Raw genomic sequence first — 55,970 nt, 5'->3', positions numbered from 1 at the left:
CTCACCCATCGGGTCACCCGGCGGGTCCCCGCGCACGGCGAGGATGTTCCGGATTCCGGCATCGGCGTACTGCCCGATCATGTTGCGCAGCTCGGCGACGGAGTGGTTGACCGCCGTGAGGTGCGCGACCGGGGTGAGGGTGGAGTCGGCGGCGATCTGCTGGGTGGCCTTGACCGTTCCGGCCCGGGTGGAGCCGCCGGCACCGTAGGTCACGGAGACGAAGCTCGGCCCCACCGCCTCCACACGGCGGAGCGCGTTCCAGAGATTCCGCTCGCCCTTCTCGGTCTTCGGCGCCCAGAACTCGAACGAATACGAGGTCTTGCCGGTCGCGAGGAGCTCACGCACCGTACGCGCGTGATCCGTCCTGGTGGAAGATGTGCCAAGGGCCATACGGGCAGGTTAACCAGAGTGCGACGACCACAGGACCAGACCAGCGTTAATTGTCCGAATTGACTGGCTGTTTGTCCACTCCTCGGACATCTGGCCGGATCAGTCCCCAGCGCGTGCCCGGATTCGCCCGGCGAGCTCCGCGGTGGCGGCGGCGGGGTCGGCGGCCTCGGTGATCGCCCGCACGACGACCACCCGGCGGGCTCCGGCGTCCAGCACCTCGTCGAGATTGCCCGCGTCGATCCCGCCGATGGCGAACCACGGGCGCCGCGTGCCGAGCGAGGCGGCGTAGCGCACCAGGTCCAGACCGGGGGCGGGCCGGCCGGGCTTGGTCGGCGTGGGCCAGCAGGGGCCGGTGCAGAAGTAGTCCACACCGGGCTCGGCGACGGCCGCGTCGACCTCGGGCTCCGCGTGGGTGGAGCGGCCGATCACCACCTCCTCGCCGATGACGGCGCGGGCGGCGGGCACCGGCAGGTCGCCCTGGCCGAGATGCAGCACGTCGGAGCCGATGGCGTGGGCGACGTCGGCCCGGTCGTTCACCGCGAGGAGCTTGCCGTGGCGCCTGCAGGCCTCGGCGAGGACGGCCAGGTGTTCGAGCTCCTCGGCCGCTTCCATGCCCTTGTCGCGCAGCTGGACGATGTCCACCCCGCTGGAGAGGACGGCGTCCAGGAAGGCGGGGAGGTCGCCCTGCCGCTTGCGGGCGTCCGTGCACAGATACAGCCGGGCTTCGGACAGCAGCGCGCGAGGCGTGGGCATGGAGCGGTTCCCCCCTGGAGAGCGTCGTGGAGCGGTTGTCGGAACGGTGCTGGGTGCGGGCCGCGCGATACCGCGGGCCCGCACCTCACCTACGGCAGGCGGTCAGACGGCGAGCGCCTGGGCGCGACGCTTCACCTCCGTGCCGCGATTCTCGCTCAGCGCCTGGGCGGGGGTGCCGGGCAGGGTCGGGTCGGGGGTGAAGAGCCATTCCAGCATCTCTTCGTCGGTGAAGCCGTCGTCCCGCAGCAGCGTCAGGGTGCCGGAGAGGCCCTTGACGACCTTGTTGCCCGCGATGAAGGCGGCAGGCACCTGCAGCGCCCGGTTCTCTCCACGTCGTACGGCGATGAGCTGGCCCTCCTTGACCAGCTGCCGCACGCGCGTCACCTCGACATCGAGCATTTCCGCGATGTCGGGGAGGTGGAGCCAGGCAGGGACGAGAGCATCGATCTTTGCGTCAATCTCGGTCACGGGGACAAGCGTGCCATCCCGGACCGACAGTCGGTAGCCGGGCCGACCGTACGGGGGTGCGGGGTACGCCGTCAGGGGGTCGCCGACTTCAGCGGTACGGAGGGATCCGCGACCCGGGCCGGATCGAGCCGCGCCCCCGCCTCGATGAGCCTGCGCCCCTGCGCCAGGTCGCGGGGGCGGCCGACGGCGAGGACCGCGACCAGGACGCCGTCGCGCAGCCAGCACACCGACCAGGAGGGGTCCGCCGGATCGCCGCGCCACAGCAGGGTGTCGGCCGCCGCACAGTGGCCCGCGTACTGCACGAACCGGCCGAACTGCTCGGACCAGAAGTACGGCACGGGGTCGTACGTCTGCGGCGCCGGACCTTCCCCGGCCCCTGCCGCGATGATGTTGGCGGCGGCGGTGCGCGGGCCCTGGAGGGCGTTGTCCCAGTGGTGGACGAGAAGGCGTTCGCCGTATCGGGCGGAGGGGAACGAGGCGCAGTCGCCCACCGCGTACACATCGGGCAGCGAGGTGCGCAGCGCATCGTCGGCGGTCACCGATCCGTCGGGGCCGAGGGCGATGCCGGAACCGGCCAGCCAGGCGGTGGAGGGCCGTGCGCCGATGCCGACGACGACCGCTCCGGCCGGGATCACGCGGCCGTCCGCCAGGATCACGCGGCCGGATTCGATGCGCTCGACCCGGGCCCCGGTGAGGAGTTCGGCGCCGCTCTCGGCGTACCAGGCGGCCATCGGGGCGGCCACCTCGGCGGGCATCGCGCCGGCGAGCGGCCGGTCGGCGGCCTCGACGACGGTGACCTCGCAGCCCGCGGCGCGGGCCGCGGTGGCGAACTCCGCGCCGATCCAGCCCGCTCCGACGACCACGACGCCGTGCCGCTCGTCGAGGACGGGCCGCAGTCGTGCCGCGTCGTCGAGGGTACGCAGCAGATGGACACCGGGAACGCCTTCGGTACCGGGCAGGACGATCGGTTCGGCGCCGGTCGCGACCACCAGCACGTCGTAGGGAACAGGCCCTGACGGCGTGTCCAGCTCGTGCGCCCCGGGCCGCACACCGGTGACTTCGCACCCCAGCCGCAGATCGATGTCCAGTGCCTCGAAGTCGACGTCGAACGCGGAGCCCTCGGCCTCGCCCAGCAGTACCGCCTTGGACAGCGGGGGCCGGTCGTAGGGCTGGTGCGGTTCGGCACCGATCAGGGTGACGGGACCGGTGAAGCCCTGCTCCCGCAGGGCCACCGCCGTCTGTACTCCGGCCATGCCGGCGCCGACGATGACGACACGTCGCCCCGCCCGCCGGTCCGGTCGCTCCGACTGCTGCTGCTCGCTCACCCGTACACCTTAAACATCTGACGTATCGTCAGGAAAGGGGAGTTCCTCCACCGTGCTCGTACCGCTGCCGTTCTGGGACTCCCATTCCCACCGCTCGTCCAGCCGGACCCTGCCGTCCGCGAGGTCGACGACGGTGGAGACACAGTGGCCGGAGGAGGTCGTTCCGTCCTGCTTCAGCTGGACGTAGCGGAAGTCGAGGGTGTCGTCGACGCGCGTACCGACAAGGTGGCCGCGGACCACGTCGCCGCCTGCGTACTCGGCCCAGATCCGGCCGTTCTCCTCGTGGTACGTGAAGCGGGTACGGGTACCGACCTGCCCCGGGGCCTGGTCGGCGACCGGATAGAGGACGAGTCCGTCGAGCGAACGGGCCACGGGGGTTGCTCCCTTACTGGGTCCAGCGGGCGGGGTTTAGGGTGGCCAACGTAAAACACTCGCGGGAGCCCGGACGCACCGGGCTGAGAGGGAGGCTGGGCGGCCTCCGACCGTACGAACCTGATCCGGGTCATGCCGGCGAAGGGAGGGGCTGGACGCCCATGCGTTCTACACGGAACGGAGACGGATCCGACGTCCTCGTCATCGGGGGCGGGATCATCGGTCTGGTGACCGCCTGGCGGGCCGCGCAACGCGGACTGCGCACCGCGGTCGTCGACCCCGAACCGGGAGGCGGGGCCGCCCGGGTGGCGGCCGGCATGCTGGCCGCCGTCACCGAACTCCACTACGGCGAACAGATGCTGCTGGGCCTCAACGTCGCCTCGGCCGCCCGCTATCCCGACTTCGCGGCCGAACTGGAGGCGGCGAGCGGGCGGGAGACCGGCTTCCGCGCCTGCGGCACGCTGGCTGTCGCGCTGGACTCCGACGACCGCGCCCATCTGCGGGAACTGCACGCCCTGCAGCAGCGTTCCGGCCTGGAGTCGGAGTGGCTCACCGGCCGCGAATGCCGGCGCCTGGAGCCGATGCTCGCGCCGGGCGTCCGCGGCGGTCTGCGGGTCGACGGCGACCATCAGATCGATCCCCGTCGGCTGGCCGCCGCTCTGCTGACCGCCTGCGAACGGGCCGGGGTGGTCTTCCACCGCGGATGGGTGGAGCGCCTGACGGTGGTCCGCGACCGGGCCGCCGGAGCCGTCCTCGCCGGGGGCACGGAACTCACCGCCGACCAGGTCGTGCTCGCCGCGGGCAGCCTGAGCGGCAGGCTGCCGGGGCTGCCGGACGAGGTCGTGCCGCCGGTCCGTCCGGTGAAGGGGCAGGTGCTGCGGCTGACGGTGCCCGCCGCGTACGCGCCCTTCCTCACCCGGACGGTCCGGGCCGTGGTCCGGGGCAGCCATGTCTATCTCGTACCGCGTGAGAACGGCGAACTGGTCGTCGGCGCCACCAGCGAGGAGATGGGCTGGGACACCACCGTCACCGCGGGCGGCGTCTACGAACTGCTGCGGGACGCCCACGAACTGGTGCCGGGCATCACCGAACTGCCGCTCACCGAGACCCGTGCCGGTCTGCGCCCCGCCTCCCCCGACAACGCGCCGCTGCTCGGCCCCACCGCCCTGCCCGGCCTCCACCTCGCCACCGGCCACCACCGCAACGGAGTGCTGCTCACCCCCATCACCGGCGACGTCATGGCGGCACTCCTGGCCGACGGCGAGCTGCCCGAGCCGGCCCGCCCCTTCACCCCGTTCCGTTTCTCGCCCGCCGCCCCCGTACGTCAGGAGCAGCCCGCATGACCGAGCCCACACCCCCCTCCATGGCCGCTTCCACGCCCGAGCCCGGCCTCGCGCCCCTGTCCGTGTCCGTGAACGGCGAGGTCCGCCTGCTCGCCGCGGGCACCACTCTGTGCGCCCTCGTCGCCACCCTGACCGCCGCGCACTCCGGCGTAGCGGCCGCCGTCAACGAGACCGTCGTCCCGCGCGGCCAGTGGTCCACCGCCGTACTCGGTGACGGGGACCGCGTCGAGGTCCTGACCGCGGTCCAGGGAGGCTGACCATGTCCGACGACCTCTTCACTCTCGGCGACACCGCCTTCGGCTCCCGGCTGATCATGGGGACCGGCGGGGCACCCAGCCTCGACGTGCTCGAACGGTCGCTGACCGCTTCCGGTACCGAACTGACCACCGTCGCGATGCGCCGCCTCGATCCGACCGTGCAGGGTTCGGTGCTCTCCGTGCTCCGACGGCTCTCCATCCGCGTGCTGCCGAACACGGCGGGCTGCTTCACCGCGGGCGAGGCCGTGCTGACCGCCCGGCTGGCCCGCGAGGCGCTCGGCACCGACTGGATCAAGCTGGAGGTGGTGGCCGACGAGCGGACCCTGCTGCCCGATCCGATCGAGCTGCTGGACGCCGCGGAGACCCTGGTGGACGACGGCTTCACCGTGCTGCCCTACACCAATGACGACCCGGTGCTGGCCCGCAGGCTCCAGGACATGGGGTGCGCGGCGATCATGCCGCTCGGCTCCCCCATCGGCTCCGGCCTCGGCATCCGCAACCCGCACAACTTCCGGCTGATCGTCGAGCAGGCCCAGGTGCCGGTGATCCTCGACGCGGGCGCCGGAACGGCGTCGGACGCGGCGCTCGCGATGGAGCTGGGGTGCGCGGCGGTGATGCTGGCGTCCGCGGTGACCCGGGCGCAGGAACCCGAGCTGATGGCCGCGGCGATGCGGCACGCGGTGGAGGGCGGGAGGCTGGCGTGCCGCGCGGGCCGGATCCCGCGCCGGCACTTCGCCGAGGCTTCGTCACCGGTGGAGGGGCGCGCGGTGCTGGACCCGGAACGTCCGGCGTTCTGATCCGCCGGGACCCACCGCGGCCCGGCGGGGGCGGGGCCGTGCACCGCCAGGACGCCTCGGGGCGCACGTCCCTGTCACGGCTCGGCTGCAGTACTGCCCCGGCTGTGCCCCGGCCCGTGGGTCGTGTCCGTGGCTGCTCGTAGACTCGCATGCGTGGATACGACCCTCCAGGACCCTCTTGTCGGGCAATTGCTCGACGGCCGTTACCGCGTCGATGCCCGCATCGCCGTGGGCGGCATGGCCACGGTCTACCGGGCCGTGGACACCCGGCTCGACCGGGTGCTCGCCCTCAAGGTGATGCACCCGGCGCTCGCCACCGACGCCTCGTTCGTGGAGCGCTTCATCCGTGAGGCCAAGTCCGTGGCCCGGCTGGCGCACCCCAATGTGGTCGCGGTCTTCGACCAGGGTGCCCAGGGGCAGTACGTCTACCTCGCGATGGAGTACGTGGCGGGCTGCACCCTGCGCGACGTACTGCGCGATCGCGGCGCCCTTCAGCCGAGGGCGGCACTGGACATCCTGGAACCGGTTCTCGCCGCCCTCGGCGCCGCGCACCGGGCGGGCTTCGTGCACCGCGACATGAAGCCGGAGAACGTCCTCATAGGGGACGACGGCCGGGTCAAGGTCGCCGACTTCGGGCTCGTCCGGGCCGTGGGCGCCGTCACCAACACCACCGGGTCCGTCCTGGGCACCGTCTCCTACCTCGCCCCCGAGCAGATAGAGCACGGCACGGCGGACACCCGCACCGATGTGTACGCCTGTGGTGTCGTCCTGTACGAAATGCTGACCGGGTCCAAGCCGCACGCCGGTGACACCCCCGCCCAGGTCATCTACCAGCACCTCAACGCGGACGTCCCGGCCCCGTCGGCCGCCGTCGCGGGTCTCCCCGTGGAGCTCGACGACCTGGTGGCGAGCGCCACCGCCCGCGACCCCGAGGTCCGCCCGTTCGACGCGGTGGCATTGCTCGCCGAGACCCGGGAGGCCCGCTCCGGACTCACCGACGCCCAGCTCGACGCCGTCCCGCCGCAGGCCCTCGCCGAGACGCACGACGCCGCCGAGGACCGCACGAGCGTGATCCCCCGGCTGCTCCCGGCCGACCAGGGCGTCGCCCACCACACCAGCCGGCTGGAGATGCCGCCGCCGATATCGACGCCGCCCGCGCCGGGAGGCCGGCGCCTACTCGATCCGCGCCGCTCCCTCATAGCCGCGGTCGTCGCCGTACTGCTGGTGCTGGGGGTCGGCACCGGTGTCTGGTACATCAACTCCGGGCAGTTCACCCGGGTCCCCTCGCTGCTCGGGCAGACCGAGAAGGCCGCCCAGAAGCGGCTCTCGGACGCGGGCCTGGAGCTCAAGGGCGTCAAGCGGGACTACAGCGACACCGTGCCGCGCGGCAAGGTCATCAGCAGCGACCCCGGTTCCGGCGCCCGCATCCGGGGGAACGACGCGGTGACGCTGGTCGTCTCGCGCGGCCCCGAGATCGTGAAGGTGCCCGATGTCCAGGGCCTCGCAGCGGCCGATGCCGAACATGCGCTGGAGAAGGCCGGCCTGGTGCCCGGCATGGTCACCAAGGAGTTCAGCGAGGAGACGGACCGGGGAAAGGTGATCCGTACGGAACCCGAGGCGGGCACCGAGCGCCACCCGGACTCCGCCGTCGCCCTGGTGGTCAGCAAGGGCGCTCCGGTCGATGTCCCCGATGTCACCGGGTTGTCCGTCGAGGACGCCACCGCCGCGCTGGACGAGGAGGGACTGAAGGCCGAGGTACTGCCCGACCGGGTCAATTCCCCCGAGGTCGCGGGCGACATCGCGCATCAGTCACCGGCCGAGGGCAGCCGGGCCGCCGAGGGCGACACCATCACGCTCACGGTCTCCAAGGGACCGCGGATGATCGACGTCCCGGACGTCACCGGTAAGAATCTCGACGACGCCAGGAGCGAGCTGGAGGACGCGGGCTTCGAGGTCAAGGTCGACCGCCCGTTCCTCTCCTTCAGCGACACGATCGCGAGCCAGTCCGTCGACGGCGGCAAGCAGGCCCCCGAGGGCAGCACCATCACCATCAAGACCAAGGGACTCTAGATCCACATGCGCAACCCCGTCGGCGGTCATGTTCCCGTGGCCGGCGGCCTCGCCAAGGTGGGCCTCTCCTACGCCCGCGAGATGGGGGCGGAGGCCGTCCAGGTCTTCGTCGCCAACCCGCGCGGCTGGGCGACGCCCGTCGGCAACCCGGCCCAGGACGAGCAGTTCCGCGCCGAGTGCGCCGCCGGATCCATACCCGCCTACGTCCACGCCCCGTATCTGATCAACTTCGGTTCGCACACCGAGGCCACCGTCGAGAAGTCCGTGGAATCGCTGCGTCACTCGCTGCGCCGGGCCCGTGAGATCGGCGCCCTGGGCGTCGTGGTGCACACCGGTTCGGCGACCGGGGGTCGGCCGCGCGCGCAGGCCCTCGACCAGGTACGCACACACCTGAGGCCGCTCCTGGACGAGCTGACACACGACGACGACCCGTACCTCCTGCTGGAGTCGACCGCCGGGCAGGGGTTCTCGCTCTGCTCGCGGACCTGGGACTTCGGCCCGTACTTCGACGCACTCGATGCCCACCCCAGGCTCGGTGTCTGCCTCGACACCTGCCACATCTACGCGGCGGGACACGATCTGGCGGGCCCCGCAGGCATGCGGCAGACCCTGGACCTGCTGGTGGAGACGGTCGGCGAGGGCCGGCTGAAACTGATCCACGCCAATGACTCCAAGGACGTGGTGGGCGCCCACAAGGACCGGCACGAGAACATCGGCGCCGGGCACATCGGCGAGGAACCGTTCCGGGAGCTGTTCTCGCATCCGGCGACCGCGGGCGTGCCGCTGATCATCGAGACGCCGGGCGGCAAGGAAGGCCATGCGGCGGACGTGGCCCGGCTCAAGGGGCTGCGCGACCGGGACTGAGCGCCTCACCCACCCCCTGTTCTCACCATTGAGGAATACCCCGTAGGGGTATACGGTTCCCTGCTGTCACCAGGAACCGCTACTCGGCATTGGGGGGATCGCCATGCAGCACGGGGCACCACACGCGAACCATGGCCCGCACATGAACCACGGTCGGCCAGAGGCGCTCGACCAGCACAGCAAGCACGCGAACCCGAGCCGCCACGAGCAGCACAGCGATCACGCAACCCACCCAGGTCACGTCGACCACACAGGCCACACGGGCCACGTAGCCGACAGCGACCACACCGGCCACATCAGCCACGCTGCCGATATCGACCACACCGGCCACGCCAGTCACACCGGCCATCACCCGGGCAAGGTCGGTTGGGCCATGGCCGCCCGCGCCACCCTGCACTGCCTCACCGGATGCGCCATCGGCGAGGTCCTCGGCATGGTGATCGGCACCGCGCTCGGCTGGGGCAACATGGCGACGATGGTGCTCGCGATCGTCCTGGCCTTCTTCTTCGGCTACACGCTGACACTGCGCTCCATCCGGAGGGCGGGCGTCGATTTCCGTACGGCCCTCCGGGTCGCCCTCGCCGCCGACACCCTCTCCATCGCGGTGATGGAGCTGATCGACAACGGCGTGATCGCGCTGTGGCCGGGCGCCATGGACGCGACCCTCGCCGACGCGCTGTTCTGGGGGGCGCTCGCACTCTCGCTCGGCATCGCCTTCGTCGTCACCACACCGGTCAACAAGTGGATGATCGGCCGGGGCAAGGGCCACGCGGTGGTGCACCGGTACCACCACTGAGGACGGACGACCGGACCGGCGACCGCCGGGTCAGAGCTCGGGGCCGTCCCCGGGCTCCTCCTGATACGAGTAACGCTGCTCGCGCCACGGGTCGCCGATGTTGTGGTAGCCGCGCTCCTCCCAGAAGCCCCGGCGGTCGGCGGTCATGTACTCGACGCCGCGGACCCACTTGGGCCCCTTCCAGGCATAGAGGTGCGGCACCACGAGCCGGAGCGGAAAGCCGTGCTCGGCGGTGAGCAGCTCACCGCCCTTGTGGGTGGCGAAAAGTGTTCGGTCCGAGGCGAAGTCGGAGAGCCGCAGATTCGAGCTGAACCCGTACTCGGCCCAGACCATCACATGAGTGACGTTCGGTGCGGGGGGCGCGAGTTCCAGGACCGTACGAGCGAGAACCCCACCCCATTCGGCGTCGAGCATGCTGAATTTGGTGACGCAGTGCAGGTCGGCGACCACCGAGGCGAACGGCAGCTCCGAGAACTCCTGATGGTTCCAGCAGTGCTTCTCGCCGTCCGCCGTGGCACCGAAGACCCGGAACTCCCAGCGGTCGGGCTTGAACTTGGGAACCGGCCCGTAGTGGGTAACCGGCCAACCACGCTGAAGTCGCTGTCCCGGCGGAAGCTCGGACTGCTCTGACGCGCGGTTTTCCCGGCTTTCCGGCTGACCCATGCCTCCATGGTGACAGACAGGCAGGGGTGGTCCCGACCAAGGCAGGGACAATTCGTGCAATTCGTACTAAGCATGTACTTACTGGACGATCGCCGGGTGCGATGCGAGGATGCGGCCAACTTGCCCCGTTCACCGGTTGGAAGGAGCCTCTGCGATGCAGGGCGACCCCGAGGTCCTTGAGTTCCTGAACGAGCAGCTGACCGCCGAATTGACCGCCATCAACCAGTACTTCCTGCATGCAAAGATGCAGGACAACTTCGGCTGGACGAAGCTCGCGAAGTACACCCGCTCCGAGTCGTTCGACGAGATGAAGCACGCCGAGATCCTCACGGACCGCATCCTCTTCCTTGATGGACTGCCCAACTACCAGCGGCTTTTCCATGTAAGGGTGGGGCAGACCGTCACCGAGATGTTCCAGGCCGACCGCCAGGTCGAGGTGGAGGCGATCGACCGTCTCAAGCGCGGGATCGAGCTGATGCGCGGCAAGGGCGACATCACGTCCGCAAACATCTTTGAGTCGATCCTGGAGGACGAGGAGCACCACATCGACTACCTCGACACCCAGCTGGAGCTGGTCGAGAAGCTCGGCGAACCGCTCTACATCGCGCAGCAGATCGAGCAGCCGGACAGCTAGGGTCTTTCGTTCGGTTCATGCCGGGCTCGCGTGCCCCAGGACTCTCACCAGGGCCGGGCCCCGCGAGGTTCAGGCCGCTTCGAAGAGCCGGATTCCCGGGGTCACGCCCGGGGCGACGCCGGGAGCGGTCTCCGGATCGGACGCGGGGACGGCATCCGCTGCGGAGTCGTCGGCCGCGCCGGGCGTCCGCTTCCGGTCCAGCAGTTCGCGGCGCGGGCAGGCGCCGCGGCCGAGCATCGCCTGGATGGCGCGGACGCAGCCGCCGCAGTCCGTGCCCGCCTTGCAGGCGGAGGCTATCTGCCGGGGCGTGCACGCCCCGGCGTCCGCATGTTCCTTCACCTGCTTCTCCGTGATGCCGAAGCACGAGCAGACGTACACGCGGTTCACCTCCCGGCGGGATCGGTCGTTGCTGCCACCCCGTAATCGGTGAGGCCAACCTAACCTTACCCGGCGCCGAGAACCCGTGAAAACCTCCGAACGCCCTGTGGGGCACGGATCACATCGATCCGTGCCCCACAGTCGTACGCACACCACCTGCGGTGACGCCTACTGGTCCCGGTACATCTCGGCGACCAGGAACGCCAGGTCGAGGGACTGGCTGCGGTTGAGCCGCGGGTCGCAGGCCGTCTCGTAGCGCTGGTGCAGGTCGTCCACGAAGATCTCGTGCCCGCCACCGACGCACTCGGTGACGTCGTCGCCGGTGAGCTCGACATGGATGCCGCCCGGGTGCGTACCGAGCCCCTTGTGCACCTCGAAGAAGCCCTTGACCTCGTCCAGGACGTCGTCGAAGCGACGCGTCTTGTGGCCGGAGGCGGCCTCGAAGGTGTTGCCGTGCATCGGGTCGGTCACCCAGGCCACGGTGGCACCGGAGGCGGTGACCTTCTCGACCAGGTCGGGAAGCTTGTCGCGGACCTTGTCGGCGCCCATGCGGACGATGAAGGTCAGCCGGCCAGGCTCGCGCTCGGGGTCGAGGCGTTCGATGTAGCCGAGCGCCTCGTCGACGGTGGTCGTCGGGCCGAGCTTGATCCCGATGGGGTTGCGGATCTTCGAGGCGAACTCGATGTGCGCGCCGTCCATCTGACGGGTGCGCTCGCCGATCCAGACCATGTGGCCCGAGGTGTCGTACAGCCGGCCGGTGCGCGAGTCGACGCGGGTCAGCGCCGACTCGTAGTCCAGCAGCAGGCCCTCGTGCGAGGCGTAGAACTCGACCGCCTTGAACTCGGCCGGGTCCGTACCGCACGCCTTCATGAAGTTCAGCGCGTTGTCGATCTCGCGGGCGAGCGCCTCGTAGCGCTGGCCGGACGGCGACGACTTCACGAAGTCCTGGTTCCAGGCGTGCACCTGGCGCAGGTCGGCGTAACCGCCGGTGGTGAAGGCGCGGACCAGGTTCAGCGTGGAAGCGGACGCGTGGTACATCTGCTTCAGCCGCTCCGGGTCCGGGACGCGGGCGTCCTCGGTGAAGGCGAAGCCGTTGACGGAGTCGCCGCGGTAGGTCGGCAGGGTGACGCCGTCGCGGGTCTCGGTCGACTTGGAGCGCGGCTTGGAGTACTGGCCGGCGATCCGGCCCACCTTGACCACGGGCACGGAGGCCGCGTAGGTCAGAACGGCACTCATCTGGAGCAGCGTCTTCAGCTTGGCCCGGATGTGCTCGGCCGACACGGCGTCGAAGGCCTCGGCGCAGTCACCGCCCTGCAGCAGGAACGCCTCGCCCTTGGCGACGGCTCCCATACGGGCACGCAGCTGGTCGCACTCGCCCGCGAAGACGAGCGGCGGATACGACGCAAGGTCCGCGAGTACATCGCGCAGAGCCTCGGCATCGGGGTACTCGGGCTGCTGCGCCGCGGGAAGGTCTCGCCAGGTGTTGCCACCGGCGACGGAGGTATTGGCGTTCACGGTCACATCGACAACATTACGGGGTCCGGCGATGCGTCCATCCGTACGCTCAACAGTTGAGACGCGCGCTCGGATGACCCGGGCATCCGTTAGGGTTCGGAGCATGTTCGCGCAGACGACCCAGAACTGGTGGTGGACCGCTCATCCGGCGGCCCACTGATCGATCGCGCGACAGACCACGCGAAGGCCGCCCGAGGGGCGGCCTTCTCTGCGTTTCGGGAGCCGTTCCTCCATCCGGAAGGAACACCACGATGTCTCAACCCCACCGCACGGACCTCGTCATCGAGAGGCTTCTTCGTGCCGGCTCCCCACCGTTCGCGCTGCTGCGCAGGCGTACCCCCGGTCACGACCACGACACGGTCGAGGTGCTGATCGGCCGGGTGCGTGAGGTGGACCGGCTCGCCGACCTCCCGGTCGGTCCGCTGCCCTCGCTCGCCCTGGTGCCGTTCCGGCAGATCGCCGAGCGTGGCTTCGACGTGCGTGACGACGGGACACCGCTGTCCGTGCTGGTCGCGGAGGAGGCGTACGAGCTGCCGCTCGCCGAGGTGCTGGACCATTTGCCGGCCCATGACGTACGCGTCGAGGGCGGGGCCTTCGACGTCTCCGACGAGGAGTACGCGGGGATCGTCCGGCGGGTCGTCGAGGACGAGATCGGACAGGGCGAGGGCGCGAACTTCGTCATCCGGCGGACCTTCCGGGGCGAGATCCCCGGCTTCGGACGGCCGGACGCGCTGGCCCTCTTCCGGCGGCTGCTGGCCGGTGAGCGGGGCGCGTACTGGACCTTCGTCGTGCACACGGGCGACGACGGGGCCGACGCGCCCTCCGCCTCGGGGCGGCGGGCGACGGGCGGGAGGACGCTCGTCGGTGCGAGTCCCGAGGTGCACGTGCGGATGTCCGGCGGGACGGTCGTGATGAACCCGATCAGCGGCACGTACCGCTATCCCGCCGACGGCCCGACCGTCGGGGGTCTGCTGGCCTTCCTCTCCGACCGCAAGGAGCGGGACGAGCTCTCCATGGTGGTCGACGAGGAACTCAAGATGATGTGCACCGTCGGCGACATGGGCGGCGTGGTGGTCGGGCCGCGGCTCAAGGAGATGGCCCATCTCGCCCACACGGAGTACGAGCTGCGCGGGCGCTCCTCGCTGGATGTGCGGGAGGTGCTGAAGGAGACCATGTTCGCGGCGACGGTCACCGGCTCACCCGTGCAGAACGCCTGCCGGGTCATCGAACGGTACGAGCCCGGTGGGCGCGGCTACTACGCGGGCGCCCTGGCGCTGCTGCGGGAGGGGCCGGGCGGGGCCCGGACCCTGGACTCGCCGATCCTGATCCGTACCGCCGACATTGCGGCCGACGGGCGGCTGCGGGTGCCGGTCGGGGCGACGCTCGTGCGTCACTCCGATCCGGACAGCGAGGTCGCCGAGACCCACGCGAAGGCGGCCGGGGTGCTGGCCGCGCTGGGGGTGCGGCCGGGCCGGCCGCGGGACGGGGCCGCGCGTGCGCAGCTGGCCGGCGACCCGCAGGTGCAGGCGGCGCTGGAGGCCCGGCGGGACGGCCTCGCGCCGTTCTGGCTGCGGATGCAGGAGCGGACGCACGAGCTGTCCGGCCACGCTCTGGTGATCGACGGGGAGGACACGTTCACCGCGATGCTGGCCCATCTGCTGCGTTCCTCGGGTCTGGAGGTGTCGGTGCACCGCTACGACGAGCCGGGGCTGCGCGAACGCGTACGGGCGCACGAGGGCCCGGTCGTGCTGGGCCCCGGCCCCGGGGATCCGGGCGACACGGCCGATCCGAAGATGCGGCTGCTGCGCGGATTCGCCGCGGAGCTGGTCCGTGACCACCGGCACGGTCTGCTGGGGGTCTGTCTGGGCCATGAGCTGATCGCGGCGGAGCTGGGGCTGGACATCGTCCGCAAGGCCGTGCCGTACCAGGGTGCGCAGACCCGGATCGATCTGTTCGGGCGGCCGGAGACGGTCGGCTTCTACAACAGCTTCACCACGCGCTGCGACGACGGGGCGGTCACCGAACTGGCGGCGCACGGCATCGAAGTGAGTCTGGACGCGGCGACCGGGGAGCTGCACGCGCTGCGCGGACCGGGCTTCGCCTCGGTGCAGTTCCATCCGGAGTCGGTGCTGACGCTGCGCGGGGTGACGATCGTGGCCGGGCTGCTGGCGGGGCTGCCGGTGGCCGGTTGAAGGGCCGGCCGGGGTCCCGGCGGAGCTCCGGGGTCCCGGCTCACCGGGAGAGCACGGGGACGAGGACGTTGTCGCTGCGGCGGCCGGCCAGATAGTCGGCGACGTTCTGGACGGTGGCGTCGACGATCTGGGCCACCGCCTCCTGGGTGTAGTACGCCTGGTGCGAGGTCACGATGACGTTGGGGAAGGTGACGAGCCGGGCGAGGGTGTCGTCGTCGATGCCCTCCAGGGACTTGTCGAGGAAGAAGAGCCCGGCCTCCGCCTCGTACACGTCGAGTCCCACGCCCAGCAGGCGTCCCGCGCGGAGCTCGGTGACCAGTGCCGCCGTGTCGATGAGTCCGCCACGACTGGAGTTGATCAGGATCGCGTCGTCCCTCATGTGCGCCAGGGCGTCCTCGTCGATGATGTGGTGGGTCGTGGGCAGCAGCGGGACGTGCAGGCTGATCAGGTCGGACTCCGCCAGGAGCCGCTCCTTCTCGACATACTCCATGCCGAGCCCGACACAGGCCGGGTTCTGGACGGCGTCCCAGCCGAGCAGCTTCATGCCGAAGCCGTGGGCGATCCGGGTGAAGGCCTCACCGATCTTGCCCGTACCGATCACTCCGGCCGTGCGGCCGTGCATGTCCCGGCCGAGGAGTCCGTCGAGCCGGAAGTCGAAGTCACGGGTGCGGCTCGCGGCGCGGATGATCCGGCGATTGACCGCCATCGCGAGGGTCCATGCGAATTCCGCGACCGAGTGCGGCGAGTAGTACGAGACCCGGGCGACCCGCAGCGCGAGCCGTTCGGCCACATCGAGGTCGATGTTGTTGAAGCCGGTGGAGCGCTGGGCGATCATCTGCGTGCCACCCGCCGCGAGGGTCTGCAGGACGGCGCTGCCCAGATCCGCGTTGACGCTGGTGGAAATGATCTCGTAGCCCGCCGCGATCGGTGCGGTGTCCCCCGTGAGGAAGACGTCCAGGCAACGGACCTCGTGCTGTCCGGCGAAGGCCTTCTCGATCAGCGGCTTCTCGTCGGACTGCACACCGAATGCCAGGATTTCCACGACTTCTCCCGTACATCGCAAGGATCGGGGGACATGGGCCGGTCATCGCGAATATACGGCCCATGTCCCCGGCGCGCCGCCCGGCCCGCCCCGGGGACGCCCCTGTTGCCGCCCCCCTCCTCCGGCGCGCCGCCCGGCCCGCGCGCCGCTCAGCCGAAGAAGACACCGGCCTCCGCGTAGAGGGCCGGGTCGACCGTCTTCAGCCGGGCCGTCGCCTCCGCGATCGGCACCCGCACGATGTCGGTGCCCTTCAGGGCCACCATCGTGCCGAAGTCGCCGTCCCGCACGGCGTCGATGGCGTGCAGCCCGAAGCGGGTGGCCAGCCAGCGGTCGAAGGCACTCGGCGTGCCGCCGCGCTGGACGTGGCCGAGGACGGTCGTTCTGGCCTCCTTGCCGGTGCGGCTCTCGATCTGCTTGGCCAGCCATTCGCCGACGCCGGAGAGGCGGACATGACCGAAGGAGTCGTGCGATCCGTCCTTGAGGATCATCTCGCCCTGCCGGGGCACGGCTCCTTCGGCGACCACCACTATCGGCGCGTAGCTCGCCCCGAAGCGGGAGACCACCCAGGCACAGACCTGCTCGATGTCGAAGCGCTGTTCCGGGATGAGGATGACGTTCGCACCGCCGGCCAGGCCCGAGTGCAGCGCGATCCAGCCCGCATGACGGCCCATCACCTCCACGACGAGGACCCGCATATGGGACTCGGCCGTGGTGTGCAGCCGGTCGATCGCCTCGGTGGCGATGCCGACCGCCGTGTCGAAGCCGAAGGTGTAGTCGGTGGCGGAGAGGTCGTTGTCGATGGTCTTGGGAACGCCGACGCATTTGATGCCGTGCTCGTCCGACAGGGTCGCCGCCACACCGAGGGTGTCCTCGCCGCCGATCGCGACGAGCGCATCGACCTCGTACTTGGCGAGGTTGTCCCTGATCCGGCGTACGCCGTGCTCCGCGCCGAGCGGATTGGTGCGCGAGGAACCGAGGACGGTGCCGCCGCGCGGCAGGATGCCCCGCACCGCGGGGATGGAGAGCGGCACCGTCGCGCCCTCCAGCGGGCCGCGCCAGCCGTCCCGGAATCCGATGAAGTCGTAGCCGTACTCCTGCACGCCCTTGCGGACTATGGCACGGATGACCGCGTTGAGCCCGGGGCAGTCCCCGCCCCCGGTCAGTACTCCGACCCGCATGGCAGCATCCCTTCGCCGAAGTGAGCCCCCCAGCCATCACGCTAATCGTGATCCAGGTCACTCGGGGATGGGGCGGAAGGTCAAATCAGTTGCGTTACGGGGCGGTTGGTCTCACAGGTGCGGGGCTGCACGCTCCGGCGCGTTCAGGCGTCGTCCAGGCCGCGCTCGATCGCGTATCGCACGAGCTCCACCCGGTTGTGCAACTGGAGCTTGCCCAGGGTGTTCTGGACGTGGTTCTGGACGGTGCGGTGCGAGATGACCAGGCGCTCGGCGATCTGCTTGTACGAGAGCCCCTTGGCCACCAGCCGCAGCACCTCGGTCTCGCGCTCGGTGAGCTGCGGGGCCTTGGGCTCGTCCGACGCGGCGGGTGCGGGGTCGGAGGCGAGCCTGCGGTATTCGCCGAGGACCAGTCCGGCCAGGCCCGGCGTGAAGACGGGATCGCCGGCGGCCGTGGACCACACGGCCTCGGTCAGCTCCTGCGTACTGGCCGACTTGAGCAGATAACCGGTGGCGCCCGACTTGACCGCTTCCAGTACGTCGGCGTGCTCACCGCTCGCCGAGAGCACCAGCACCCGGAGGCCGGGGTGGGAGCCGACGAGCTCCTTGCAGACCTGCACGCCGGGCATGCCGGGCAGATTGAGGTCGAGCACGAGGACGTCGGGCATCGCCGCCTTCGCCCTGCGTACGGCCTGCGGTCCGTCACCGGCGGTCGCCACCACCTCGAAACCCGACTCGGAAAGATCACGGGCGACCGCGTCGCGCCACATCGGATGGTCGTCGACCACCATCACCCTGATGGTCCGCCCCTCGGCGCCCTGGGTGTTCTCCGTGCTCATCCGGCTGATCCCGCCTTCCCCCGTGAAACCTTCGGTACCTTCAACTCGACCTCGGTGCCCTGGCCGGGCACCGAAATCAACTCCGCCGTGCCGCCCAGGTCACGCAGCCTTCCCCGGATCGACAGGGCGACCCCCATCCGTCCCTCCCCCTCGGCCTGGGCGAGCCGGCCCTCCGGAATGCCGGGCCCGTCGTCCCGGACCGTCACGATCACCTCGTCCGGCCAGTCCTCCACCAGGATCCAGGCCTGGGCGTCCTCTCCCGCGTGGGCCCTGACATTGTCCAGGGCGGCACCGACAGCGGCCGCCAGCTCCCGCGCGGCGGCGGGGGCCAGCAGCACCGGGGCTCCCGGCTCCGCGAAGCTGGTCCGGGAGCCGGCGTACGGGGCGAGCAGGGAACGCAGATCGTAGTCGGCCTGCCCGGACGGTTCGTCGTCGACCTCGACACTGCGGACGACGGCGCCCTCGGCGGCGTCCTCGGAGACCCTGGTGGCGGGCAGGAGACCGCTGGAGACCAGGGTGCGCAGGGCGACTTCCTGCTCCCCGGCCATCCGGCCCAGTTCGGCGGCCTCGCCGCCCAGCGCGGTGCCGCGGCGCTGCACCATCGCGAGGACCTGGAGCACGCTGTCGTGGATGTCGCGGGCCAGCCGTTCCCGCTCGCGGGTGGCGGCCTCGATCTCCAGGGCGCGGGCCAGGGTGCGCTCACTGGCCCTGGCCACCTCGACGACGTAGCCGATGGCGATGGAGGCGACCCAGACCAGCAGGACGTTGTGGAAGGTGTCCCGGCTGGGCTCGCCGCGCTCGATGATGTTGGCGACGGCGACGAAGGAGGAGGCGACGGCCGCCCAGCGCCAGCCGCCCTTGATCGCGAAGGCCAGCACGGAACCCGCGGTCCAGATGGACGGCAGCGTCGGCCCGTCGACGTGCTGGGCCTCGAAGTCGGCGAGCGGGGTGACGAGGATGCCGACGAGCGCGAGTGTCAGGTCCGCGCCGAGGAAACGCTTGGTGCAGGCGGCGGCGCCCGCGACCTTCGGGAGGGTGCCGAGCGTCCACGCCGCCATCACCACCAGGAAGGCGATGGCGACCCACGGCCGGTCGTACCTGTCCCGCCCGAAGACGGCGAGCAGGATCGCGTAGAGCATCGTCAGAATGCGGTACGCCGTCAGCGCACTCCACAGCGGCTGCTCGACCGACATCCGTACGACCCGCTCGCGCCTGGCCACGTCCCCCACCCCCCGGACGGAATCGACGCGGTGGCGCGCCGAACCGTTCCTTCACCCCTGCGTTCCGGACTCTTTCCCCGCGCGCTTCGCCTCCTCCGCGCGGCGCTTCGCCTCGTCCGCGATCTGCCGCTTGGCGGCGGTCGCGTAGATGTCGACGTACTCCTGGCCGGAGAGCTTCATGATCTCGTACATCACCTCGTCGGTGACCGAGCGCAGGATGAAGCGGTCCCCCTCCATGCCGTGGTAACGGCTGAAGTCGAGCGGTTTGCCGATCCTGATCCCCGGGCGCATCAGCTTGGGCATCACCTGGCCAGGCGGCTGGATCTTCTCCGTGTCGATCATCGCGACGGGGATGACCGGCGCTCCGGTGGCCAGCGCCACCCGGGCGAGCCCGCCGGGCTTGCCGCGGTAGAGACGGCCGTCGGGCGAGCGGGTGCCCTCCGGGTAGATACCGAAGAGTCCGCCGCTCTCGATGACCTCGATGCCCGCCTTGATGGCCGCCTCGCCGGCTCCGCGGGCGCCTGAGCGGTCCACCGGGAGCTGGCCGACGCCCTTGAAGAAGGCGGCGGTCAGTTTGCCCTTCACGCCGGGCGCGGTGAAGTACTCGGACTTGGCGATGAAGGTGACCTTGCGGTCCAGGACGGCCGGCAGGAAGAAGGAGTCGGAGAACGACAGATGGTTGCTCGCGAGGATCGCCGGTCCCTGCGCGGGGATGTTCTCCAGGCCCTCCACCCATGGCCTGAAGGCGAGCTTCAGCGACCCGCCGATGGAGAACTTCATTGCGCCGTAGATCAACTCGGGTGCCTCCTGTGTGCTGTCCGACTGACCTTAACCCGTGCGGCCGTCCGTGCTCCCGCCCGGCACGGGGCCGGGGCGGCCGCCGGGACCGCGACGACCCTGGTCGGTGTCAGTCCGGTCGCGTACGGTGAAGTAATCCTTCTGCACTCCCCCTTTCGCTCCCCTTCGAGCCTCATGAACAGGAGACCCCAGTGCCGGTCCTGCCTGGAGCCGAGCCGTTCCGCCACGAGGGCGGAGAGGTCGGCGTCCTTCTCTGTCACGGATTTACCGGTTCCCCGCAGTCGTTGCGCCCCTGGGCCGACCATCTGGCGGAGCGCGGGCTGACCGTCTCGCTGCCGCTGCTGCCCGGACACGGCACCCGCTGGGAGGACATGCAGCTCACCGGCTGGCAGGACTGGTACGCGGAGGTGGACCGGGAGCTGCGCGCCCTGCTGGAGCGGTGCAGCCAGGTCTTCGTCTTCGGTCTGTCCATGGGCGGCGCGCTGACCCTGCGGCTGGCGGCGAAGCACGGGGACGCGATCAGTGGCCTGGTGCTCGTCAATCCGGCCAACAAGGTGCACGGTCTGTCGGCTTACGCGCTGCCGGTCGCCCGCCACCTGGTGCGGACGACCAAGGGGCTGGCGAGCGACATCGCCCTGAAGGGCTCCGACGAGGTGGGGTACGACCGGGTGCCGCTGCACGCGGCGCATTCGCTGCGGAATTTCTTGCGTCTGGTCGACGCCGAGCTGCCCCAGGTCACCCAGCCGATCGTCCTGCTGCACAGCCCGCAGGACCACGTGGTGCCGCCCGCCGACTCGGCCCGGATCCTCAGCCGGGTGTCGTCGACGGATGTCGAGGAGATCCTGCTGGAACAGAGCTACCACGTGGCGACGTTGGACCACGATGCGGAGCGGATCTTCGACGAGAGCTTTTCGTTCATCGGCCGCCTCGCTCCGAGCATCGGAATGAAGGGGAGCACGTCAGGTGGCTGAGCACGACGCGGAGCGCGCGGGCGGCGGGGAGGAGCGCGAGCCCCTTCCCGCGGAGGGCGCTGCCCTGCCCGCGGAGGGAACGACCGTTCCCGACGAGGGTACGGGGGCGCAGGACGCCGCTGCCCAGCCGGTGCCGCCGGACGCCGACGGGGGCCGGCCCGCCGATCCGTCGGCCGACGAGGACGCCGCGTGGCAGGCGATCGTCGCGGGGTACGGCGAGGAGCCGCCGGACCCGCCGGGCGCCAAGCCGTTCAGGTCGATCGAGGACCTCGCGCTGCTGGAGGACGACCAGTCGGGTGTCCTGGATCCGGACAAGGGGATCGGCAAGAAGACGCCGAGGCCGCCGGAGAAGCCGCTCGGCAGCACGATCGTGTTCGCGCCCGGCGTCGCCGGTCCGCGCGACTACGAGGTCGCGGAGCCGAAGGACAGCGATCTCGACGACAGCGACGAGGGGCACTTCGTCCCCCCGGAGCCGCCGCCGCTGCCGGAGGCCGATGTCACGGCGAAGTTCGCCTGGCTCGCGGTCGTCGGCGGTCCGGTGCTGATGCTGGTCGCGGTGCTGCTGCGGTGGGAAATGACCTGGTGGCTCACGACGGTCTGCATCGGCGGCTTCCTGGGCGGCTTCGTCACCCTGGTGGCACGGATGGACGACGGCGACGAGGACGACGACGACCCCGGACGCGGAGCGGTGGTCTGAGGACGGACGGCCCCGGGGGCGACGGCATCGCGCAGCCGCGGATGCCGCCTGCCGCCTGCCGCCTGCCGCAGGCACGGTCCGTCCGTGGCCGCCCGCGGATCCGCCTCGGTGACACCGGGCAGTCTCGGATGCCCCCCCTGCCCCAGGCACGGCCCACCGGGCAGCCACGGTCCGCCCGAAGGCGCCGCGCGGCGGGCCGGCCGCGCTGCTCAGGGCCTGGTCGCGGGCACTCGTAGTGCCGCCAGTACCGGCAGATGGTCCGTGGCCGCCCGCAGATCCACCCCGGTGACACCGGGCAGCCCTGTGGGGACGCCGCAGCCGAGCACATCGATCCCGTGCGTCGCGAAGACCGCGTCGATGCGCCGCTGCGGCCGGTCCGGCGGGAAGGTGTTCTCGGCGCCCCACGGCCGGACCGCCCAGCAGTCCTGGAGCCGCCCGGCCAGCCGCCGGAACGCGGCCCCGGTGGGTACGTCATTGAGGTCACCGGCCGCGATGGCGTGCTCGACGCCCATCGCCTCCAGCCGTTCCAGCACCATCCCCGCCTGGGCCAGGCGTTCCTCGCGCTGCAGGCTCAGATGGAAGCTCAGCAGTCCGATCCGGGTGCCCGCGATCCGTACCACCGAGGTGGCGAAGCCCCTGCGGTGCAGTCCGGGCGTGAGCGGCAGCAGGACGTCCTCCGTCCGCTCCACGGTGGCCCGCAGCGAGCAGAGCAGCAGCGGCCCGGCCGCCGTGCCGCCGCCGCTCAGCACGACCAGGTCGGTGCGGGCCGCGAGCCAGGCGGCGCGCTTGCGCCAGCGGAAGAAGCGCGGGGCTTCCTGGATGAGGACGAGGTCGGGGGCACAGGCGCTGATGACGCGGGCCAGCGCCTCGCAGTCGTCGCGCATCGACCGGATGTTGTAGCTGAGCACCCGGATGACTGCCGAACCATCCTGCTCGGTACGGGAGTCGGGCAGCGGCGTCGGGACCATGCGTCTCACGATACGACGGACGCCCGTCGCGCCCCATGGGGCGCGACGGGCGTCCGGCTCCGTCCGGCTGTCGGTGGCTCAGCCCTGGCGTGCCAGGTCCGCCGCACCCACCAGACCTGCCTTGCCGCCCAGTTGGGCCGCGAGCACCTGGGCGTGCGGGCGCCACTCGCCGCCGATCAGCCAGCGCCGGAACGACTTGCGGATCGGGTCGAGGACGAGGTCGCCCTCGTCCGACACCCCGCCGCCGACGATGAACGCGGACGGGTCGAAGAGCGAGGCGAGGTCGGCGAGTCCGGCTCCGGCCCAGCGGGCCAGCTCGCGGAACGAGTCGATCGCCACCGGGTCGCCCTGCCGGGCGGCCGTGCTGATGTGCTTGCCCTCGATGCCGTCCACCGTGCCGTCGCCGAGCGACAACAGGATCGTGGCGTTCTCGGGAGTGGCGTTGGCACGCTGCCTCGCGTAGCGGACCAGGGCGCGCCCGGACGCGTACTGCTCCCAGCAGCCCTGGCTGCCGCAGCCGCAGAGCAGACCGTCCGGGACGACCCGGATGTGGCCGAACTCGGCGGCCACACCGAAGCGTCCGCGGCGCAGCTTGTTGCCGATGATGATGCCGCCGCCGAGACCGGTGCCGAGCGTGATGCAGATGACGTCGTCGTGGCCCTGTCCGGCGCCGAAGCGGTACTCGCCCCAGGCGGCGGCGTTGGCGTCGTTCTCGACGACGACCGGCAGGCCGACGCGCTGTTCGACCTTGTCCTTCAGCGGCTCGTGCCGCCAGTTGATGTTCGGAGCGAAGAGCACGGTGGCGCGCTTGTCGTCGACGTATCCGGCGGCGCCGATGCCGACCGCGTCGATCTCGTGGCCCTCGCCCGCGCCGGACACGGCCGCCGCGATCGCGTCCACGATGCCTTCAGCCGTCGGCGGGGTCGGCACCTTGAACATCGAGAGGATCCGGCCCTCTTCGTCGACCACTCCAGCTGCGATCTTCGTGCCGCCGATATCGACGCCGATGGTGAGTCCCATGAATCCCTCAGTTTCGGTCGAGCCCCGCTGTGGCCAACGGTACCCGAGCCGAGGACCCGGCCCATCCGTGCCGGTCAGTCCAGGTCGATGTGTTCGCCCGCGGCGGGGCCCTCGTCGCGGGGGTCGGTGGGGTCGTCGGCCTTCTTGCCGGTGGGCGCGGAGTCCTCGGCACCCCGGGTCCAGCGGCGTTCCTGGCCTTCCACGGCGGAACGGTAGGCGGCGAGGAGTTCGCTGCCGGCCGCGGCGATGTGGTCGAAGACGTCCGGATTGCGTTCGATGACCGGCTCGACGGCGGACTTCGCCTGCTTGATGATCTGCTGCACGGTGCCCTGGGCCGTCGCACCGAAGAGCGGCGTCCCGAGGGACGAGACCTTGTCGGTCACGGCGTCGACCAGCTTGCGCAGTTCCTCGGCGGCGGAGCCGGGCGGCGGGCCGTACTGGGCGCGGCGGCGGGCCTTCTCCGCTTCGAGGTCCTCGGCGCAGGCCTTCGCCCACGCGTCGTCGTCGACGGGACGATCGGTGGCTTCGCTCATGGCGGACTCCTGCGACGTGGTTCGGCTGCGGCCCGGCATACGGGACACGTACTACCGACGTTACCCGAACCGTGTCGCGCCGTTCAGCTCGTCCGGGGCCACAGTCCGGGGTCCGGCGTGAACCTGACTCTGAGCACCCCGTCGGTGAGGGCGGCGCCGGAGACGGTGCAGCGGCGCAGCCCGGACTCCAGGGGGACGATCCGGTGGAACGGGCCCACGGTGAGCAGCAGTTCGTTGCCGCGGCGCACCAGCTGGAGGTCCGTCTTCACGGCGCCGGGCAGGGGCAGGCACCAGACCAGGACGGATGCGTCGCCGGACGGGGGGACGGCCACGATCCGGTCGCCGGGCAGCAGGGCACGCAGCTCGTCGATCCCGTCCGGGGCGTTCGGGTCCTCGATCCACCAGGGGTCGTCGGCCCGGCCGGGGCTCCGGTCGGCCAGCTCCGCGGCGAGTCCGTCCCCCTCGAAGAGACCGCCTCCGGTGCCCGCTTCCTCGAAGACGGTGCAGCCGGCCCCGGTGTCGAGGAGGGTGAGGTCGTCCGGGCCCCGCGGATCGCGGCCGAGGTGGGGCACTTCGCACAGGGCCGCCGCAGGCACCCATTCCTCGTACCAGCGGTCGATGGTCTTCTCCTGCTGCGCGGCCAGTGCCGCGAACCAGGGGTCGCCGGAGTGCCTGGGCAGGACCCGGTTCACCACGAGGGTGTCGACGCGCAGTCCGTGCAGGGCGAGTCCGGTGCGGGCGGTGCGCAGGGCGTCCTCGGCGGCGGGGCCGGGTTCGGCGACCAGCCGGAGCGTGGTGTTGCGGTCCTCGATCAGTGCCTGGACGGCGGCCAGCTCGGTGTCCCTGCGGGCGGCGGCCTCGTACAGCCACTGTGCCGGCATGGGGACGCCGGCGAGCTGGGCGAGCATCGGGCGCAGGGCGCGTGCGGCCTGGCGCTCCTGGGGCAGCAGCCGGCGCAGATAGCGGCGCAGCTGTTCGGGAAGGGCGAGCACGGCGAGTGCCTCGCGCAGCGGCGGCAGATCGACGACGAGGAGCTGATAGCCCTCGTGCGACCAGTCGCCCTCGGCGGCGCGGCGCAGGGTGTGCAGGAGGGCGAGTTGGGCGCTGCCGGGGAGTTCGGTGAGTTCCTCGCCGTCCAGCCGGTTCCCGCCGAGCAGGTCGAGCACCCCGGACGCCTGGTCCTGGAGGGCGAGGAGTTCGCTGCGGAAGTGCTCGCCGGAGTCGATGCGGGCGAACCACAGGCCGTCGGTGACCTCGGCGGGTTCCGTGCCGTCGGGGAAGCCGGGTATGGCGTCGGTGGAGAGCAGCAGGGTGCGGCGGCCTCGGCGGGCCGCGGCCAGTGCGGTCGCCGCCGCGACGGTGGTACGGCCGGCGCCGCCGGGGCCGGTGACGAGAACCGTACGCACCGGGTCAGGCCTTCGGTACGGACTCGACGCGCTTCTTCAGGCCGGCCAGGGCCCGGTCGATGATGACCTTCTCCGCCTTTCGCTTGATCATGCCGAGCATCGGGATCTTGACGTCGACGGTCAGCCGGTAGGTGACCTCGGTGCGGTCGCCGTCGCCCAGCGGGGCGAGTGCGTAGGAGCCGTCGATGGCGCGCAGCATCTGGGACTTGACGAGGGTCCAGCCGACCTCGTAGTCGCCGATCCAGGTGTACGCGAGGGTGTGGTCGTCCTTGATGGCTCCGGCGTCCAGGACGAGACGGACCTGCTCGGCGCGGCCCCGGTCGTCGGTGGCGAGGACCTCGGCCTCCTTGACCTCACCGGTCCACTCCGGATAGCGGGCGAAGTCGGCGATCACTCCCATGACGTCGGCCGGTGCCGCCTCGATCGTGATCGTCGAGCTGGTGTGTTCAGCCATCGCCGTGGCTCCTCCAGTGCGGTGTACCGGTGCGTCGGCAGAGGTCTGCCGCCTGAAGGCTATCGCGTGCGCGCGCCGCCTCGGCCCAGGGTCCGGTGCCGGTGCGGTCACCACTCCAGGGCCCACGGCCTGCCGGTGGACGCGAAGTGGCCGACGTTCACGCATTCGGTGGCACCGATGCGCATCCGACGGACCAGCGGCTGGTGGACATGGCCGAACAGCGCGTACCGGGGACGGGTCCTGCGGATGGCGTCGAGCAGCGCCCGGCTGCCGCGTTCGAAGCGGCGCGCCACCGTGTCGTACGTCAGCTCCGGCACGTCCGGCGGGATGTGGGTGCACAGCACGTCGACCGGGCCGACCGCCTCGATCTTGGCCGCGTACTCCTCGTCACTGATCTCGTACGGGGTGTTCATCGGGGTCTTCAGGCCGCCGCCGACGAACCCGAGCACCCGGCCGCCGATCTCGATCCGGTCGCCGTCGAGGACCGTGGTGCCCGGCCGTGCGTACTCGGGCCACAGGCCGGGGATGTCGACGTTGCCGTAGGTGGCGTACGTCGGGGTGGGGAAGGCCGCGAAGAGCTCGGCGTACTGCTTGCGCACCGCCGAGACGATCGCGGCGTTGCGGTCCCTGCCCGCCCACAGGCCGCGGCCGAACGCGCGGGCCTCCTCGAAGCGGCGGGCGGTGCGCAGCTCGACGATCCGGTCGGCGTTCTCCACGCCGAAGAGATCGGGGAAGATGCCGCGCGAGTGATCGGCGTAGTCGAGGAAGAGCACCAGGTCGCCCAGGCAGATCAGGGCGTCGGCGCCGTCCCCGGCGCGGGCCAGGGCCTCGGTGTTGCCGTGCACGTCACTGACCACATGGAGGCGGGTGCGGCGCGCGGTCGAGGTTCCTTCGCTGTTCGGTCCGGCTGGCATGGCGATCACCCTAGGACTCCGCCGTCCACCTGGATAGAGGCCGCCGGACCTGCGACGACCGCCGGCTCGTCACGGCGGTGGACTACTGTGCGCCCAAGGATCACGGTTGTATGTGACGCATAAGACATCTGGTCGGAACCCCCTATCGGGAACCGAGTACTGGTGGGTAACGTCCGGGCAGTCCAGTCGTGCTCACCCCACTGAGCACTTGCCATTCTTGGACCGCAGCCGGTGCGTCACACAGAGCCGTGGCACCGGAGCCCGATGAGGAGCAGCAGTCTTGCGCGAGTTCAGCCTTCCGGCCCTGTACGAGGTCCCTTCGGACGGCAACCTGACGGATCTCATCCGCCGCAATGCCGCTCAGCATCCCGATGTCGCGGTGATGAGCCGCAAGGTGGCGGGCAGGTGGGCCGATGTCGACGCCGCACGGTTCCTGGCCGAGGTCAGAGGCGTCGCCAAGGGTCTGATCGCTGCGGGGATCGAAGCGGGCGACCGGGTGGCCCTGCTCTCCCGTACGCGCTACGAGTGGGTACTGCTCGACTTCGCGATCTGGAGTGCCGGCGCGGTCACCGTGCCGGTGTACGAGACGAGCTCGCCCGAGCAGATCCAGTGGATCCTCGGCGACTCCGGTGCCGCCCTGTGCATCGTGGAGTCCGAGGCGCACCAGGCCTCCGTGGTCTCGGTCCAGGCCGATCTGCCGGCCCTGAAGGGCATCTGGCGGATCGACGACGACGCGGTCCGCGGCCTGTCGGCGATCGGCGAGGACGTCTCGGACGCGGACCTGGACCTGCGGATGGCGAGCGCCAAGGCGGACGACCCGGCCACCATCGTCTACACCTCGGGCACCACCGGCCGTCCGAAGGGCTGTGTGCTCACGCACCGCAGCTTCTTCGCGGAGTGCGGCAATGTGGTGGAGCGGCTGAAGCCCCTCTTCCGTACCGGCGAGTGCTCGGTGCTGCTCTTCCTGCCTGCCGCGCACGTCTTCGGACGGCTGGTCGAGGTGGCCTCGGTGATGGCCCCGATCAAGCTCGGCTGTGTACCGGACATCAAGAACCTCACCGATGAACTGGCCTCCTTCCGCCCGACGCTGATCCTCGGTGTGCCGCGTGTCTTCGAGAAGGTCTACAACGCGGCACGCGCCAAGGCGCAGGCCGACGGAAAGGGCAGGATCTTCGACCGGGCAGCGAGCACGGCGATCGCCTACAGCCGCGCGCTGAGCACCCCCCAGGGTCCTTCCATGGGCCTGAAGTTCAAGCACAAGCTCTTCGACCGGCTGGTCTACGGCAAGCTGCGGGCCGTGCTCGGCGGACGCGGCGAGTACGCGATCTCCGGCGGCGCTCCGCTGGGCGAGCGGCTCGGCCACTTCTACCGCGGCATCGGCTTCACCGTCCTGGAGGGCTACGGCCTCACCGAGACCTGCGCGGCCACCGCCTTCAACCCGTGGGACCGGCAGAAGATCGGTACGGTCGGTCAGCCGCTGCCCGGCTCGGTCGTCCGGATCGCCGACGACGGCGAGGTGCTGCTGCACGGCGAGCACCTGTTCACCGGGTACTGGAACAACGAGACGGCGACGGCCGAGGCGCTGGCCGACGGCTGGTTCCACACGGGCGACATCGGCACGCTCGACGAGGACGGCTACCTCGCGATCACCGGCCGCAAGAAGGAGATCATCGTCACGGCGGGCGGCAAGAACGTGGCTCCGGCGGTGATCGAGGACCGCATCCGCGGGCACGCCCTGGTCGCCGAGTGCATGGTGGTCGGCGACGGCCGGCCGTTCGTCGGGGCGCTGGTCACCCTGGACGAGGAGTTCCTGGCCCGCTGGGCCGACGAGCACGGCAAGCCGGCCGGTTCGACGGTGGCGGCGCTGCGCGAGGACCCGGAGCTGCTGGCCGAGGTGCAGCGGGCGGTGGACGACGGGAACGCGGCGGTGTCGAAGGCGGAGTCGGTGCGCAAGTTCCGTGTCCTGGCCTCTCAGTTCACCGAGGAGGCGGGCCACATCACGCCGTCGCTGAAGCTGAAGCGGAATGTGGTGGCGAAGGATTTCGCGGACGAGATCGAGGCGATCTACCGGGGCTGACGGCCGACCGCCAGAACCGCGAGCCGTCCACCGAGGCCGATATCCATTGGCCGAAACGCGACCTTGTGTCGCTAATCGGCCAATGCAAGGGTCTGGATCACACCACTGATCCACCGTCCAGGGGGACTTTCATGCGCGTCGCCTTCAAGCTGGCCGGCCTCGTCATGGCCATGGCCGCCTCGGCCTTCGTGGCGGTGCCCGCCACGGCCCAGGCCGCGGCCACCGCGGCCAGCCCGACCGCGGTCTGCGGTGCCGACGGCTACAGCTACTCCGTCGTCGCCTCCGCTCCCGTGAAGTTCAGCAGCGGCACGGTCGCCGGCACCGTCTATCTGATGTACAGCAGCGGGAACGGCAAGAACTGCGTCGTGACCGTCAAGACCTCGTACACCGGTTCGGCCACCTTCACGACGGCCCAGCTCATGATCCAGAACGGCAACTCGTACGTGGATCAGGGCAACTACACCAGCTACGCCGGCCCGGTCCGGGGCAGCGCCGCGGGCAAGTGCGTGAAGTACTGGGGCTCGATCAACACCGGTCCGGACGGACAGGCCGGCGCCAACGCCAGCGGCGGACGTATGAGCTGGGGCAACTGCGGCTGAAACACCGCCGCCTCAACCGGCCGGACAGCGACACCGCTGTCCGGCCGCGGTACGAGCACACCGCCGCCCGCAGGACCGGGGCCGGTGCGGGCGGCCCTGAACGGAACCGGCCCGGGCTGTCTCAGAGCAGCGCCTTGAGCCGCTCGGCCAGCAGGTCCCAGCGCCACTTCTCCTCGACCCAGGCCCGCCCCCGCTCCCCCATCCGCCGCCGCAGTTCCGGGTCGCGGAGCAGGGTGACGATCCGGTCGGCCGACTCCTCCACGGAGCCGCCGCGCACCACCCACCCCGTCTCGCCGTCGAGCACGGCGTCCGGCGCGCCGCCCGAATCGCCCGCCACCACCGGCAGACCGGTCGCGGACGCCTCCAGGAAGACGATGCCGAGGCCCTCCACGTCGAGGCCGCCGCGACGGGTGCGGCACGGCATGGCGAAGACATCGCCCGCGCCGCAGTGGGCGGGCAGCTCCTCCCACGGAACCGGCCCGGTGAAGCGCACCGAGTCGGCGACCCCCGTTCGGGCGGCCAGCCGCTCCAGCTCCTTGGCGTACGGTCCGCCGCCGACGATCAGGAGCACCGTGTCCGGTACCTGCGCCAGGATCGCGGGCATCGCAAGGATCAGCGTGTCCTGGCCCTTGCGCGGCACGAGCCGTGACACGCAGACGACGACGGGCCGGTCCGAGAGCCCGAGCCGGGCCCTGATCAGGTCCCCGCCGGAATCCGGGTGGAAGGTCTTCTCGTCGACGCCGGGCGGCACCTGGACCATGCGGTCCGCCGCCTCCGGGGTGAGCGCGGTGGCGATCCGGGAGCGGGTGTACTCACCCAGATAGGTGATCGTGTCCGTGGTCTCGCCGATCCGGCCCAGCAGCTGCCGGGCCGCGGGCAGCTGGGCCCAGCCCGCCTCGTGTCCGTGTGTGGTGGCGACCAGCCGGCGGGCACCGGCCCTGCGCAGCGCCGGTGCCATCAGCCCGAGCGGGGCCGCGGCACCGAACCAGACGGACCTGCAGCCGTGTGTGCGCAGCAGCTGCGCCGCGCGCCGGGTGACTCGTGGGGTCGGCAGCAGCATCGTCGCGCGGTCGCGGACGACGGTGAAGGGCTGCTCCGCGTCGAAGGCGGCGGTGGCGGCGACGCCTTCGGGGCCACGCTTCCAGGTGGAGGCATATACGACGATCTGTCCGGGGTCCAGGCGCAGTGCCATATTGTGCAGAAATGCCTGGATGCCACCGGGGCGGGGCGGGAAATCGTTGGTCACGATCAGGGTCTTGTCCATCCGGTCCGACAGTACCGGGCATTCGGGTCGGAACGGCACGCGCACCGACATGACGGGCATCATGGCCCCTCGTACGAGCACCCACCGACGAACGGACGGGGCGGTCATGACGGGATCGGCCGGCGCGCGGCCCGCACTCGCGGTGTGGATCCTCACCAGGGTCGCGCTGCTGCTCTGCGTCACCAAGGTGATCGCGCTGCCGGGTCCGGACGTGACCAGTGATGTCTCGGTGATCTACCACGGCTGGTCCGAGATCCTGAAGAGCGGTACGTATCCCCGGTCCGACGTCACCTGGCAGTACCCGCCCCTCGCCGCGCTCGCCGTCCTCTCCCCCGCCCTGCTGCCGTTCCTCGGGTACGCCTCGGCCTTCTTCGTCCTCGCATTCCTGTGCGACGGGCTGGTCCTGGGGCTGCTGCTGTACGCGGGCCGCCGGACCGGACGGCGGACGGTGGGCGCCTGGGTGTGGGTGGCGGGGGTTCCACTGCTCGGTACGACCGCCTACGCCCGTTACGACGTGATGGTGACGGCGGTGGCGGTGGCGGCGCTGCTGGCGGGGGTACGGCAGCCGAGGGTGCTGGGGGCGATGGCCGCCGTCGGTGCGCTGCTCAAGGTGTGGCCGGTACTGATCCTGGCCGGTACCCCGCGTGGGCCCCGGACACGCCGGGCGTGGACGGCCGCGACGGTGACGGCGGCCGGGTTGCTCCTGGTCTGCACCCTGGCGATGCCCGGTGCGCTGGCCTTCCTCGGCTTCCAGCGCGACCGGGGCACCGAGGTCGAGTCGCTCGGGGCACTGGTCTTCCATGTGTGGCGGCGGTTCGGCTGGCGGGGCCGGGTGGAGCTGCACTACGGCTCGCTGGAGTTCCTGGGGCCGTATGTGCCGCTGGTGAGCACGCTCGCCCTCGGTCTGTCCGTCGTCGCCTTCGGCTGGCTGCTGGTGTGGCGGCTGCGGGCCCGCGACTTCCGGGTGAGCACCCCGGCCGACGCGGCGTTCACGGCGGTGCTGCTGTTCACCACCACCAGCCGGGTGATCAGCCCTCAGTACATGCTGTGGCTGGTCGGCCTGGCGGCGGTCTGCCTGGTCTTCCGCGACAGCCGGATAGTGCTGCCGACCGGTCTGGTGCTGCTCGCCACGGGCCTCACGCAGTGGGAGTTCCCGTTCGGGTTCGTCCATGTGGTGGGCGGTGACACGACGGGCCTGACGCTGATGTTCCTGCGCAACGGCCTGCTGGTCGCGGCGACGCTGGTCGCCTGCCGACGGCTGTGGCGGCAGACGGTGGTGTCCGGGACTGCGCGCAAGGGCCGCGAGGCACCGTCCTCCCGGCCGGACACCGGCCGGGAGGTGGAGCCCGTCGGCTCCTGAATCCCGCGCCGCGCTCAGCCGAGCAGGGAGCGCAGGAACTCCCGCCACTGTGCCGTGAAGCCCTGCGGGGTCGTGGCGAGCACCCCCTGCATGGCCTGCTGCACCGCCCCGTCCCGTCCCGAGTGCCCTCCGACGGCGCGGTAGAACGCGAGCAGCTTCTTCTCGCCCCAGTGGTCGGCGATCAGCTCGCAGGCCAGCCAGCCACCCTCGTACGCCTGCGCCAGGCGCGCGGAGTCGCCCGCGAAGCCGAAGTCCTGGTCCGTGGGGAGCTCGGCGGGCAGATCGCCGCGCCGGACGGCGGCGGCCAGCTCGGGCGCGGCCTGTACGGCCGTACGGCGCTCGGCGCGGTAGGCCACCCAGTCGGCGAAGCCCTCGGAGAGCCAGGTCGGGGTGGCGGCGGAGGTGTCGGCGCGGGTGGCGACATGGGTGAACTCGTGGGTGAGGACGATCCGCTGCCCGGGGGTGCTGAGCATGCCGTACGCCTGCGGATTGACGATCACCCGGTCCGCGGGGGCCCGGTCCCCACCGCCGGTCCGCCCGGTGGTGACGGCCGCGATGCCCCGGTAGTTCGCCGCCGGTGCCCCCAGCAGACCCGCCATGTCCTCCACGGTGTGCGGTACGAGCACCAGCACGCGCCCGGCCCATTGCCGCGGCCACGCGCCGGAGACGGCGGGCACCGCGCGGTCCGCGGTCCGGGCGATACGGCGCAGCTCCTCCTGCGTGCGGCCGACACCGAGGACGAGGCTGTGCCTTCCGCGCACCACCCGGACATCGCCCTGCTGCCAGAGCAGCCCGTCGCCGTCCGCCGCCGCCCGGTCGCCGGCGATGTACCAGCGGCCGTCGGCCCCGTCCCGTCGCAGGTCGAGCACCCGGTCCGCGGAGACCGGGGCGGCGTCGTACCCCGCGATCCGATAGCGCAGCCGGACATCCGCCGTGACCCGGTCGGTGCCCTGCTCCCTCACGTCGGTCAGCTGGTACGTCCATGAGGCCAGCGGTACGTCCGCGAGGTTGTCCAACTCCCGCCGCTGGGCCGTGCGCAGTCCGGTGGCCCTCGGGTCCACGGCGGACAGATAGGCGTCCGGGTCGTGGTGCAGGACGGCGGCGGCCCGGCGGTCCAGGACGGCGCGGACGCCTCGGGCGGTGGAATCCGGGGCGGACCCGTCGTCGGGGGCCGCGCAGGCGGAGGCGAGCAGCAGCCCGGCGAGCAGCGCTCCCGCCGTGCCCCGTCCCGCGATGCGTCCCCGCCTGTCCGTCACCCGGTCGAGGGTACGGGTCAGACGCGGGTGACCGAGGAGACGGGCATCATTCCGACGGGGTCGTAGCGCACCGGGGCACCCGGGTACGGCGCGTGGATCACCCGGCCGTTCCCGACGTACATCCCGATGTGGCCGGCGTCCGCGCGGTAGGCCACCAGGTCGCCGGGGCGGGCCTCGGAGAGCGGCACCATGCGTCCCGCGTACCGCTGGGCCTGCGAGGTGCGCGGCAGGCTCACCCCGGCCTGGGCGTACGCCCACTGCATGAGCCCGGAACAGTCGAATCCGGCGGGTCCGTTGGCACCCCAGACGTACGGGCGGCCCAGTGCCCGGCGGACCGCCATGACGGCGACGGCCGCCCGCACCGAGCCGGCCGGCAGACCGGCCGTCACCGGGAACACGTCGTCGCGTCCGGAGCGAGAGGTGCGTTCGAAGGCCGCCCGCTCGGCACGGGGCATCGCGTCCAGCAACTGTCTGGCCTGGGCGAGTTTGCGTTCGACGGTGCGTTTGTGGCGGGTGGCGGCAGCCCGGTTGCGCTCCAGTTCGGCCAGCGCCCGGTCGGCCTCCGCGCGGGTCTGTACGAGCCCGCGCCGGGTCTGCTGGAGTTCCCGCAGCTCGCTCGCCTGACGCTCGGTCAGGCGTTCCAGCGTGGCGGCCCGGTCGAGGTAGCTGTCCGGGTCGGAGGAGAGCAGCAGGGCGAGCGAGGGGTCCAGGCCGCCCGAGCGGTACTGCGCACCCACCACCGAACCGAGCGCCGTCCGCATCCGGTTGAGGCGTTCCTGGCCGCGGGCCGCCCGGTCCCGGGCCCGGTTCACCTCGTCGCGCAGCCGGTCGGCGTTCTCACCGGCCGCGTTGTACTGCTCGGTGGCCCGCTCGGCCTCGCCGTACAGCCGGTCGACCCTGGCCCTGGCGGCCCCGGGACCGTCCTGCGGGTCGGCGTTCGCGGTGGCCGCCCCGAGCGTGGCGGCCGCGGTGGCCGCCGCGGCCGACAGAACGGTGATCCGGGCGCCCCGACTGAGGCCGGGCTGTGTGGAACGGCGATGGGACACCACGGACGCCGTACTCCCTTCCGCTGTGCGCAGATGTGCGCAGCCCCTGCCACCCGGGGCGGGCGGACCGACGACCGGGAGCTGCACAGCAGGCAGACAGTAGTCGGGCGGTCACGGAGCGACCAGGGACCGCGCCGGGCGGACGGGCGTCGAAAACAGCCGCGCCCCGGCGGTGACCTGTGGTCTCCGCCGGGGCGCACTGTCTGTGCGGGGCGCGGGAATTCGCCCGTTCGGGCGTCGTCAGCCGACGCGCACGCCGAACTGGAAGCTGCCGATGGTGTTCATCGACTCGTAGCGGACGAACGTGCCCGGGTACGGGGCGTGCAGGACGGTGTTGTTGCCCGCGTAGAGGCCCACGTGCTCGGTGTTGTTGAAGAAGACCAGGTCGCCGGGCTTCAGCGCGCTGCGCCCGATGTGCACACCGTCGTTGACCTGGGTGTACGTGACCCGGGAGATGCTGACGTTGGCCTGGGCGTAGGCCCACTGGGTCAGCCCGGAGCAGTCGAAGGATCCGGGGCCGGTACCGCCACGGCCGTACGGCTTGCCCACCTGGGTGGAGGCGGCGTTCAGGGCGGCCGCACCCCAGGCGGAGGCGGGAACCTCCTTGCCCAGCTCGACCCGGTCGCCGGCGGCGCGGCTGGCACGCTGTTCGTCCTCGCGCATCTTCGTGCGCTCGGCTTCGGTCAGCGTGTTGAGCAGGCGCTGCGCCTCGGCCAGCTTGTCCTGGAGCTTCTTCTTCTTCGCGCCGAGCGTCTTGCGCACGTCCGCGAGGTCACCGAGCTTGTCCTGGGCCTCCTTGCGCTCCTGCGCGAGGACCCGCTGCTTCTCCTGGATCTTCCCCAGGGTCTCGGTCTGCTTGGCCGTCAACTGGTCGAGGGCCGAGGCCTCGTCGAGGAAGGTGTCCGGGTTGGACGAGAGGAAGAGCTGCACCGACGGGTCGATGCCACCGGAGCGGTACTGGGCGGCGGCGAGCGAACCGAGGCCGTTGCGCAGGTTGTTGATCTCCTGCTGGCCGCGGGCCACCTTGTCCTGCAGCGCGCCGACTTCCTTCTCCAGCTTCTGCTGCTTCTCCTTGGCGCCGTAGTACTGCTCATTGGCCGCGCCGGCCTCGTGGTTGAGCTTCTCGACCTTCGCCTTGACCTCGCTCTTGGAGGGCTTGGGGTCGGCGTGGGCTGCCTGGGAGGTCAGGGCGACGGCTGCGGCGGCAGTCGCGGTGAGCACGGTCACACGGGCGCGGCTCGGCTGCTTGGGACGGCGGTGGGACCCCACGAAGGCGAGCTCCTTCTTCCTTGAGCCGCCTACCGGGCTGTGGGGGGACTCGATCCCCGGCTCCGTGCATGTCACGGACTCGGCGGCGCCTTCGCTGCCACCCCGGATGGGTGATCAACCGTGCGAAGGTTCGAGGCCCGACCCTAGTGACCAACTTGTGATCAGTTCAAATCCTCACAAGAAAAATCTCATCACAGGAGGTACTTCTTTACTCACATCACACAGGGCGTAGCGGCGACCTGACGATGCGTTCCCTGATTTCCACCGAGTTCCGACAAGCACCACTAGACGCGCGAAAGGCGCTTCAGGAGCAAGACGGACGCAACGGGCCTGGCCCCCGCCTTCGCCACTCCGTCCGCCACTTCGCGGTCGGTGGAGACCACCACGACGGGCCGGCCCGGCGGTTCGGCGCGGGCCAGTTGACGAATGAGTTCGTCGGCGGTGACGCCGGGCTTGCTGAACAGCACCCGAACCCCTCGCGGCGGCGCGAGCAGGACCGGGGCCGCCAGTTCGGCCCCGTCGAAGACACAGGTCATCTCGGCGCCGGTCTGTGCCGCGAGCACCGCGAGACCGCCGAGCAGCCTCAGCCGCTGCTTCTCCAGCGGCAGCTGCGGATAGCCGGTCTTGGTGACGTTGTAGCCGTCCACGATCAGATGGGCCTGCGGCAGGGCGAGCAGTTGGTCGAGCAGAGCGGGATCGGTCTCCGAAAGGGCCCTGGCGGCAATGTCCTTGGGTGACATCCTGCCCGGCTCGACCGCGTCGACACTGTCCGCGGGGCGGATCGAGGAGGGCGGCAGCGCGAGTTCGCGACGGAGCCCGCCGGCCGCGTCCAGCACGGTGTCCAGCAGCAGCCGCAGCCGCATGTCCTCGACCGAGCGGCCCTCCCTGGCGGCCCTGCGGCCCGCCTCGACGGACGCCTCGGCCTCACCGAGCCGAGCCTTGAGCCGGCGGGTCTCGCTCTCCGCCGCGGAGACCTGGGCCGCCGCCTCGGACCGTACGGTCTCGATCTCGGCCCGGCTGCGGCGCAACGCGGCCTCGCCGCGCTTGACGTCGTTGACGGCGCTGCGCAGCTTGCGCTGAAGGGATTCGGCTTCCTTGCGGGCCGCGTCCAGCTCGACGCGCAGCCGCTCGGTCTCGTTCTTCGTCTGGGAGCGGGCGTGGACGAGTTCCTCGCGCAGCCGCTCCAGTTCGCGGCGACTCTCCTCGTCGGCACGCTCGGCGTCGGCACGCTGGGCCTCCTCGCCGGCGGCGGCGACCAGCTTCACCCAGCCGGCCGGGCGCAGCACATACGCGGCGGCGGCCACATCGACGGGGTCGGCGGCGGCGGGCGGCGCACCGGCCTCCAGCGCGGCGGTCAGCTCCGGCTGCTCCTCCCTGAGCCGATCGCCGATGCGCTGGCGGAACAGCGCGTCGCCCTCCAGGGCGGCCGCCATCGCGTTGCCGGCGAACTTGGCGCGCCGGGTCGGGGTGAAGCGGGCGTACTGTCTCAGCTGAGCCGGGAGTTCGGTGATCGTCAGTCCGCCGAACGCGTCCGAGACCAGCGCGACGACCCGTCGTCGTACGCCTTCGGGCAGCGGGCGGTCGAGCGCCTCGACGGCGTCGCCGGCCGCCTCGGCCGACTCTGCGCCGCTAGCGGGCTGCTCCACCATCCGTCACCCCAAATTGTCTGTCCGCACGGCTCCGTCAGGAGTCGGCACCCGGCCTGTCCACCAGTTCGATCTGGTCCACCGCGTTGCACCAACGGCAGCGCACCGACTCGATGGTCTCACTGACCACCTCGCGTTCCTCGACGGTGGACTCCCCGGCCAGGTCGAGATGGACGTATTCGACGACCTTGGAGGAGCGGGTCACGTCGAAGCGCGTGAGATTTCCGCAGAGCGTGCAGCGCCAGCGGGTCCCATCGGTCATCTGGGGAACCGTCGTCATCGTTGCGTCCTCTTTCGTCGAGCCTCGTCGTGCCGCCTGCTTCAAGGATCTCGCGGTGCGCCGTCGAACTGCGGATGTCCTGCCGTAACCCTACGGCCTCACCGCGTCCCCCCGACACGGCGAGGCGCTCTGTCCCGTTCCCTCCGCTTGCGTCATGCTCTGTTCATGATCGATCGGCGGGCTGCGGGCTCCGGATTGACCAGCGGACTCCTACGGACGGTCACCTCGCGCGGACCGACGGTGACCTATGCCCTGATCGCCCTGTGCTGTCTGATCTTCCTGATCAGCCCGCTCTCCGGCTTCGACTCCTCCTACGCCACCGCCGACGCCCTGCTCGCCGCCCAGGCCGGGTACTTCGAACGGTGGGGCGTGATCCCGAGCGAGCTGTGGGACGGCTCCGCGCACGCTCTGCTCACCCCGCTCACCGCCCTCTTCGTGCACGGCAGCTGGCTGCATCTGCTGGGCAACATGCTCTTCCTGTACGTGTTCGGCGCGATGGCCGAGGAGCGCATGGGCCGTACCGAGTTCACCTTCTTCTACCTCGCGTGCGGCTATCTCGCGCTGGTCGCCTACGCCGCCGCGCACGCCGCGTCCGACCAGACCCTCGTCGGCGCGTCGGGGGCGATCTCGGCGGTGCTCGGGGCCTTCCTGTACCTGTTCCCCAAGGCCCGGGTCACCAGCCTGTTCCCGTTCCTCTTCTTCCTGCCGCTGCGTTTCCCCGCCTGGATCGTGCTGATCTTCTGGTTCGTCCTGCAGTGGCTGGCGGTCCAGAGCGCGGGCAGCGGAGGGCCCGGTGTGGCCTATCTGGCCCATGTGGTCGGCTTCGCCCTCGGCTTCCTCTACGCCTGGGGACGTTATCGGCGTACGGATAGAGTGAAGACTCCAGCCACGGCCACCGAGGGAGAAAGCCAGCCGTGATCACCGCGATCGTGCTCATCAAAACCAGCGTGGACCGGATTCCCGAGATCGCCGAGGCCATCGCCGCGCTGGACAGCGTCAGCGAGGTCTTCTCGGTCACCGGTACGTACGACCTGATCGCCATGGTCCGGGTGGCCAAGCACGACGACCTGGCGGACGTCATCCCCGGCCGGATCAGCAAGATCCCCGGCGTCGAGGCCACCGACACGCACGTGGCCTTCCGTACGTACTCGCAGCATGACCTGGAGGCCGCCTTCGCCATCGGCCTCGACGCGTAGACACGCCCTCTTTTACGGCTTCACGGCGTAACGCTTCGGCGGGGGACGGGCCGTTCGACCGCCCGTCCCCCGCCGAAGCGTTACGCACGCGTCAGAGCTGCGCCGCTCCCCGGTCCGGGACGCAGCGGCCGCCCTCGGTGCGGTACTTCCACTGAGCGCCCTTGCTCACCAGCTCCCCGACCGCGCGGACGAAGCGCTCGATGTGCTCGTCCGGCGTACCGGCGCCGAAGCTCACCCGGATCGCGTTGAGGGAGGGGGTCCCCCCGGTCGAGTCCGTTCGAGACTGGGGGAGCTCGCCCGGCTCGGCCTCCGGCGCGCCGCACTCGCCGACCTCCTGCGGGTCACCGCCGAGCAGGGTACGGACCAGCGGATGGGCGCAGAACAGGCCGTCGCGGACCCCGATGCCGTACTCGGCGGAGAGCGCGGCGGCGAAGTGCGAGCTGTTCCATCCCTCCACCACGAACGAGATCACGCCGACCCGCGGGGCGTCGTCACCGAACAGCGAGAGCACCTTGACCTCGGGGACGTCGGCGAGACCGGCCCGGACCGCGGCGACGAGGTGCTGCTCCCGGGCGACGAGGTGGTCGAAGCCCGCCTCGGTGAGCGCCTTGCAGGCGGAGGCGATGGAGTACACGCCGATGACATTGGGGGAACCCGCCTCGTGGCGGGCCGCGGTGGAGTGCCACTCGACCTCCACCCCGCCGTCGGTACGGCGGGCGACCTTGCGGGAGGCACCGCCGCCGGCCAGGTACGGCTCGGCGTCCTGCAGCCAGTCGGCCCGGCCCGCGAGCACACCCGAGCCGAACGGCGCGTACAGCTTGTGCCCGGAGAAGGCCACCCAGTCGACGTCCAGCTCGGCGATGTCGACGGGGTGGTGCGGGGCGAGCTGCGCGGCGTCCAGCACGATCCGGGCACCGTGCGCGTGCGCGGCGGCCGCCAGATCCTTGACCGGCCACAGCTCACCGGTGACGTTGGAAGCGCCGGTCACGCAGACCAGCGCGGGGCCGTAGGGGTCACGGTCGGCGAGCGCGAGCTCCAACGTCTCGACGGCCTGCGCCGGGGTGCGCGGGGCGTTCAGATAGGTCACCCGGGCGTCGCGCCACGGCAGCAGGGAGGCGTGGTGCTCGGTCTCGTAGACGAAGACCTGGCAGTCGGCGGGGACGACTGCGGCCAGCAGGTTGAGGGAGTCGGTGGTCGACCGGGTGAAGATCACCTGGTCGTCTGCGCGGCAGCCGAGGAACTCGGCGACGGTCGCGCGGCTGTTCTCGAAGAGGTCCGTGGAGAGCTGCGAGAGGTACCCGGCGCCACGGTGGACGCTGCCGTAGTACGGGGCGTACGCGGCGACGTCGTCCCAGACGCGCTGGAGAGCCGGGGCACTGGCGGCGTAGTCGAGAGCCGCATAGGTGACTTCACCACCCGTGACCAGCGGAACCGTTACATCCTTGCCCAGAACCGGCAGAGGAGCACAAAGCGACTGGTCGGCGGCAGCGGTCAAGACAGACATGGCGAACTCCCGTAAGAGGCAGGCGAATTGCATGCGCCGACGGATACGCGGCAGCGCAGCGGAAAGTGAAAAAGGGGTGCGGAGGAGGGCTGAGAAGCCCTATCGCATTCGCGTGCTCACAAGAGACTCCCTAGGGACCAGGACCCCGGGGGTTGGCATTCACAGATGCCGAGGGGCCCGCGCTTGCCGCAGACCTCGCTGCCTACGGCCTGGTCTTCACCCGGGGCACCCCGCCACGGACGGAGGGTTGCCGGACAGCGGGCCGGGGCCGTAGTCGCTGTCACTCATGACCTGCGCAGCATCTTGCCATACGTACGGGAACGCGCAAGGCGCGGTCCAGGATCCGGACCGCGCCCCACATCACCCGACGGGCTCTCAGGCGTTGCTGACCGCCACCCAGCGCTCCAGCGCGCGCCGCGCCGCGCCGGAGTCGATGGACTCGGCGGCCTTCGCGATCCCGGCGGTGATCTGCTCGTTCAGCGTGCCGTCCGTCGGGTCCAGGGCGACCAGTGCGGCCGCCGAGTTGAGCAGCACGGCCTCCCGTACGGGCCCGTGCTCGCCGGCCAGCACCCGGCGGGCCACATCCGCGTTGTACGAGGCGTCGGCGCCGCGCAGCGCCTGTGCCGGCACCAGCTGGAGGCCGACGTCGCGCGGGTCGAACGCCTCCTCGCGCACCGATCCGTCCCGGACCATCCAGACGCGCGAGGTAGCGGTCGTCGTCAGCTCGTCCAGGCCGTCGTCACCGCGGAAGACCAGCGCGGAGTTGCCGCGCTCCGCGAGGACGCCCGCGACGATCGGCGCCATCCGCAGGTCGGCCACGCCGATGGCCTGGGACCGCACCCTGGCCGGATTGGTGAGCGGTCCGAGGATGTTGAAGGTGGTCTGGGCACCGAGCTCCTTGCGGGCCCTGGCCGCGTACCGCAGGGCGGGGTGGAACTTCACCGCGAAGCAGAAGGTGATGCCCGCCTCCTCCGCCACCTCGACGACCCGCTGCGCGCTGAGCTCCAGATTGACGCCGAGCTTCTCCAGCACGTCGGAGGAACCGCTCGCCGAGGAGGAGGCGCGGTTGCCGTGCTTGACGACCTTCGCGCCGGTGCCCGCGATGACGATCGCCGACATCGTGGAGATGTTGACCGTCTTGGCGAGGTCGCCGCCGGTGCCGACGATGTCGACCGTGCGGCCGGGTACGTGGATGGTGTTGGCGTGCTCGTACATCGCACGCACCAGCCCCGACACCTCGTCGACCGTCTCGCCCTTGGCACGCAGGGCCACCGCGAAACCGGCGATCTGCACATCGCTCGCCTCGCCGCTCATGATGCGGTCCATCGCCCACGCGGTGTCCTGCGCGGTCAGGTTCTCGCCGCGCAGCAGGGGGTTCAGCAGGCCGGGCCAGGAACGGTCCGCCACGCTGTCGCCGCCGACCGGGGTCACAACGTTCATGGTCCGCTCCTGGGGTCCACAGCCGAGAAAAGGGGTAAGGCCCACCCTATCGAGCGCCGCGGACAGCGAAGAGCCCCGTCCATCGGATGGACGGGGCTCCTGCTGTGGCGATCAGTTCAGGCGATCAGTGGTGACCGTGGCCGCTGGTGATCTCCTTGTACTCCTCGACGGTGGGCTTGGCGATCTGGTTGTTCTCGCCGTAGTAGCCCTTGCTGAGCCTGGCCCGCAGCTTCTGCAGAACGGGCACCTTGCGCTCGACACCGTTCTCGTCGACCGTCGGGCCGATCTCGACCGGCTTGTACTGCTCGTGCGCGGTGAGCGTGTGCAGCTGCTCGGGACCGAGCGGCTCGTGGATCTCGACGAACTCACCGTGCGGCAGGCGCTTGATGATGCCGGACTCGCGTCCGTGCAGCACCTTCTCCTTGTCGCGGCGCTGGAGGCCGAGGCAGATCCGCCGGGTGGCGATGAACGCGATGACCGGGCCCACGAAGATGAAGATCCGGACGAACCAGGAGATGGCGTTCAGCGACAGGTGGAAGTGCGTGGCCCACAGGTCGTTGCCACCGCCGATGAAGACGATGACGTACTCGGTGATCCAGGCGACGCCGAAGGCCGTCCGGGTCGGAGCGTTGCGCGGGCGGTCCAGGATGTGGTGCTCGCGCTTGTCCCCGGTGACCCAGGACTCGACGAACGGGTAGACCGCGATGATCGCGAGCACCAGTCCGAAGGCCATCAGCGGGATGAACACACCCAGGACGAGCGTGTGACCCCAGAGGTTGATCTCCCAGCCGGGCATCACTCGGATCAGACCCTCGGCGAAGCCCATGTACCAGTCGGGCTGGGCGCCGGTGGACACCTGGTCCGGGCGGTACGGGCCGATGGCCCAGATCGGGTTGATCGACGCGATGGCCGCGATGACGGCGATGATGCCGAAGACCAGGAAGAAGAAGCCACCGGCCTTCGCCATGTACACCGGCAGCAGCGGCATACCGACGACGTTCTTGTTGGTGCGGCCCGGACCCGCGAACTGCGTGTGCTTGTGGTAGAAGACCAGGATCAGGTGCGCCACCAGCAGGCCGAGCATGATGCCCGGAAGCAGCAGGATGTGGATCGAGTAGAACCGGGCGACGAAGTCGTGTCCGGGGAACTCTCCGCCGAACAGGAACATCGAGATGTACGTGCCGACGATCGGCATCGACAGGATCGCGCCCTGGGTGAAGCGGACACCCGTACCGGACAGCAGGTCGTCCGGGAGCGAGTAGCCGGTGAAGCCGGTGAACATACCCAGCACGAACAGCAGGAAGCCGAACAGCCAGTTGATCTCACGCGGCTTGCGGAAGGCACCCGTGAAGAAGACGCGCATCATGTGCACGAACATGCCGGCCAGGAAGATCAGCGCGGCCCAGTGGTGGATCTGCCGGACCAGCAGACCACCGCGGACGTCGAAGCTGATGTCCAGCGTCGAGGCGTAGGCCTCGGACATCCGGATGCCCTGCATCGGCTCGTACGAGCCGTGGTACACGACCTCGTTCATGCTCGGGTGGAAGAACAGCGTCAGATACACACCCGTGAGGATGATGATGATGAAGCTGTAGAGGGCGATCTCACCGAGCATGAAGGACCAGTGGTCCGGGAAGATCTTGCGCATGTTGGCCTTGGCCAGGGAGTAGATCCCGAGCCGGCCGTCCGCCCAGTCGGCCACCCGCTCACCGGCGGGCGCCTTGCGATTCCCCGGTGCCGCGGCACCGGGTGTGTTCGTGGTCGCAGTACTCATCCGCGCTCCCAGAATGCAGGACCGACGGGCTCTTCGAAGTCACCGAGCGCCTCGAGGTTGCCCTCGCTGTTCACACCGATCCGCAGCTGCGGAAGGGCGTGACCGGCCGGACCGAAGATGACGCGGGCGCCGTCGGAGAGGTCGAAGGTGGACTGGTGGCACGGGCAGAGCACATGGTGCGTCTGCTGCTCGTACAGGCTGATCGGGCAGCCGACGTGCGTGCAGATCTTGGAGAAGGCCACGATTCCCTCGTGGGCCCACTCGCGCTCGCGCTTGTCCTTGATGTTCTTCGGCTCGATGCGGATGATCATCAGCGCGGCCTTGGCGATCTGATTCTGGAAGTCCTCCGCGTCCTCCGACAGGCCCTCGGGCATGGCGAAGGTCAGCGAACCGACGGCGACGTCCTCAGGACGCAGCGGCTCCATCGTGTTCATGTTGATGAGCTGCTTGCCCTTGGCCCACAGGGTGTTGCGGAGCTTCTTCTCCGGCAGCGGACCGAGGTCGCGCAGCAGCATCACCCCGGAGAGCGGCACCAGGGCCAGCGCACCGAACATGGTGTTGCGGATCAGCTTGCGCCGGCCGAACGCGGACTCCTCGGCACCTGCCGCGAAGTCGGCGAGAACCTTCGCCTTGACCTCGGGCTCGGCCTCGATGGCGTGCCGGTCGTCGGCGACCTCCACGTCGGACATCAGGGTGCGCGCCCAGTGGACGGCACCCGCGCCGATCGTGAAGAGGGCCACGCCCAGGGTCAGACCCAGGGAGAAGTTGAGCGCGCTCACATGGCCGAAGGGCCAGATGTACACGATCTTGTCGACCGGGAAGATGACGTACGAGGCGATGAAGCCGACCGTCGCCAGCATGGACAGCGTGAACATGAACGCCACGGCGCGCTCGGAGCGCTTCGCGGCCCGTTCGTCGATGTCCTGGATGCGCGGCTTGTGGGCCGGCAGCCCCGGGTCGGCGAACGGGTCGTCCGCGACCTCTACCGCGCCGTGCGCGGTGCCCTGCTCAGCGGGCAGGTTCTCGTCTGGAATCTCTTGGCTACTCATGACTTCTTGGCCTTAGCGGTGTGGGCCGCGACCCAAATGGCAACTGCGATCAGTGCGCCGAGTCCGAAGATCCAGGCGAACAGACCCTCGCTGACCGGCCCCAGGCCGCCCAGCGTGAGACCGCCCGGGTTCTCGGTCTGGGCGCCGTTCACGGTCTGGACGTACGCGATGATGTCCCGCTTCTGCTGCTCGGGCATCGTCGTGTCCGGGAAGGACGGCATGCTCTGCGGACCGGTCTGCATGGCCTCGTAGAGGTGCTTCGGGCTCACGCCTTCGAGGCTGGGCGCGTACTTGCCGTTCGTCAGCGCACCACCCTGGCCGGTGAAGTTGTGGCACTGCGCGCAGTTGGTGCGGAACAGTTCGCCACCCTTGGCGATGTCCGCGCCTTCAGGGCTGACCTGGCTCTTGGTCGGAACGACCGGACCGGCGCCGAGCGACGCGACGTACGCCGCGAGCTGGTCGATCTCGGCCTGGCTGTAGATGACCTTCTTCTTCGGTACCTGGGCACCCGGCTGCTGCGCCGGCATGCGTCCCGTACCGACCTGGAAGTCCACGGCGGCGGAGCCCACGCCGACCAGGCTCGGCCCGTCGGTGGTGCCCTGACCGCCGGTTCCGTGGCAGCTGGCGCAACCGACGGAGTACAGCTTCTTGCCCTCGTCGATGGCAAGGGACTGGGCGGTGTCGTCGGCCTGCGCCTTACTCGCGGGCGCAAACGCGGCGTACAGCCCCCCAGTGGCCGCCAGCGCGAGGAGTAGTACGACGACCGCCGCCAACGGATGGCGTCGTCGTGCGGAGAGCTTTTTCACGGATTACCCCGGTGTCAGGATCTTCTGCGTCGATGCTGGATGTGGTTCGGGTTCGAGCCCGGTTACTTGATCATGTAGATCGTGGCGAAGAGGCCGATCCACACGACATCGACGAAGTGCCAGTAATAGGACACGACGATGGCGGCGGTCGCCTGTTCGTGGGTGAACCTCTTGGCTGCGTACGTCCTGCCCAGAACGAGCAGGAAGGCGATGAGCCCGCCTGTCACGTGCAGCCCGTGGAAGCCGGTCGTCAGGTAGAACACCGAGCCGTACGGGTCCGAGGACAGCGAGAGGCCGTCCTTCTTCACCAGCTCGGTGTACTCGAAGACCTGGCCTCCGATGAAGATCGCACCCATCACGAAAGTGATCACGAACCAGGTACGGAGCTTCTTCACGTCGCCCCGCTCCGCGGCGAAGACGCCGAGCTGGCAGGTGAGTGAGGAGAGCACCAGGATCGTGGTGTTCGTCGCGGAGAACGGGAAGTTCAGGGCCGAAGCCATTTCCTTCCAGTGGTCCGGTCCCGTCACCGATCGCAGGGTGAAGTACATCGCGAAGAGGGCCGCGAAGAACATCAGCTCGGAACTCAACCAGATGATGGTTCCGACGCTGGTGAGGTTCGGCCGATTGACCGACGGGTGCGCGTGCCCGGTTTCTACTGTCGTTGCTGTCGCCACGACCGACATTATGTCGGTCCCTTATCCCGCCCTCACTCCGGGGGGTGCCGTTCGGTGTGTCAACAGGGTGTGCCCTCCCCGAACAGCCCATGAATCCGCCGTCCCGGGCGGTGCTGACAGGCCATCGGGCGGAGTACGATCCGCGCATCGGTTCATGCCCGGAAAGCCCCGAAGACACAGATGTCACGGAGGAACAATGCAGCCGACCGCCACGGTCCTGGTCTACAGCGACGACGCCAACACCCGTGAGCAGGTGAGGCTGGCAGCCGGGCGCAGGCCGGCCGCCGACGTGCCACCGGTGGAGTTCCTCGAGTGCGCCACCCTGCCCGCCGTCCTGGAGGCACTGGACAACGGCGGCATCGATGTCTGCGTGCTGGACGGCGAGGCGGCGCCCGCGGGCGGTATGGGCGTCTGCCGGCAGATCAAGGACGAGATCTTCCACTGCCCGCCCGTCCTGCTGCTGATGGGGCGCCCGCAGGATGCCTGGCTGGCCACGTGGAGCCGCGCGGACGCCGCGGTGACCCTGCCGGTCGAGCCGGTCGAGTTCGCGGACGCCCTGGCCGCTCTGCTGCGCAACAGGCTCTGCATGGCCTGAGGCCCGCCGCGGATCCGTCCGCGGCCCCGCTGAGGGGCGGCGCACCCCCGGGCCGGTCAGACCTCGGGGCGCAGTCGCGCCGCCTGGATCGTGTCCGTGCGGTCCGGGGTGGTGTTCTTCTGCAGCGCGCTGCCCTTCAGCCATTTGGCCCAGGAGAGGTTCCAGTCGCCGTAGCCGTTGTCGAACGGCGTCATCGTCGCGCCCTGGCTGCCGACGACCTGGACGATGTCGCCCGTGCGCACGGTGTTGTAGAACCACTCGGCCAGGCCGGTGGTCATCCCCGTACAGCCGTGGCTGACGTTCGCGTACCCCTGCGAACCGGCGGACCAGGGGGCCGCGTGCACGTACTCGCCGCTCCAGGTCACGCGCGTCGCGTAGTAGACCATCAGGTCGTACGAGTCGGACGAGTTCTCCGAGATGCCGATCGTCTCACCGCGCATGCGTACGGCGTATTCCTTGGCCAGCACGACCTTGACACCGTTTCGGGTGGCGAAGCCCGGTTTGCCGGTGGTCACCGGAATGGTGTTGATCACTTTCCCGTCGCGCTTGACCGTCATCGTGTGTGCGGCAGCGTCGGTGATGGCCTCGATGCGGTCGCCGGTGGTGAGCCTCAGCGCCTTCGTGGGGGCCCCGTACAGGCCGCCGGTGACCTTGACTCCGGCCAGGCCGCTGGTGACGTCGATGGTGGCCCTGGCGGGCCAGTACTCCTGCGGACGGTAGTGCAGGGTCTTGTCGTCGACCCAGTACCAGGAGCCGGTCACGGCGGGCGTCGAGCGGACCCGCAGGGCACGCTCCACGATGGCCCTGGACGCCTTGTCCTTGATCGGAGCGCTGAGTTCCGCCGTGATGGGCTGTCCGACGCCGTAGGTGCCCGCCTCAGGACCGAAGGCGACCTTCAGGAACTTCTTGGCCGAGGTGGTCCCGAAGGAGAGCGTACGGCTGCCCGGATCGCCGTCGCCGTCCTCCATGCTGACCCGGACCGTGTAGCGGGTACCCGCGGCGAGCGGGGAGGTGGCGTGCCAGCGCCTCCCGTCGGCGTCGAGCTCGCCCGCCAGATGGCGTCCTGCCGCGTCCACGGCCGTGACGTCCGTGATCCGGCCGTCGTCACCGTCGACGGTGAGTTCGAGCGGCTTGTCGGAGTCGACCTTCTCGTCCCCGTCGGAGACGTTGGCGGAGATCTCGTCCACGGCGTCGTACGGTTTCGCCGCGAGCGGGTGGCCGTCGGACCCCCCGCACGCGGTCACACCTGCGACCAGGGTCACGACCAGCAGAGTGCAGCTCACTACGGGGCGGAAGCGCGGCGTGTGGTTCATGAACACACGCTATGAAGATTCATCCCTATAAGCGCGCTATGTGACTCCAAACGGGGGGCCTGTACTTCTTTTGGTGGAGAAGTACAGGCCCCCCGTCAGGTGGAGCGGTGACGCGAGGTCACTGGGTGCGGTTCTCACCGCGGTAGTACTCGAAGACCCAGCCGAACAGACCGATCAGGATGACCGGGGTCGAGAAGTAGAGCAGCCACCAGCCGAAGACGATGCCGAGGAAGGCCATGGCGCCGCCGATCGCCAGCGCGAGCGGCTGCCAGCTGTGCGGGGAGAAGAACCCCACCTCGCCGGCCTCGTCCGCGACATCGGCTTCCTTGTTGTCCTGGGCCATGGCGTCGACCCGCTGCGCCGTGAAGGCGAGGTAGAAGCCGATCATGACGCTCAGACCGAAGGCCAGGAAGAGCGCGGTGGTACCGGCCGGCTCCTTCGACCACACGCCGTACGTGATGGCCATGGCGAGCATGAAGACGCTCAGCCAGATGAACATCTTGCCCTGGATCTTCACTTGCCGGCCTCCTTGCCACCAGCGAGGGCCTTGTCATCCTCGGAGTGGTGCTCCAGCTGTTCGAGCGCCGCGATCTCCGGGTGATGCAGGTCGAACGCCGGGGACTCGGAACGGATCCGCGGCAGGGTGAGGAAGTTGTGCCGCGGCGGCGGGCAGGAGGTCGCCCACTCCAGCGAACGGCCGTAGCCCCACGGGTCGTCGACCTCGACCTTCTTGCCGTACTTGGCGGTCTTCCACACGTTGTAGAAGAACGGCAGCATCGACAGACCGAGCAGGAACGAGGAGATCGTCGAGATCGTGTTCAGCGCGGTGAAGCCGTCCGCGGCGAGGTAGTCCGCGTAACGACGCGGCATGCCCTCGGCACCCAGCCAGTGCTGCACCAGGAACGTGCCGTGGAAGCCCACGAACAGCGTCCAGAACGTGATCTTGCCGAGCCGCTCGTCCAGCATCTTGCCGGTGAACTTCGGCCACCAGAAGTGGAATCCGGAGAACATCGCGAAGACCACGGTGCCGAAGATGACGTAGTGGAAGTGCGCGACGACGAAGTACGAGTCCGAGACGTGGAAGTCCATCGGGGGCGACGCCAGGATCACACCGGTCAGACCACCGAAGGTGAAGGTGATCAGGAAGCCGACGGCCCAGAGCATCGGTGTCTCGAAGGACAACGACCCCTTCCACATCGTGCCGATCCAGTTGAAGAACTTCACACCGGTCGGCACCGCGATGAGGAAGGTCATGAACGAGAAGAACGGCAACAGCACACCGCCGGTGACGTACATGTGGTGCGCCCACACGGTCACGGAGAGGCCCGCGATGGCGATCGTCGCGCTGATCAGACCGATGTAGCCGAACATCGGCTTTCGACTGAACACCGGAATCACTTCGGAAATGATTCCGAAGAATGGCAGAGCGATGATGTACACCTCTGGATGGCCGAAGAACCAGAAGAGGTGTTGCCAGAGCAATGCGCCGCCATTGGACGCATCGAACACATGCGCACCGAACTTGCGGTCGGCCTCCAGCGCGAAGAGCGCGGCGGCGAGAACCGGGAAGGCCAGCAGGACCAGCACACCGGTCAGCAGGACGTTCCAGACGAAGATCGGCATGCGGAACATCGTCATGCCGGGAGCACGCATGCAGATGATCGTGGTGATGAAGTTGACCGAACCGAGGATCGTGCCGAAGCCGGAGAAGGCCAGACCCATGATCCACATGTCGGCGCCGACACCCGGCGAACGGACCGCGTCCGAGAGCGGGGAGTAGGCGAACCAGCCGAAGTCGGCCGCACCCTGCGGGGTGAGGAAGCCGGCCACCGCGATGAGCGAGCCGAAGAGGTACAGCCAGTACGCGAACATGTTCAGCCGCGGGAACGCCACGTCGGGCGCGCCGATCTGCAGCGGCATGATCCAGTTCGCGAATCCGGCGAACAGCGGCGTCGCGAACATCAGCAGCATGATCGTGCCGTGCATCGTGAACGCCTGGTTGAACTGCTCGTTCGACATGATCTGCGTGCCGGGACGGGCCAGCTCGGCGCGCATGATGAGCGCCATCAGACCGCCGATGCAGAAGAACACGAACGACGTGACCAGGTACATCGTGCCGATCGTCTTGTGGTCAGTGGTGGTCAACCACTTGATGACGACGTTTCCCGGCTGCTTGCGCCGGACCGGCAGCTCGTCCTCGTACGAGTCGTCTGCTGCCGCGGCACCCTGAGGTTCGTTGAGGATGCTCACAGTTTGTTCGTCTCCGCATTCCTGGCCGGGTCAGTCTGCGCGATGCCGGCCGGCACGTAGCCCGTCTGGCCCTTCTTCGCCAGCTCCTTGAGGTGCGCCTGGTAGCGCTCCGGGGAGACGACCTTGACGTTGAAGAGCATCCGGGAGTGGTCGACGCCACAGAGCTCGGCGCACTTGCCCATGAAGGTGCCCTCCTGGTTGGGAGTCACCTCGAAGGCATTGGTGTGGCCCGGAATGACGTCCTGCTTCATGAGGAACGGCACCACCCAGAAGGAGTGGATGACGTCACGCGAAGTCAGAACGAAGCGGACCTTCTCGCCCTTCGGCAGCCACAGGGTCGGACCAGGGTTGCCGTTCTGCGGGTTCCGCGTTCCCGGGATGCCGTAGTCGTAGACGCCTTCCGCTCCCTCGGGGAAGTCCTTCCGGAACCTGTCCGGGATGGCGTCCAGTTCCTTGGGGATCTTTTTGCCCGTGGCGAGCGAGCCGTCCACGTTCTCGATGTAGTTGAATCCCCAGCTCCACTGGTAGCCGACCACGTTGATGGTGTGGGCGGGCTTGGGGGAGAGCGTGAGGAGCTTCGATTCATCGCGCGCGGTGAAGTAGAACAACACCGAGACGATGATCAGAGGGACCACGGTGTACAACGCCTCGATGGGCATGTTGTACCTGGTCTGCGTAGGAACCTCGACCTTGGTGCGGCTGCGCCGGTGGAAGATGACGCTCCACAGGATCAGACCCCAGACCAGCACGCCCGTGGCGAGCGCTGCCGCCCACGAGCCCTGCCAGAGGGAAAGGATCCGTGGCGCCTCTTCCGTTACCGGCGTAGGCATACCAAGACGGGGAAAGTCCTTGTATGTGCAACCGGTGGCGGTCGCCAGGACCAGGCCCGCAGTCAGCACCTGCGGCAGCTTCCGCCGCATCGGGCGCCGCGACGAGCGGTCGGAGCCGTTGGGACTCACGTAGCGCCTTCCCGAGAGTCTCGCCCGCGCGGTCGGCGCGGCCGTCTTTCTGGTCGGTCGCCGCCCTGACGCGGGCAGGGGTTTGGATGTTTATGCGGACCAAACCCTACTGGACGCCATTTGGGGTCGCGCGGGGAGGGTGCCCAACGCGCCGTCCGACACCCCGAAGGGGTGGAGTACGGGCCTGAGGCGGCCATCTGACGCCCCCTCTCCTGGGCGCGCGGGCGGCCTGTCACCGGGCGGCGGCCCGGCGCGGGCTAGCGTGGCCGTGTGCCCTACTTCGACGCCGCTTCCTCCGCTCCCCTGCACCCCGTCGCCCGCCAGGCTCTGCTTGCCGCGCTGGACGAGGGGTGGGCCGACCCGGCCAGGCTCTACCGCGAGGGACGCAGGGCCCGGCTGTTGCTGGACGCGGCCCGGGAGGCCGCCGCGGAGGCCGTGGGGTGCCGCCCGGACGAGCTCACGTTCACTCCTTCGGGGACGCGTGCGGTGCACTCAGGAGTTTCCGGGGCCCTCGCGGGGCGTCGGCGTGTCGGCCGCCATCTGGTCTTCTCCGCGGTCGAACACTCCTCCGTCCTCCATTCGGCCGCCGCCCACGAAGCCCAGGGCGGATCGGCCTCCGAGGTCGCCGTGGACCGGTCGGGTGCGGTGAGCGCGGCGGCGTACGCGCAGGCGCTGCGCGAGGACACCGCGCTGGCCTGTCTGCAGTCCGCCAATCACGAGGTCGGCACCGAGCAGCCGGTGGCCGAGGTCGCGGAGGTCTGCAGGGCGGCGGGGGTTCCGCTGCTGGTGGACGCCGCCCAGTCGCTGGGCTGGGGGCCGGTGCCGGGCGGCTGGTCACTGCTGGCCGCGAGCGCGCACAAGTGGGGCGGGCCCTCGGGGGTCGGGCTGCTGGCGGTGCGCAAGGGGGTGCGGTTCGCGGCTCAGGGCCCGGCCGACGAGCGCGAGTCGGGGCGGGCCGCGGGGTTCGAGAACATCCCGGCGATCGTGGCCGCTGCGGCTTCGCTGCGGGCGGTGCGGGCGGAGGCGGCGGCAGAGTCCGTACGGCTGCGGGCCCTGGTGGACCGCATCAGGGCCCGGGTGCCGCAACTGGTGCCCGATGTGGAGGTGGTCGGCGATCCGGTGCGGCGGCTGCCGCATCTGGTGACGTTCTCCTGTCTCTATGTCGACGGAGAGACCCTGCTCCATGAACTGGACCGGTGCGAATTCTCCGTGTCGTCCGGTTCCTCCTGCACCAGCAGCACGCTGACCCCGAGCCATGTGCTCAGGGCCATGGGGGTGCTGTCGGAGGGGAACGTACGGGTGTCGCTGCCGACCGGCACCACGGACGAGGACGTCGACCGCTTCCTGGACGTACTGCCCCGGGTGGTGGCAGAGGTACGGGAGAGGCTGGGGGCGCCCGTCTCGGCTCCCCCCTCCCCCGCCGCGTCCGCGTCCCTGGTGGTCGACGCCCTCGGGAAGCGCTGCCCGATCCCCGTGATCGAGCTCGCGAAGGTGATCGGGGACGTGCCGCTGGGCGGGACGGTGACCGTGCTCTCCGACGACGAGGCGGCGCGGCTGGACATCCCGGCCTGGTGCGCGATGCGCGAGCAGGAGTACGTGGGCGAGGAGCCGGCGGACCGCGGCTCGGCCTATGTGGTCCGCCGGCTGACCTGAGACTCCCCTTCGGGATCAGCCCAGGTGCGCACGGACCTCGGCGGCGGCGTCGTGGCCGTACGCCTTGGTGAAGCGGTCCATGAAGTGGGCGCGGCGCAGGGTGTACTCCTGGGTGCCGACCGTCTCGATGACCAGGGTGGCGAGCATGCAGCCGACCTGGGCGGCGCGCTCCAGGCCGACTCCCCAGGCGAGACCGGAGAGGAATCCGGCCCTGAAGGCGTCGCCGACACCGGTCGGGTCGGCCTTGATCTCCTCCTCGGGGCAGCCGACCTCGATCGGCTCGTGGCCGGCCCGCTCGATCCGCACGCCGCGGGCGCCGAGCGTGGTGACCCGGTGACCGACCTTGGCCAGGATGTCCGCGTCGCTCCAGCCCGTCTTGGACTCGATGAGCCCCTTCTCGTACTCGTTGGAGAAGAGGTACGTGGCGCCGTCCAGGAGGATCCGGATCTCGTCGCCGTCCATCCGCGCGATCTGCTGCGAGAAGTCCGCGGCGAACGGGATGCCGCGCGAGCGGCACTCCTCGGTGTGGCGGAGCATCCCCTCGGGGTCGTCCGCGCCGATCGAGACGAGGTCGAGGCCGCCGACACGGTCGGCGACGGACTTGAGCTCGATGAGCCGCGCCTCGCTCATCGCGCCCGTGTAGAAGGAACCGATCTGGTTGTGGTCCGCGTCCGTCGTGCAGACGAAACGGGCGGTGTGCAGGACCTCGGAGATCCTGACCGACCCGGTGTCGACGCCGTGGCGGTCGAGCCACGCACGGTACTCGTCGAAGTCGGAGCCCGCGGCACCGACCAGGATCGGGCGGGTGCCCAGCAGGCCCATGCCGAAGCAGATGTTGGCGGCGACACCGCCCCGGCGCACATCGAGGTTGTCGACCAGGAAGGACAGCGAGACCGTGTGCAGCTGATCCGCGACCAATTGGTCGGCGAAACGGCCGGGGAAGGTCATGAGGTGATCGGTGGCGATGGAGCCGGTGACTGCGATTCGCACGGGGAGACTGCTCCTGTGGAGATCGGGGGGAACGGGTGACGGTGTTCCCGGGGCGGCGTGACAGTTCACGCTACCCGTTTCTCGCACTCGCCCTGAAGGGGGGAAAACTACCCGATAGTAGGGCTTTCTTCCCGAGGCGTGTGATGCCTACGGTGCGCGTATGTCGAACCACAACGCTCCACGCGAGTCCGAGATCAGCCTGGCCGAGCTGCGCGGTGACTGCGCGCGCATGGCTCCGCACTGGGTGACTCCCGCGAAGCCCTCCCCCGTTCCGGTCGCACCGTCCCGCATTCACGGGGTGACCGTGCCGCCGGCCTCCGCGCGGCTGATCGACGCCATGTCCGACTACGGCGACTGAGCCCGGCGCTCCGGTCGCGGCCCCCGCCCCCGAGGGAACCGTGCGCCCGCGTGCCCCGTCCCACCGTTGTCCCCACCCGCGGGACGGAGGGCAGGCCGGTGACGGTCTGTGACGGCAACGCAGGCGAAGGAGCGATCCGGTGAGCACCGAGCGACCCGACAACGACGTGACCGGCCCCCGGCGGCGCTCGCCACTCGCCGTGGCCTCGGTGGCGGCAGCCGTACTGCTGGCCGGGGGTGGTGGCGCGTACTGGGCCGCGACCGCCGCGGACGGCGACGGCCGAAGCGGTGGCAGCGCGGCGGCCGACGGGGGGCGCACCCCTCCTCTGCTGGCCCTGGACGAGCACGCGGGCGGCCCGGCGGCGCCCGACGGGTCCTCGCCGGGCGCCGCACCCGGCATCGCGCCGGGCGAGCCCGACCCGCACGGCGGCCGGGTGGTCTATCGCGCCGCCGGCAAGCTTCCCGAGGGGCCGGGTACGGCGGCGGTGCAGCGCACCGAGGGCACCGTCTCCGCTGCGGAGGTGTCCCGGCTGGCGAAGGCGCTGGGCCTTGAGGGCACGCCGCGGGCGGAGGGCACGTCGTGGAAGGTGGGGTCCGACAAGGACGGCTCCGGCCCGGCCCTCCGGGTGAACAAGCAGGCGCCGGGCACCTGGAGCTTCGCCCGGTACGGCTCCGGCGGTACGGACAACTGCGAGGGCGTCTCGGCCTGTTCGAGCACGAAGGTGGTCCCGGGCGACGGCCGTTCCCCGGTGGGCGAGGGCGCCGCGCGGGCCGCCGCGGCGCCGGTCCTGAAGGCGGTGGGGCAGGACGACGCCGTACTCGACGCCAGGCAACTCATGGGATCGGTACGGGTGGTGAACGCCGACCCGGTGGTGGACGGACTTCCCACCTATGGCTGGTCGACCGGGATCCAGGTGGGTTCGGACGGTGAAGTGGTCGGCGGCAGCGGGCAGTTGAAGGCCACGGAGAAGGGCGACAGCTATCCGGTGATCAGCGCGGGCGAGGCGCTGAAGCAGCTGAATGCGGCGACGTCCCGGACGGACGGGCGCGCGGACATCGGCGGGTGCGCCACCCCCGTACCGCTGCAGGACGGCGTACCGCTGCAGGACGGCCTGAAATCGCCGCAGGTCCATTGCGGAACGCGGACCGGGGCGGAGCGGCCGACGACGACCGTGACGGTCGACAAGGCCGTGTTCGGCCTCACGGCGCGGTACGTGGCGGGCAAGCAGACGCTCGTACCGTCCTGGTTCTTCTCGGTGCGGCCGGCCATGGGCGGCACGGGCGGGACCGTGTCGCGGATCGCCGTGGACCCCGCGTACCTGAAGAAGGAAGCGCCGTCGGCGACGACCCCGCCTCCGGGGGACACGGAGAAGACCTCGCGGCAGATCCTGTCGTACAACGCCGACGGGCGGACCCTGTCGGTGACGTTCTGGGGCGGGGCGTGCAGCACGTACACGGCGAGTGCGAGCGAGGACGGGAAGACGGTGCGGGTGACGGTGGCGGAGGCGAAGCCGGCCGGGAAGCGGCTCTGCGTCATGATCGCCAAGGAGCTGACCCGCACGGTGACGCTGGACGCACCGCTCGGCGACCGGACGGTGGTCGACGCCGCATCGGGCGGCGACGTGCCCCGCGACTGACGTCCGGACCCTTGCACACGACACAGAGGCGGGGGGGGCGCGGGGGCCGGGCCGCCCCGCCCGGGGGGGGGGGGGGGGGGCGGGAGCGGCCGCCGGAGGGGGGTGCCCCGGGCCGCGGGCCC

57 protein-coding genes and 2 riboswitches (1 of these 59 only partly in view) are annotated in these 55,970 nt (G+C 70.3%); of the genes, 20 read left to right on the top strand and 37 right to left on the bottom strand.

What is annotated here, in order from left to right; all coding sequences use genetic code 11:
* The 5 genes from metF to ACIOHC_RS26220 form a co-directional block, all read right to left on the bottom strand.
* Window positions 1-390 carry the start of a methylenetetrahydrofolate reductase [NAD(P)H] gene (gene metF / locus ACIOHC_RS26240; protein ID WP_351078159.1) on the bottom strand. The gene continues 528 nt to the left of window position 1, outside the view, so the window shows 390 of its 918 coding nt (coding positions 1-390); its start codon is at window positions 388-390; its stop codon lies off the left edge, out of view.
* A gap of 99 nt (window positions 391-489) precedes the next feature.
* On the bottom strand, window positions 490-1,143 hold the full coding sequence (gene thiE / locus ACIOHC_RS26235) for a thiamine phosphate synthase (RefSeq protein ID WP_351078161.1): 654 nt from the start codon (window positions 1,141-1,143) through the stop codon (window positions 490-492).
* Window positions 1,144-1,245: 102 nt separating this feature from the next.
* Window positions 1,246-1,611, bottom strand: coding sequence for an Rv2175c family DNA-binding protein (locus tag ACIOHC_RS26230; RefSeq protein WP_351078164.1), 366 nt, complete (start codon window positions 1,609-1,611; stop codon window positions 1,246-1,248).
* 71 nt (window positions 1,612-1,682) lie between these two features.
* Window positions 1,683-2,936, bottom strand: a complete 1,254-nt coding sequence (locus ACIOHC_RS26225; RefSeq protein WP_401844203.1) for an NAD(P)/FAD-dependent oxidoreductase — start codon at window positions 2,934-2,936, stop codon at window positions 1,683-1,685.
* Between the two features lie 9 nt (window positions 2,937-2,945).
* Window positions 2,946-3,308 carry a hypothetical protein gene (locus ACIOHC_RS26220; RefSeq protein ID WP_365690257.1) on the bottom strand — a complete coding sequence of 121 codons (363 nt, stop codon included), beginning with the start codon at window positions 3,306-3,308 and terminating at the stop codon, window positions 2,946-2,948.
* 51 nt (window positions 3,309-3,359) lie between these two features.
* A riboswitch (TPP riboswitch) is annotated at window positions 3,360-3,472 on the top strand.
* Here ACIOHC_RS26220 and thiO point away from each other — a divergent pair.
* From thiO to ACIOHC_RS26195, 5 genes are all read left to right on the top strand, one after another.
* Complete coding sequence (thiO, locus tag ACIOHC_RS26215) at window positions 3,470-4,651, top strand: glycine oxidase ThiO (protein ID WP_351078170.1); 1,182 nt, start codon at window positions 3,470-3,472, stop codon at window positions 4,649-4,651. It overlaps the preceding riboswitch by 3 nt.
* The gene (thiS, locus tag ACIOHC_RS26210) at window positions 4,648-4,908 is read left to right on the top strand and encodes a sulfur carrier protein ThiS (RefSeq protein ID WP_351078173.1); all 261 of its coding nucleotides are present in this window, start codon (window positions 4,648-4,650) and stop codon (window positions 4,906-4,908) included. Before thiO ends, thiS begins: the two co-directional genes overlap by 4 nt.
* Before the next feature lie 2 nt (window positions 4,909-4,910).
* Entirely contained in the window at window positions 4,911-5,705 is a 795-nt protein-coding gene (locus tag ACIOHC_RS26205) for a thiazole synthase (RefSeq protein ID WP_351078176.1), read from the top strand.
* A 153-nt stretch (window positions 5,706-5,858) separates the two neighbouring features.
* Complete coding sequence (gene pknB / locus ACIOHC_RS26200) at window positions 5,859-7,775, top strand: Stk1 family PASTA domain-containing Ser/Thr kinase (protein ID WP_351078179.1); 1,917 nt, start codon at window positions 5,859-5,861, stop codon at window positions 7,773-7,775.
* A 6-nt stretch (window positions 7,776-7,781) separates the two neighbouring features.
* Entirely contained in the window at window positions 7,782-8,639 is an 858-nt protein-coding gene (locus tag ACIOHC_RS26195; protein WP_351078181.1) for a deoxyribonuclease IV, read from the top strand.
* A gap of 79 nt (window positions 8,640-8,718) precedes the next feature.
* Here ACIOHC_RS26195 and ACIOHC_RS26190 read toward each other — a convergent pair whose 3' ends face one another.
* Window positions 8,719-8,988 (bottom strand): hypothetical protein, encoded by a 270-nt coding sequence (locus ACIOHC_RS26190; RefSeq protein WP_351078183.1) that lies wholly within the window; start codon window positions 8,986-8,988, stop codon window positions 8,719-8,721.
* On the opposite strand from ACIOHC_RS26190, the gene ACIOHC_RS26185 reads away from it, so the two are divergent.
* Window positions 8,935-9,435, top strand: coding sequence for a DUF4396 domain-containing protein (locus ACIOHC_RS26185; RefSeq protein ID WP_389638309.1), 501 nt, complete (start codon window positions 8,935-8,937; stop codon window positions 9,433-9,435). The two genes, ACIOHC_RS26190 and ACIOHC_RS26185, sit on opposite strands and share 54 nt — an antisense overlap.
* Before the next feature lie 30 nt (window positions 9,436-9,465).
* On the opposite strand, the gene ACIOHC_RS26180 is transcribed toward ACIOHC_RS26185, so the two are convergent.
* A complete protein-coding gene (locus tag ACIOHC_RS26180; protein ID WP_401844200.1) occupies window positions 9,466-10,098 on the bottom strand; it encodes a sulfite oxidase-like oxidoreductase in 633 nt (210 codons plus the stop codon).
* Window positions 10,099-10,252: 154 nt separating this feature from the next.
* Between ACIOHC_RS26180 and bfr the strand changes: the two genes are divergently transcribed.
* Window positions 10,253-10,732 (top strand): bacterioferritin, encoded by a 480-nt coding sequence (gene bfr / locus ACIOHC_RS26175; RefSeq protein ID WP_093543851.1) that lies wholly within the window; start codon window positions 10,253-10,255, stop codon window positions 10,730-10,732.
* 69 nt (window positions 10,733-10,801) lie between these two features.
* Here the strand turns inward: bfr and ACIOHC_RS26170 are convergent, their stop codons facing one another.
* Together ACIOHC_RS26170 and ACIOHC_RS26165 are read right to left on the bottom strand one after the other, a co-directional pair.
* Window positions 10,802-11,110 (bottom strand): (2Fe-2S)-binding protein, encoded by a 309-nt coding sequence (locus tag ACIOHC_RS26170; protein ID WP_351078190.1) that lies wholly within the window; start codon window positions 11,108-11,110, stop codon window positions 10,802-10,804.
* Window positions 11,111-11,278: 168 nt separating this feature from the next.
* Window positions 11,279-12,625, bottom strand: coding sequence for a class II 3-deoxy-7-phosphoheptulonate synthase (locus ACIOHC_RS26165; RefSeq protein ID WP_351078193.1), 1,347 nt, complete (start codon window positions 12,623-12,625; stop codon window positions 11,279-11,281).
* 31 nt (window positions 12,626-12,656) lie between these two features.
* Here ACIOHC_RS26165 and ACIOHC_RS26160 point away from each other — a divergent pair, with 31 nt between their 5' ends.
* Both ACIOHC_RS26160 and ACIOHC_RS26155 read left to right on the top strand, forming a co-directional pair.
* Complete coding sequence (locus ACIOHC_RS26160) at window positions 12,657-12,785, top strand: trp operon leader peptide (protein WP_376471496.1); 129 nt, start codon at window positions 12,657-12,659, stop codon at window positions 12,783-12,785.
* 91 nt (window positions 12,786-12,876) lie between these two features.
* The gene (locus tag ACIOHC_RS26155; RefSeq protein ID WP_401844197.1) at window positions 12,877-14,817 is read left to right on the top strand and encodes an anthranilate synthase family protein; all 1,941 of its coding nucleotides are present in this window, start codon (window positions 12,877-12,879) and stop codon (window positions 14,815-14,817) included.
* Between the two features lie 40 nt (window positions 14,818-14,857).
* On the opposite strand, the gene ACIOHC_RS26150 is transcribed toward ACIOHC_RS26155, so the two are convergent.
* The 5 genes from ACIOHC_RS26150 to ACIOHC_RS26130 form a co-directional block, all read right to left on the bottom strand.
* Entirely contained in the window at window positions 14,858-15,859 is a 1,002-nt protein-coding gene (locus ACIOHC_RS26150; RefSeq protein WP_351078199.1) for a 2-hydroxyacid dehydrogenase, read from the bottom strand.
* A 149-nt stretch (window positions 15,860-16,008) separates the two neighbouring features.
* Window positions 16,009-17,037, bottom strand: a complete 1,029-nt coding sequence (locus ACIOHC_RS26145; RefSeq protein WP_351078202.1) for a 6-phosphofructokinase — start codon at window positions 17,035-17,037, stop codon at window positions 16,009-16,011.
* A gap of 143 nt (window positions 17,038-17,180) precedes the next feature.
* Window positions 17,181-17,873, bottom strand: coding sequence for a response regulator (locus ACIOHC_RS26140; protein ID WP_389638242.1), 693 nt, complete (start codon window positions 17,871-17,873; stop codon window positions 17,181-17,183).
* Window positions 17,870-19,093, bottom strand: coding sequence for a MacS family sensor histidine kinase (gene macS, locus ACIOHC_RS26135; protein WP_351078207.1), 1,224 nt, complete (start codon window positions 19,091-19,093; stop codon window positions 17,870-17,872). Before macS ends, ACIOHC_RS26140 begins: the two co-directional genes overlap by 4 nt.
* Window positions 19,094-19,144: 51 nt before the next feature.
* Window positions 19,145-19,888, bottom strand: a complete 744-nt coding sequence (locus ACIOHC_RS26130) for a lysophospholipid acyltransferase family protein (RefSeq protein WP_351078209.1) — start codon at window positions 19,886-19,888, stop codon at window positions 19,145-19,147.
* A 194-nt stretch (window positions 19,889-20,082) separates the two neighbouring features.
* Here ACIOHC_RS26130 and ACIOHC_RS26125 point away from each other — a divergent pair, with 194 nt between their 5' ends.
* Window positions 20,083-20,862, top strand: coding sequence for an alpha/beta fold hydrolase (locus ACIOHC_RS26125; protein ID WP_351078212.1), 780 nt, complete (start codon window positions 20,083-20,085; stop codon window positions 20,860-20,862).
* Window positions 20,855-21,559, top strand: coding sequence for a hypothetical protein (locus tag ACIOHC_RS26120; RefSeq protein WP_401844194.1), 705 nt, complete (start codon window positions 20,855-20,857; stop codon window positions 21,557-21,559). Before ACIOHC_RS26125 ends, ACIOHC_RS26120 begins: the two co-directional genes overlap by 8 nt.
* A 209-nt stretch (window positions 21,560-21,768) precedes the next feature.
* Here ACIOHC_RS26120 and ACIOHC_RS26115 read toward each other — a convergent pair whose 3' ends face one another.
* The 6 genes from ACIOHC_RS26115 to ACIOHC_RS26090 all read right to left on the bottom strand — a co-directional run bounded on the left by ACIOHC_RS26115 (window position 21,769) and on the right by ACIOHC_RS26090 (window position 26,854).
* Window positions 21,769-22,527 (bottom strand): endonuclease/exonuclease/phosphatase family protein, encoded by a 759-nt coding sequence (locus tag ACIOHC_RS26115; protein WP_351078215.1) that lies wholly within the window; start codon window positions 22,525-22,527, stop codon window positions 21,769-21,771.
* Window positions 22,528-22,605: 78 nt separating this feature from the next.
* Window positions 22,606-23,547 carry an ROK family glucokinase gene (locus ACIOHC_RS26110; protein WP_351078218.1) on the bottom strand — a complete coding sequence of 314 codons (942 nt, stop codon included), beginning with the start codon at window positions 23,545-23,547 and terminating at the stop codon, window positions 22,606-22,608.
* A 74-nt stretch (window positions 23,548-23,621) separates the two neighbouring features.
* Window positions 23,622-24,080: a DUF5304 domain-containing protein gene (locus ACIOHC_RS26105; RefSeq protein ID WP_351078221.1), complete on the bottom strand. Its 459-nt coding sequence runs from the start codon at window positions 24,078-24,080 to the stop codon at window positions 23,622-23,624.
* Between the two features lie 83 nt (window positions 24,081-24,163).
* A complete protein-coding gene (locus ACIOHC_RS26100) occupies window positions 24,164-25,486 on the bottom strand; it encodes an ArsA-related P-loop ATPase (protein ID WP_365690271.1) in 1,323 nt (440 codons plus the stop codon).
* 4 nt (window positions 25,487-25,490) lie between these two features.
* Window positions 25,491-25,940: an SRPBCC family protein gene (locus ACIOHC_RS26095; protein ID WP_351078226.1), complete on the bottom strand. Its 450-nt coding sequence runs from the start codon at window positions 25,938-25,940 to the stop codon at window positions 25,491-25,493.
* Window positions 25,941-26,047: 107 nt separating this feature from the next.
* Entirely contained in the window at window positions 26,048-26,854 is an 807-nt protein-coding gene (locus tag ACIOHC_RS26090) for a metallophosphoesterase (protein ID WP_365690273.1), read from the bottom strand.
* 280 nt (window positions 26,855-27,134) lie between these two features.
* Here ACIOHC_RS26090 and ACIOHC_RS26085 point away from each other — a divergent pair, with 280 nt between their 5' ends.
* Together ACIOHC_RS26085 and ACIOHC_RS26080 are read left to right on the top strand one after the other, a co-directional pair.
* Window positions 27,135-28,931 carry an AMP-dependent synthetase/ligase gene (locus ACIOHC_RS26085; RefSeq protein ID WP_351078232.1) on the top strand — a complete coding sequence of 599 codons (1,797 nt, stop codon included), beginning with the start codon at window positions 27,135-27,137 and terminating at the stop codon, window positions 28,929-28,931.
* A 131-nt stretch (window positions 28,932-29,062) separates the two neighbouring features.
* Entirely contained in the window at window positions 29,063-29,530 is a 468-nt protein-coding gene (locus tag ACIOHC_RS26080; RefSeq protein ID WP_365690275.1) for a spore-associated protein A, read from the top strand.
* 121 nt (window positions 29,531-29,651) lie between these two features.
* Here ACIOHC_RS26080 and ACIOHC_RS26075 read toward each other — a convergent pair whose 3' ends face one another.
* Window positions 29,652-30,794: a glycosyltransferase family 4 protein gene (locus ACIOHC_RS26075; RefSeq protein WP_365690278.1), complete on the bottom strand. Its 1,143-nt coding sequence runs from the start codon at window positions 30,792-30,794 to the stop codon at window positions 29,652-29,654.
* A gap of 106 nt (window positions 30,795-30,900) precedes the next feature.
* On the opposite strand from ACIOHC_RS26075, the gene ACIOHC_RS26070 reads away from it, so the two are divergent.
* The gene (locus ACIOHC_RS26070) at window positions 30,901-32,154 is read left to right on the top strand and encodes a glycosyltransferase family 87 protein (protein ID WP_351078239.1); all 1,254 of its coding nucleotides are present in this window, start codon (window positions 30,901-30,903) and stop codon (window positions 32,152-32,154) included.
* 14 nt (window positions 32,155-32,168) lie between these two features.
* Here ACIOHC_RS26070 and ACIOHC_RS26065 read toward each other — a convergent pair whose 3' ends face one another.
* From ACIOHC_RS26065 to ACIOHC_RS26045, 5 genes are all read right to left on the bottom strand, one after another.
* Window positions 32,169-33,410 carry a hypothetical protein gene (locus ACIOHC_RS26065; RefSeq protein ID WP_401844190.1) on the bottom strand — a complete coding sequence of 414 codons (1,242 nt, stop codon included), beginning with the start codon at window positions 33,408-33,410 and terminating at the stop codon, window positions 32,169-32,171.
* Between the two features lie 17 nt (window positions 33,411-33,427).
* The gene (locus ACIOHC_RS26060; protein WP_365690281.1) at window positions 33,428-34,459 is read right to left on the bottom strand and encodes an NlpC/P60 family protein; all 1,032 of its coding nucleotides are present in this window, start codon (window positions 34,457-34,459) and stop codon (window positions 33,428-33,430) included.
* Between the two features lie 237 nt (window positions 34,460-34,696).
* Window positions 34,697-35,725: an NlpC/P60 family protein gene (locus ACIOHC_RS26055; protein WP_351078244.1), complete on the bottom strand. Its 1,029-nt coding sequence runs from the start codon at window positions 35,723-35,725 to the stop codon at window positions 34,697-34,699.
* A 284-nt stretch (window positions 35,726-36,009) separates the two neighbouring features.
* A complete protein-coding gene (locus tag ACIOHC_RS26050) occupies window positions 36,010-37,371 on the bottom strand; it encodes an NYN domain-containing protein (RefSeq protein ID WP_351078247.1) in 1,362 nt (453 codons plus the stop codon).
* Between the two features lie 37 nt (window positions 37,372-37,408).
* Window positions 37,409-37,651, bottom strand: a complete 243-nt coding sequence (locus ACIOHC_RS26045) for a hypothetical protein (RefSeq protein ID WP_351078249.1) — start codon at window positions 37,649-37,651, stop codon at window positions 37,409-37,411.
* Between the two features lie 165 nt (window positions 37,652-37,816).
* Between ACIOHC_RS26045 and ACIOHC_RS26040 the strand changes: the two genes are divergently transcribed.
* Window positions 37,817-38,569 carry a rhomboid family intramembrane serine protease gene (locus ACIOHC_RS26040; RefSeq protein WP_351078251.1) on the top strand — a complete coding sequence of 251 codons (753 nt, stop codon included), beginning with the start codon at window positions 37,817-37,819 and terminating at the stop codon, window positions 38,567-38,569.
* On the top strand, window positions 38,566-38,847 hold the full coding sequence (locus ACIOHC_RS26035) for an Lrp/AsnC family transcriptional regulator (protein ID WP_093543818.1): 282 nt from the start codon (window positions 38,566-38,568) through the stop codon (window positions 38,845-38,847). Before ACIOHC_RS26040 ends, ACIOHC_RS26035 begins: the two co-directional genes overlap by 4 nt.
* Window positions 38,848-38,938: 91 nt before the next feature.
* On the opposite strand, the gene ACIOHC_RS26030 is transcribed toward ACIOHC_RS26035, so the two are convergent.
* From ACIOHC_RS26030 to ACIOHC_RS26005, 6 genes are all read right to left on the bottom strand, one after another.
* Window positions 38,939-40,351, bottom strand: a complete 1,413-nt coding sequence (locus tag ACIOHC_RS26030; protein WP_365690284.1) for an aminotransferase class V-fold PLP-dependent enzyme — start codon at window positions 40,349-40,351, stop codon at window positions 38,939-38,941.
* A 174-nt stretch (window positions 40,352-40,525) separates the two neighbouring features.
* Window positions 40,526-40,643, bottom strand: a riboswitch (SAM riboswitch).
* An 83-nt stretch (window positions 40,644-40,726) separates the two neighbouring features.
* A complete protein-coding gene (gene trpD, locus ACIOHC_RS26025; protein ID WP_365690286.1) occupies window positions 40,727-41,791 on the bottom strand; it encodes an anthranilate phosphoribosyltransferase in 1,065 nt (354 codons plus the stop codon).
* Between the two features lie 124 nt (window positions 41,792-41,915).
* Window positions 41,916-43,565 carry a cytochrome bc complex cytochrome b subunit gene (locus tag ACIOHC_RS26020; protein ID WP_401844186.1) on the bottom strand — a complete coding sequence of 550 codons (1,650 nt, stop codon included), beginning with the start codon at window positions 43,563-43,565 and terminating at the stop codon, window positions 41,916-41,918.
* The gene (locus tag ACIOHC_RS26015) at window positions 43,562-44,614 is read right to left on the bottom strand and encodes a Rieske 2Fe-2S domain-containing protein (RefSeq protein WP_351078261.1); all 1,053 of its coding nucleotides are present in this window, start codon (window positions 44,612-44,614) and stop codon (window positions 43,562-43,564) included. Before ACIOHC_RS26015 ends, ACIOHC_RS26020 begins: the two co-directional genes overlap by 4 nt.
* The gene (locus tag ACIOHC_RS26010) at window positions 44,611-45,420 is read right to left on the bottom strand and encodes a c-type cytochrome (RefSeq protein ID WP_351078264.1); all 810 of its coding nucleotides are present in this window, start codon (window positions 45,418-45,420) and stop codon (window positions 44,611-44,613) included. Before ACIOHC_RS26010 ends, ACIOHC_RS26015 begins: the two co-directional genes overlap by 4 nt.
* Before the next feature lie 62 nt (window positions 45,421-45,482).
* Window positions 45,483-46,103, bottom strand: a complete 621-nt coding sequence (locus tag ACIOHC_RS26005) for a heme-copper oxidase subunit III (RefSeq protein WP_114244128.1) — start codon at window positions 46,101-46,103, stop codon at window positions 45,483-45,485.
* A gap of 187 nt (window positions 46,104-46,290) precedes the next feature.
* Between ACIOHC_RS26005 and ACIOHC_RS26000 the strand changes: the two genes are divergently transcribed.
* Window positions 46,291-46,689, top strand: coding sequence for a hypothetical protein (locus ACIOHC_RS26000; RefSeq protein WP_351078266.1), 399 nt, complete (start codon window positions 46,291-46,293; stop codon window positions 46,687-46,689).
* A gap of 56 nt (window positions 46,690-46,745) precedes the next feature.
* On the opposite strand, the gene ACIOHC_RS25995 is transcribed toward ACIOHC_RS26000, so the two are convergent.
* From ACIOHC_RS25995 to coxB, 4 genes are all read right to left on the bottom strand, one after another.
* Window positions 46,746-48,002 carry an Ig-like domain-containing protein gene (locus tag ACIOHC_RS25995; RefSeq protein ID WP_351078268.1) on the bottom strand — a complete coding sequence of 419 codons (1,257 nt, stop codon included), beginning with the start codon at window positions 48,000-48,002 and terminating at the stop codon, window positions 46,746-46,748.
* A 118-nt stretch (window positions 48,003-48,120) separates the two neighbouring features.
* Complete coding sequence (locus ACIOHC_RS25990) at window positions 48,121-48,519, bottom strand: cytochrome c oxidase subunit 4 (protein ID WP_351078270.1); 399 nt, start codon at window positions 48,517-48,519, stop codon at window positions 48,121-48,123.
* The gene (gene ctaD, locus ACIOHC_RS25985) at window positions 48,516-50,252 is read right to left on the bottom strand and encodes a cytochrome c oxidase subunit I (protein ID WP_351078273.1); all 1,737 of its coding nucleotides are present in this window, start codon (window positions 50,250-50,252) and stop codon (window positions 48,516-48,518) included. The genes ACIOHC_RS25990 and ctaD overlap by 4 nt, the downstream gene beginning before the upstream one ends.
* The gene (gene coxB, locus ACIOHC_RS25980) at window positions 50,249-51,211 is read right to left on the bottom strand and encodes a cytochrome c oxidase subunit II (protein ID WP_351078276.1); all 963 of its coding nucleotides are present in this window, start codon (window positions 51,209-51,211) and stop codon (window positions 50,249-50,251) included. The genes ctaD and coxB overlap by 4 nt, the downstream gene beginning before the upstream one ends.
* Window positions 51,212-51,481: 270 nt before the next feature.
* On the opposite strand from coxB, the gene ACIOHC_RS25975 reads away from it, so the two are divergent.
* On the top strand, window positions 51,482-52,864 hold the full coding sequence (locus ACIOHC_RS25975; RefSeq protein ID WP_365690291.1) for an aminotransferase class V-fold PLP-dependent enzyme: 1,383 nt from the start codon (window positions 51,482-51,484) through the stop codon (window positions 52,862-52,864).
* Between the two features lie 15 nt (window positions 52,865-52,879).
* On the opposite strand, the gene ACIOHC_RS25970 is transcribed toward ACIOHC_RS25975, so the two are convergent.
* Window positions 52,880-53,854, bottom strand: coding sequence for a carbohydrate kinase family protein (locus ACIOHC_RS25970; RefSeq protein WP_351078282.1), 975 nt, complete (start codon window positions 53,852-53,854; stop codon window positions 52,880-52,882).
* Window positions 53,855-54,014: 160 nt separating this feature from the next.
* Between ACIOHC_RS25970 and ACIOHC_RS25965 the strand changes: the two genes are divergently transcribed.
* Together ACIOHC_RS25965 and ACIOHC_RS25960 are read left to right on the top strand one after the other, a co-directional pair.
* Window positions 54,015-54,212 (top strand): hypothetical protein, encoded by a 198-nt coding sequence (locus ACIOHC_RS25965; RefSeq protein ID WP_401844178.1) that lies wholly within the window; start codon window positions 54,015-54,017, stop codon window positions 54,210-54,212.
* Window positions 54,213-54,351: 139 nt separating this feature from the next.
* Entirely contained in the window at window positions 54,352-55,848 is a 1,497-nt protein-coding gene (locus ACIOHC_RS25960) for a hypothetical protein (RefSeq protein WP_351078287.1), read from the top strand.
* The last annotated feature ends 122 nt before the right edge of the window (window positions 55,849-55,970 follow it).

It is taken from the genome of Streptomyces sp. NPDC088252, from assembly GCF_044740965.1.
In the GTDB taxonomy this organism is placed as follows: Bacteria; Actinomycetota; Actinomycetes; order Streptomycetales; family Streptomycetaceae; genus Streptomyces.
This window is presented reverse-complemented; position numbering and strand designations above follow the sequence as displayed.

Coding starts and splice junctions, on each gene's coding strand:
- thiE (WP_351078161.1), bottom strand. CDS start 1,143: ATGCCCACGCCTCGCGCGCTGCTGTCCGAAGCCCGGCTGTATCTGTGC.
- thiO (WP_351078170.1), top strand. CDS start 3,470: ATGCGTTCTACACGGAACGGAGACGGATCCGACGTCCTCGTCATCGGG.
- thiS (WP_351078173.1), top strand. CDS start 4,648: ATGACCGAGCCCACACCCCCCTCCATGGCCGCTTCCACGCCCGAGCCC.
- ACIOHC_RS26205 (WP_351078176.1), top strand. CDS start 4,911: ATGTCCGACGACCTCTTCACTCTCGGCGACACCGCCTTCGGCTCCCGG.
- ACIOHC_RS26195 (WP_351078181.1), top strand. CDS start 7,782: ATGCGCAACCCCGTCGGCGGTCATGTTCCCGTGGCCGGCGGCCTCGCC.
- ACIOHC_RS26190 (WP_351078183.1), bottom strand. CDS start 8,988: ATGGCCGGTGTGACTGGCGTGGCCGGTGTGGTCGATATCGGCAGCGTG.
- ACIOHC_RS26180 (WP_401844200.1), bottom strand. CDS start 10,098: ATGGGTCAGCCGGAAAGCCGGGAAAACCGCGCGTCAGAGCAGTCCGAG.
- bfr (WP_093543851.1), top strand. CDS start 10,253: ATGCAGGGCGACCCCGAGGTCCTTGAGTTCCTGAACGAGCAGCTGACC.
- ACIOHC_RS26160 (WP_376471496.1), top strand. CDS start 12,657: ATGCGTCCATCCGTACGCTCAACAGTTGAGACGCGCGCTCGGATGACC.
- ACIOHC_RS26155 (WP_401844197.1), top strand. CDS start 12,877: ATGTCTCAACCCCACCGCACGGACCTCGTCATCGAGAGGCTTCTTCGT.
- ACIOHC_RS26145 (WP_351078202.1), bottom strand. CDS start 17,037: ATGCGGGTCGGAGTACTGACCGGGGGCGGGGACTGCCCCGGGCTCAAC.
- ACIOHC_RS26140 (WP_389638242.1), bottom strand. CDS start 17,873: ATGAGCACGGAGAACACCCAGGGCGCCGAGGGGCGGACCATCAGGGTG.
- ACIOHC_RS26115 (WP_351078215.1), bottom strand. CDS start 22,527: ATGGTCCCGACGCCGCTGCCCGACTCCCGTACCGAGCAGGATGGTTCG.
- ACIOHC_RS26110 (WP_351078218.1), bottom strand. CDS start 23,547: ATGGGACTCACCATCGGCGTCGATATCGGCGGCACGAAGATCGCAGCT.
- ACIOHC_RS26105 (WP_351078221.1), bottom strand. CDS start 24,080: ATGAGCGAAGCCACCGATCGTCCCGTCGACGACGACGCGTGGGCGAAG.
- ACIOHC_RS26095 (WP_351078226.1), bottom strand. CDS start 25,940: ATGGCTGAACACACCAGCTCGACGATCACGATCGAGGCGGCACCGGCC.
- ACIOHC_RS26090 (WP_365690273.1), bottom strand. CDS start 26,854: ATGCCAGCCGGACCGAACAGCGAAGGAACCTCGACCGCGCGCCGCACC.
- ACIOHC_RS26080 (WP_365690275.1), top strand. CDS start 29,063: ATGCGCGTCGCCTTCAAGCTGGCCGGCCTCGTCATGGCCATGGCCGCC.
- ACIOHC_RS26075 (WP_365690278.1), bottom strand. CDS start 30,794: ATGGACAAGACCCTGATCGTGACCAACGATTTCCCGCCCCGCCCCGGT.
- ACIOHC_RS26070 (WP_351078239.1), top strand. CDS start 30,901: ATGACGGGATCGGCCGGCGCGCGGCCCGCACTCGCGGTGTGGATCCTC.
- ACIOHC_RS26045 (WP_351078249.1), bottom strand. CDS start 37,651: ATGACGACGGTTCCCCAGATGACCGATGGGACCCGCTGGCGCTGCACG.
- ACIOHC_RS26040 (WP_351078251.1), top strand. CDS start 37,817: ATGATCGATCGGCGGGCTGCGGGCTCCGGATTGACCAGCGGACTCCTA.
- ACIOHC_RS26030 (WP_365690284.1), bottom strand. CDS start 40,351: ATGTCTGTCTTGACCGCTGCCGCCGACCAGTCGCTTTGTGCTCCTCTG.
- trpD (WP_365690286.1), bottom strand. CDS start 41,791: ATGAACGTTGTGACCCCGGTCGGCGGCGACAGCGTGGCGGACCGTTCC.
- ACIOHC_RS26020 (WP_401844186.1), bottom strand. CDS start 43,565: ATGAGTACTGCGACCACGAACACACCCGGTGCCGCGGCACCGGGGAAT.
- ACIOHC_RS26015 (WP_351078261.1), bottom strand. CDS start 44,614: ATGAGTAGCCAAGAGATTCCAGACGAGAACCTGCCCGCTGAGCAGGGC.
- ACIOHC_RS26005 (WP_114244128.1), bottom strand. CDS start 46,103: ATGTCGGTCGTGGCGACAGCAACGACAGTAGAAACCGGGCACGCGCAC.
- ACIOHC_RS26000 (WP_351078266.1), top strand. CDS start 46,291: ATGCAGCCGACCGCCACGGTCCTGGTCTACAGCGACGACGCCAACACC.
- ACIOHC_RS25995 (WP_351078268.1), bottom strand. CDS start 48,002: ATGAACCACACGCCGCGCTTCCGCCCCGTAGTGAGCTGCACTCTGCTG.
- ACIOHC_RS25965 (WP_401844178.1), top strand. CDS start 54,015: ATGTCGAACCACAACGCTCCACGCGAGTCCGAGATCAGCCTGGCCGAG.